We start from the raw sequence: 57,671 nt of genomic DNA, 5'->3' as shown, positions 1-57,671 counted from the left end.
GAATTTTCTGGGAGTGCAGCGATTTTTGGCCGGCGTTCACAGGTTAACGAGCGAGAGGCGATTGTTGCGCTTTTTGTATACTTGTTCGAAATAGAGAACAGAAACCGGGCACGTTTTCTGCGGTTCCGGCTTTACTGCTAGTATTCAGGACCACCATCTGAGACAAGGACAGCTCAAACACGATGAACAGCAACTACAAAATCGCTCTACTCATCGACTGTGACAACGTCAGTCACCAATCCATCGAAGGGGTACTCCAGGAACTCGCCAAATACGGGGCTGTGAACGTGCGCCATGCCCACGGAAACTGGAACGGTCCGCAACTAGGAGGCTGGATCGAAAAGCTTCACGCTAACGCCATCCGACCGGTTCAGCAGTTTGCCTATACAACCGGCAAGAACGCTACCGATGCCTCAATGATCATTGACGCCATGGACCTGCTCTACAGCGGGAACGTCGATGCGTTCGCCCTCATGACCAGCGATTCCGACTTTACGCCCCTGGTCATGCGAATCCTTGAGGCCGGCCTACCAGTCTTTGGCTTCGGCGAGCGCAAAACCCCAATGCCCTTCGTGAACGCCTGCTCGCAATTCATCTACACAGAGAACCTTCGCGAGGATACTGAGGAACCGGATAACGTCAGCAACGGCGGCACGCCAAAACCAAGCGTCGAAACCAAGTGGGGACGGAACAAACTGAGGGGCGACACCTTGCTGGTGCGGACCCTACGAACTGCGGTGGAACAGACTGCTGATGATGATGGTTGGGCCCATCTGGGCAAGGTTGGCCAGTACATTTCCAATAACAGCTCTTTCTCCCCCGTGAACTACGGGTACAAGAAGCTGAGCGATCTTATCCGAGCCAGTGAGCTCTTCGAGATGAGTGTGCGGGATAAGAATGTTTTCTACATCAAGAGCCCTGAAAAATAGACCTTTCCCGGATTACCAAAATAAATCTTTCCCGGTTTACCTTGTGTCCCGGCTTCCCTCGCAAGCAGAGAAATCAGGGCCTAACACCGCAAAGGTTTATCACTCAGTTAATACTTGGCAGCTTTGGATCGACTACGAAATCATGCCGCCGGTTCGCATTTGAAACAATAAGAGCCCCCAATCCAAGAAGTCCAGCTCCTATGGCAAACCTACTCGCCTCACCCTTCGAAGCAATCATTCCACCCAAAAAACCGAATCCAAGCGCAACCTGGAGTTGAGGGCTCACTCGTTTTCCGGAAGTTAGGTAATGTGCCGTGTGCTCGCAGTTATTCGAAATAGGGCAGTAAACCCCACCTACCTGACTCACCTCAGAAAGCCTTTTTGCAAAGCCTTGCTGATCAATTTTCTGGCGCTTCACCGATACCGATTTACCATTAGCGTATTGCTCAAAAGGCACTTTCACCAAGCGCCTTCCCGGCTGAATGTGCAGTACCTCATTTGACCCAAGATAGACACCAGCATGCTCCACTACTCCTTTGCTTCGGTATAGCAAATCACCCACATTCAAGTTAGAATACATATTCACAAACCCTCTTTTTTTACGTTTTACGTATTTCCTTGCAAATTATAGCATCGTTTTCTCTAAGTCAACCCGCTTACCCAAAATAGAAGGGCTTCCCATGCAAAATGGAAAAACCTCATACTCTGCAGTCCTGGGCGTTGTTCTCTCGAACCTCAGGAAAAGCATGAGCATTGAACAGGGGGAAATGGCCGAAAGGATGGGGCTTTCACAACCGAGCTACAGTCGACTTGAAAGCGGGAAATCTGCATTTTCAGTCGACCAGATGTTCCAGGCGGCCAATGCTCTAGACGTGAGTTTCGAAGAGTTGAACACTCGCTTGATCCAGAACATCAGGCAGCTTCAAGCCAATGGTATCAAGGTAATTCAGCCAGTGAGAGGTAACACCGCCAAGGCTCAAGAACAGCCGAATGAGGTTGGCCAAATCCTTGCCGGTGCGGCGCTTGGGGCGTTAATTTTCAGCATTTTAACAAAATGATAGAGTCCCGCCGCTGGCCTGCTGGATCGCATCTTCCACCGGCGGGTTTTTATCTACTGCATAGCTTTACACTTCATCACTAAAGAAACAGGCAGCTTCAAAAAAGCCCTGCTAGGCTTAGGTAGGAAACTAAATCTAAGAAAAGCATGGAGCTAGCTGTGACCAACCGTCCTGACTTCCTCATCGGTGGCGAACCTGCCCGTTTAATCCCCATAGCTGCAGACAGCGCAAGAGAACAAAAATCCGTTTCGGTGATACTCGCCGGCCTTCGTTCCGTGCTTGAGCTGCGTCAGTCTCTTCTGAAATCCCTGAACGTCCGTGTTGGAACCAGCGCTAACCTTGAAGCCTGGACAGAAGTAGTTTTCCAGAACGAAAACAAGACAGCGGTAAAGCTGAAAGATCGACCAGATGGCCTATTGATCCTCCGCACCGGCCGGCGTGAATGGCGGGCGTTGATCGAAGCCAAAGTTAACAACGACACTATTGGTGAAGACCAGGTATCGCGTTACCTGCAACAAGCGAAAGCCCACAAGCTGGATGCAGTGATCACCATCACAAACCAGTTTGCTGCATTACCGACCCACCACCCGGTAAAACTCCCGAAGAACGCCACCAAGTCCGTCGCCCTCTATCATTGGTCATGGGCATTTATCCGCACACAATGCCAACTCTTGCTTAAAAACGACGGCGTTGAAGACGAAGACCAGGTATTCATCCTCAGCGAAATACTGCGATACCTGGAAAGCGACCGATCAGGCATTAGCCATTTCGACCAGATGAACAGCGAATGGAAAGACGTCGTCAACAAAGTGAAGAGCAACGCCCCACTCTCCAAAACCAGTGACGAAGTTCAGAACACGATCGCCGCATGGCATCAGGAGCAACGAGATCTGTGCCTGATCATGTCGCGACTGACGGGCAGCGACGTATCGCTGAAACTGAAAAACGACCACCGTCTGGATCCAGCGAAACGCCTGAAGGACGATGCAGAAGCGTTCTGTAAAACACCGGCTCTGCAATGCGCCCTCAACATCATTAACGCGGCAGCAGACCTGGAAGTAACCGCAGACCTTCAGCGGCGAATGATCTATTGCTCAATGCGTTTAACGGCACCGAAAGATAAACAAAGCACGAAAGCAAGAGTGAACTGGCTTCTTCGCCAACTCAAAAAGACTGAGCCCGCAGGGTTCTTCATACGCGCTACCAGGCCCGGCAAGGCGGAAACCACATACCAGGCACTGAAAGAGTTGCGGGACTCGCCAGAGTTAATGGAATCGGATACCTCCAACACTGTAGCCACGACGCTGGAAGTAGTTTACGAGGTGGATCTAGCTGGCAAGTTCAGTGGACGGAAAGTGTTTGTTGAGGAATTAGAGCGCGCGGTCCCACATTTTTACCAAGAAGCGGGGCAGTTGCTAAAGGCTTGGACACCGCCTCCTCCTAAAATTTCAAAAAATGAAAAAGAGATGAATGTTTCCGAAGATGAAGCTACGCTCTAAAGAATACAAAGCACTGCCCAGTCATACACCAACCAAAGCCTTCAACAATGACTAACCTCGAAAAACCCGATTCTAGAAGAAAAAAACTGAACCTTGACTCCCAACCAATACCGGGGTTTCAGTTTACGCAAAACAAAAATGGCTTTATCGAGCCGCTCGGGGCAGGCGGGTCAGGAATTGTATTTAAAGCGAGCCAAACCTTAGCGCATGGAACAAGCATACAGCGGGCTATCAAATTCTTCATGTACCGAGATGACATCGCTGAAAAAAAGGGGAATCAAGAGAGTCCGATAAGCACAGAAGATTTTCGTGAAGAAATTTATAACATAACAACATTAACGCATCAAAACCTAGTAAAAGTAATAAGTGCGGGAACGTGTCAACTCAAAGACATTCAAATACCCTACATAATTACAGACTTCATATCGGGACCAACACTTAAGAAGTTAATAAATGAGCCAAACAGTACGCCCTGCCAAGCTATAAATAAAAAAATAGAAGACAACCCAGAAATAGTATTAGACCTGATGATTGAGATAGGAACCGCTGTAGAATACATTTTTAACAAAGGTTTCTCTCATTGCGACATCGCTCCAAAAAATATTTTTCTTGAGAATCTTTACTCAGGAATCCAACCAATTCTTGGAGACCTAGGCATATCCAAACCAATGGATCCAAAGAACACCTCAAGATCTACTGTTTTTATTGCCGGCTCCGAATCATGGATTCCTGAAACCGTCAAATCACTTTTAGAAACCGAAATTCCTTATAGCGATTTCATAAAATTGCAACCGTTCTGGGATATATATAGCTTTTGCAAAACCTGTCTCAGTTTTTTAAAGGCCTTCCCTTGCACCTCAAATCATTCTTGGAACGAAGCTCTCAAAGATTCACTCGAGAGGGGACTTGATGAAGGTGGCTACAGAGACATATCAGAGGTAGTCAAACAACTCCAGTTTTTGAGGCCTATCCAAAGAGAGGTTGGTGGAATACCCGAATTATCAAATGGTATTGGCACAGGGGTACGACGGATGATGCCTGTCGAGCCTTTGAAAGCAACCTTGCGCTTAAATGATTTAGTAAAGCACCCAGCAATTTTTAGGCTTTCCAGGGTACCTCAGCTCACCACTGCCAACCATATTTTGCCTGGGTCCGGGCATACAAGATATGAGCATACGCTAGGCACTCTCGAAACAATGAGAAAATACTTACTTTCACTTCTAGATGAGAGAGAGTTTCTAAGATATTTTGGAGTTGAAAAAATAGAAACTGCTCTTATCTGCGCAGCTTTATCGAGCGCAACTCGCTTTCCTTTATCGAACATAATCCATGAGATGAGAGCAAGGGATAAAACTCAGTTCTCTACCCTCTCTAAGAAAAAAATCTTGGAACAGCTCAAAAAACTGAGAGATAAAAAAGGCCGCTCCATATCCGAAATCATTGAGCAAGAGTTTAAAAACACCACCCCGGAAAAAGTTTTCGACATAATAGCTAACAACAGCTCCAATGACCAAGGCTACGAGCTAGTGTCTTCTATGCTTAAATCATCTTTAGATGTAAGGGTTTTAGATTTTTTAAGGAGAGATTCACATCACCTAGGCATCATCAGTGGCAACACATTTGATTTAGATGAAATACTAGTCCATTTGACCGTTTTTGATCACCGCCTGGCCCTCAAAGAGACTGGCGTGAGCATTGCCGAGCATATTGTGTCGCTACGATACTGGCTCTTTAGTCGGGCGTATTGGAACCGACCAAACCGTTCTTATTTTGCTATGATACGCCACGTGATGAGCTCACTATATGAAGCAAATAATGAATGTCTGAGAGCGGAGGAGGTTATTGACAAAAATCAATATAGTTTTCTAGAAATGATAAAGGCAAAGTGCGAAGACTTTAATCTTATGGGTTGCTCAGAATTAGTCGATCGACTGATTGCTAATGAAAACAAATTATTCAAAGTTGCCTTCGAAGTCAATGCATCTGAACTTAGTAAAGAAGCGCTTATATGGCTTAACGAAACAAGCTACGATCAACTCGATAACCTATTAATGGAACTTTCATCAGAAATTAAAAATTCAAGCATATCTTGGTCTAAAGATTCTGAAGTGGCGCTTCTGATCGACTTCCCCACTGAACCCGGAAATATTAAGATGGGGGAGGATATTTATGTCACATCGCGTAGACAGCAAACAAAGCGACTTACAGAAATTTCATCTATAGTCAACGGGGTCAATAAAAGCTTTAAATTCCAACTACCAAGACTGAGAATTTACAGAAATCCTGACATAAATATTGGGAAAGATTTTAGCGATAAAATCGTAGAACTAATCAAATCAAAAGTCGAAGAACGATCAACCTCTTCTCAGTGAGTCGATTCGTCGTGTCAGGCTGTAGACTTATCAGAGTACGCCTATTGGTTTATTTTTCGAACTATAAAATCGCTCGAAGAAAGCCGCAGCGTAGCATTAGAATTGGATTAAACACCCAGTCGAGCTCGGTTTCCGTTTATGACTGGCAATTGATTTTCGTGAAAATAGATCTGTCCCGGTTTTCGAAGATTCGCCAGGTAGTACTCAAAATCACGACGTTCGACAAACACGGGTTGTCGGTTATGACCGCGCTGGGCAATATGGTGGGGAAAACCGGGCACAATCACCCTGGCTTGTCTTGGCAGAAGCTTCTCCTTGCTTTTCAAGCACAGAATCCGTTCTCTGTAGTGCCGGTTTTCAGAGCTTATCGAGATCACAGGGTATAGCGGTATCCCACCGTTACAGCATCAAAGCTGTCATTTTGGTCCACATTCAACTCGATACTGTGATGTTCCCTAAACCAGAGTGCCGCACCTATTGAAGTCGTGCTGTCAGAGTTCTCCTCATCGGAATCTGAGAAACCACCGCTGATCTCCAGGGTGCCCGGCACAACCCAAATACGGGTAAACAGGCCGTACGATAGTGCGCTGTCGTCTTCGGTGGCACAGATGTTATCCGCACAAGCTTCGACCTCGTTGCCCACATAGCCAACGCGGGGAATAAGGTCTAAACGGTCCCCAATGGGAATAGGTACAAACAGGTTTAAGCTAATTGAGGAGTTGGTGATTTCGGTGCGATTGCCTTCGTTGGTGAAAATACCCGCTGACGCCCCGATCGCCAGGTTATCAGCCAACTGAACCGCACCATTGATGCCGGCCGCACCGAAGTCCTCGTAAACCTCATTCAAAAAAACGATTTCCTCATCCGGCGTTACCCGCCCCAGGTACCCGCCGACGGTACTGTATGAAAAATTACTTTTGCCGATACCGGATTGAGCTTCTTCCGCAAGCAGCGGAGTGGTTGTGATAGCCAGAACAGCCGAAAGGGCTACTGCGTTCCTTTTTTGCATTGTGTTTCCTCTTAATTATCTTGTGACTGTCCTGTCACTTGGTCAAAAATAAATCTGTCCCCGTTTTCGATGGTCAGCTATTCATAGCTGGGCGGCCAGGCGAACACCGGTTTTCTCCGCAGAGCTATTCCGCCGCTGTGTTCAGATGCTTATCTATGCGTCGTCGTGAAGGACAAATAAATCTGTCCGCTTTTCTTCTTTAGCATTAAAAGTGATATTTCTCCCTTCTACGGCGGAAAGCCTCTTCTGTGCCTTCCATAATATCGAGAACAGCTTTGGTTACTTCACCTTGGTCCAGCCCTCCCTCGGCAAGCACCTCCCCTCTGCTATTTTTTGCCTCAAATGCGTAAACAAGTTCAGCGTCGCCATTCACCGGTAGGTTGGCATTGTGTGTTGCCATAATAAGCTGACGCTTACATTTCACTTTTCGTAACATCGGTATTAGTTCACGAAAAACGAAGTTTGAATCGAGTTCATCCTCGGGCTGGTCGATCACCAAAGGGCCACCATCTTGGGCTAACAATAGAGCCAAAGCTGCTGTATTCCGCTGCCCATCTGACAACGAGCCCTCAGCGATACTACCTGCGACAGTCCCATCAGGCCTATACAGCTTCATATCTACTGCATCATCCACACGCGAAACCTGAAGCCTCTCCCACTTCTCCTCGTTCTCAAATACATGTGTATAAAGGTCACGAGACAGATCCTCAAACTCTACCCCAGCGGCTTTAGTTTCAACATCCAACCTTTCTTTCAAGTATTGCCAGGGGGAAGCGCAATCAACACCATCCTCGGTAAATGCTTTGTAGAGCTTGTCACCGAGGTCTGCCCATGCTCTACCAAGTCTCGTCCGACCATCGTTGGGACCAAAATCACTCCAATGTTTCGTAAATGCCTTTGAATCCTGTTGGTACGCTGCAGAAACCTCCACAAACCTCTGTTCACAGCCATCAAGAACAGCAAGGTCATTTGCTTTTGCAACTGCTTCGTTGCGCTTTGCAAACTGCTGTCTCCATATGCCATGCAGACTTGATATCAGAACATCTGGATCGTCCAAAGTAGCCTTAAGACGGTCAATTTCATGCTCGACAGCCTCAATCTCACCATCCTTACGAGTGCGGGCATGGTTAATTTCCTGAAGATGACCAACATCATCGGGCGACAGGCCTTTCTCTTCACAAGCCCTATTGAATTGGTCGTCAGCTTGCTCTATTTCAGCCTTTATACCGCCCCAGCTCTGGTCATTATCAAAAAATCCCGAAATCTGCTGTTCAAATTGCTCAACAGACTTTCTGATTTGAGCTGCTAACTTAGATTTTTCTTCTTTTACTTTTTGATCTATCTCCTTAAGCCATTGCCCATGAGGTGCTTCATCTACTGCAAAAGTGACATGTGATTCGGCGATTTCATCGGCAAGATCCGCAACATCGGAGAACTGTGCGCCCTCCTCACCTTTCACACGGCTAAGGTAACGTTCTTCTTCCTTTAAAGCCTGATGCCGACGCGCAGGGACTTGTATATCACTCTGAGCCTTCCACTGTCGCTCCAGCTCCTGTCGCTCTTGGCGCAACCGTCTCAAAATAGACTGTTGCTCTGAAATAGAGCGTTTAACTGAAAATGCTGCAGAAATTTGACGTTTTAATGTAGCTTCCTTGTTACCTAGCTCCTCTAATTCTTCTTCAGCAAATCCATCAACAAGCTCAAGAAGACGCTCAGCTTGGCGAATACCCCTACCATCAGTCCTTGAGTCTGTGAGTCGATTCAGCTGTTGCTGGCTATAAAAACTCACCTTCAAGTTGTCGAAATAAGTAGCTGGGTCTTCAAGATCCAATCCCTGAACCATCGGGCGGCCTGATTCCAATACAATAGTATCTTTAACGCCATCGGCACTGACCCACCGAACCTCCAGAGAGGTTTTTGCCTCTGGACTGGTCAAAGTTCCCTTTACTCGCTCAATTCTTTCTCTTGTTCCTTCATCCAAATCTTTGCCTTTGTCTTTCCCAAGCATCACTCGAAGATACTCTAGGAGAGTTGACTTACCGCTACCTCGACCGCCGATAACACAATTCATATTGGGTGAGAAATAAACATCTTGATCGGCAAGAAATACTGCGTTTTTAATTAATATCGATTGAATGATTGACTGTTTAACAGAAGCGCCCGGTGGCTTATCAGTGGCTATATCTAAAGGTCTACTAATTCTGGAATCTTGATCGAGAAAAGCCTGACGCAAAGACTCCACAGATGGCACTGACATTTTTATCCAAGTGTAGCGGTACCCTAGACTGTTTGCTTTTGGCTTGCCATCTTCGGCTTGAATTGATTTAGCATCAGACGACATAACCCACGCTGGATGAGAGTGTTCTCTGTGCCAAGCAGCATTTCTGCCAGAAAGGATATCTTGATACTTTTGAGCCGGAGGGTTCTGAGTAAGCTCAACACCGTAAAGCTCTGGATTACTGTAATCTTCCCTATTTGCAGCATCCGAAAACAACCCATTATTCTGATCAGCATGTGCTGCTATAACAATACCATCGTTTTCGTTTTGGACTATTTCAATCAATTTTTTTAAAGATACTTTCTGACCATGATGCCTCAATTGCTTTGGGCCGGCCTGGTCGAATCGCTCACCCTCTGCCAGTCCTAATTTCGTTAGAACTCGATTACATTCCTCAAAGTGTTTTTGTTTCTTTGCAGGGTTAAATAAGCAAAGAACGTGATAACCAATATCCACCTCAAAGCCAGGCATTATTACCAAAGGAGCTCGATCAAACTCACGTGCGACGGCTTTGTTTTGTTCCACCAGATGGACAGCAAACCAATCCCTGGGATCTGTTCGTGTTGAAAAGTTGTGATCTGTTAACCCGACAAGATCCAATTGCAATTCATGACATCGGCGAAGGAATATCCTCGCCTTTTCTTGCATGTCACTTTCATCCACTTGTCCGTTATTCTTTGGTCGACGCGGATCAAGCAATTTCAGTCCATCGTCTAACCAATGCCTACCATCTTCTGGTGTTTGGACCTGTAAGTCACACTTTAACCATCGCATTCCTTTGAAATCGCTTTCCATAACAATTCATCTCTGCAATTTTTTAGTCAATTTCATGTATAAATGTAGGGCATCTGGAATATTGACTCTCCGTGTCATTACTATCCGCTTCTGATCGAAACTCATGATTCTAAAAGCACATTTCAGTGATGAGATAGCGATCTTCTCTTTCAGTTATTTGACTTCCAATCGTTCCGACCCCGAAACCCACTATCATTCCTCGCCACGATCTTCTTTACGTGTGACACATGCTTCCGGTGATTTCTGAACGTAGCCGCTAGCCGCCCGGATTCAATGGCTTCGATAACCCTCTGAACCTCACCATCCGACAGCCGCTGCTCGGTTTGGGCTTTGATATAGCGGACATACCCACCACCGTGGGTCACGTTCTCCGGCATGGCCGTTTTGAACGTCGAATCCCCCACAAAGACCACTACCGAAAACACCTGCTCATCGCCCAAGTCCAACAGGTTTTGCAGTGTCTTCACATGTTTGTAGTTCTGGTGAAGCGGGTTCTGAAATTTCTGCGAGTACTTGAAGATCTTCTGCGTCCAATACCGCTGTTTGGCGTTGCCGAAGATCCACCCCTTCATATTCTTGGTTTCCACCACAAAAACACCGTACCGGGAAACGATGATGTGGTCGATCTGGGTGGTGCCGTCTTCGGTGAGCAGGGTGACGTTCTTGATGAGGTGGTAGCGGGTTTTATCGAGAAACAGTTTGGCGGAAAGGTTAACAACTGCCTCCCCAGCCTTTCCTTTGAACCAGGGCGATTTGATGACCGCAGCAACGAGGAAGAACGGAATCAGATACCAAATGGCCGTTGGAATGGCATTTTGAAGGGTGTGCAGTATCTGGGTGTAGTCCATCCGTCATCCTTAACAGCGGCATTTATCCGTTTCTTATAACTACACACTAGCCTAATCCTTAGGAAACTTCCTACCCGCGAGACGTAAAATTTAGTAAACCACATACAACAAAAGCCGCCCGGTTTCCCGAGCGGCTTTCTTGTCTGCTTTTTTGGTAGTTTCGAAGTGCGAATCAAGCTGCCGCCAGGTACGCCCCCGCAACCGCTAGCACACCGCCAACCCCACGACTGAACCGGCTATCGGCCTTCAACATCAAGCTACCCAGCCCACGGCCAACCAGGGTGATCGCCAGCGTAGCGATAGAGAAACCAGCCAGGTAAGCGGCAAGTGTCGCACCTGCGGGCATTTCAGCACCGTGGGCAAAACCGTGAAACAGCATAAACGCACCAACCAGAGTGCCACCGACTGCGGTTGGCAGTTTGGCCAATGTGGCAATCAGGATACCGGCGACCAGTACGGAGAAAGTAATGCCGGTTTCCACGCCCGGCAGGCTCATACCGCCCCAGGCGAGGGTGGCACCGAGAATCATGCCGCCGATCACGAAGGCCGGGGTGGCGTTTTTCATGTGCTTGCTCTGGCGCACACTCCAGAAGCCGATGGCGGCCATGGCCAGAAGGTGGTCAAGGCCCAGCATGGGGTGCAGAAGGCCGCTGGTAAAGCCACCTTCGGCGTGGCCGGAGTGGGCCATGGCGGAGGCGGAAGCAGTCAGCAACGCGGCAGCGGTGAGGAGTTTGGCTGTGAGTTTCATGGTTTTCTCCTGATGGTTCTTAAGTCGTTTGTACTCGATTGGCTCAGGCGGTTTCGGCAAGCTTCTCAGGCCGACGCTCCGGCAGCATTCCCCTCTCCAAAATAAAGCTGATAATCGTCTCCAGCCCTACCCCGTCATACAGGTTGGTGAACACGAAGGGGCGTTCGCCGCGCATTTTCTTGCTGTCCCGTTCCATCACATCCAGGGAGGCGTGTACCTGTTCGGCGATGTCGATCTTGTTGATGATCAGCAGGTCGGATTTGGTGATGCCGGGGCCGCCCTTGCGGGGGATCTTGTCGCCAGCGGAGACGTCGATCACATACAGGGTGAGGTCGCTCAGTTCCGGGCTGAAGGTGGCGGAGAGGTTGTCGCCGCCGGATTCCACCAGCACCAGTTCCAGGTTCGGGTGGCGGCTTTGCAGGTCGTCGATGGCCGCCAGGTTCATGGAGGCGTCCTCGCGAATCGCGGTATGCGGGCAGCCGCCGGTTTCCACACCGAGAATGCGGTCGGCTGGCAGGGCGTCGTGTTTGAGCAGGAAGTCGGCGTCTTCTCTGGTGTAGATGTCGTTGGTGACCACGGCGATGTCGTAGTGGTCTTTCAGGGCCTTGCACAGTTGTCGCAGCAGGGCGGTTTTGCCGGAGCCGACCGGCCCCCCTACTCCAACTCTCAGACAATGTTTCATGGCGTGTTCTCCATTTCTCTTGTAATCAGCGTAGTTGTTCAGCTTCTGAAAAGCCGTGAATACTGGGTTTCGTGTAAGGCGCTGCCGAGCGCGAGGCCTGGCAGTACCGGGCCGAGTTCGTGATCTTCTTTCTGTAAGGCGTTATCCACGGCCATCACCAGTTTCGGGCGCAGCCGTTCGGTCAGGCGCTGGGCGGCGGTGTGGCCCAGGGGCATGGCTTTGCAGGCAACGGCGAGCTGGTTTTCCAGCCAGGCCCAGGCGAAGCCGAGCAGTGTTTGCCGTGCCGGTACGCGGCGCACATGGGCGGCCCAGGCGAACAGGATGACGTAGCCGGGGTCTTCCGGGAGCCGGTCTTTCGCCGGTAACAGGTCCAGGCTGCCGAGCAGGCGCACCAGTGCGGCGCCGAGGCGGATGTCTTCGTCGGTCAGTTCGGCGGTTTCCCGGGTAGCGTGCAGCCAGTCGGTCCACTCGGTTATGGCGCCACTATCGCCGTTGGCCCAGGCTTCTTGCATACGCACCAGCAGGGGCAGTTCGCAGCGGGTCAGGCCGTCTTCCAGTACGCCTTCCAGCCAGTCGCCCAGTTCGTCTTCGTTGTTTACCCAGCCCAGCTCAAAGGCGCTTTCCAGCCCCTGGGACCAGGCAAAGGCGCCGATGGGCAGTGCGGGGCTGACCAGTTGCATCAACCCCAGCAGGGCGAGATCGCCCACCGGTGTCTGGCTGCTGTCAGTGGGCGTGGTCATGGCCGTGTCCGTGGCTATGGCTGTGGGAATGTCCGTTAGCCTTACCCTCGCCTGCCTGGGCGTAAGCACCCGGCTCCGGATCGAAAGGCGCGCGGTGGTGTTCCAGTGTTGCACCCAGGCGCTCGGCCAGTTCTTCCAGCACGTGGTCTGGCGGGAAGCGTACCCAGCCCGTTTTACCATCGACAGGGCCGCCTTCCGCTTCGGAGCCAATCTGGAGTGCCACGTGGCGGTTGCCCAGGTGGTAGCACAGCCGCGCCATGGCCAGGCCCGTTTCGATGTGAGCGGTTACTACCGGTTCATCGGCCGCGCGGATGCGGATGATCTCGCCGGTCTCGGCCTGCAGGAAGGCGCCTTCGCGCAGCACCGGGCCACGGTCGAGGAATAAGCCCACGTCGTAGCCGGTGTCGGTTTTGGCGCGCAGGCGGCCGCGCATGCGCAGCTCGAACGGCAGCGTGAGGTGGTCGTGGATTTCGGATGTTTCTACCGGTCCGACCCGTTGGGTAAGTTCAAGCATGTCGGTCTCCTAGAACAGCCATGAGCTGTCTTTTTAAAAAAGGTGATAACGCTGTGCCAGTGGCAGTTCGGTAGCCGGCTCGCAGGTCAGCAGTTCACCGTCTGCGTGCACTTCGTAGGTTTGCGGGTCTACGGTGATGTGCGGGCAGGCGTCGTTCAGTTTCATATCGCTCTTGCGCACGTCGCGCACGCCTTTGCAGGCGGAGAGCGGGCTGTCAAGCCCCAGTTCCTGGCCAATGCCGGCGTCGAGGGCCGCCTGGCTGACAAAGGTCAGGCGGGTGGCACTGGCGGCTTTGCCGAAGGCCCCGAACATGGGGCGGTAGTGCACTGGCTGGGGTGTGGGTATGGAGGCGTTGGCATCGCCCATGGGTGCGGCGGCAATCATGCCGCCCTTGAGGATGGTGGCGGGCTTCACGCCGAAGAACGCGGGGCTCCAGAGCACCAGGTCCGCCAGCTTGCCCACTTCTACCGAGCCCACTTCGTGCGCGATGCCGTGGGTGATGGCGGGGTTGATGGTGTACTTGGCGATGTAACGCTTGGCGCGCAGGTTGTCGGCACCCAGGTCTTCGTCTTCCGGCAGCAGGCCCCGCTGCTGTTTCATTTTGTGGGCGGTCTGCCAGGTGCGGCACACCACTTCGCCTACCCGGCCCATGGCCTGGGAATCGGAGGCGATCATGGAGATCACGCCCAGGTCGTGGAGGATGTCTTCTGCGGCGATGGTCTCGCGGCGGATGCGGGAGTCGGCGAAGGCGACGTCTTCCGGGATGTTGGGGTCCAGGTGGTGGCACACCATCAGCATGTCGAGGTGTTCGTCGATGGTGTTCACGGTGTAGGGCCGCGTCGGGTTGGTGGAGGACGGCAGCACGTAGGGTTTGGAGCAGGCGGTGATGATGTCCGGGGCGTGGCCGCCGCCGGCGCCTTCGGTGTGGTAGGTGTGGATGCAGCGTTCTTTGAACGCGGCCAGGGTGTCTTCCACGAAGCCGGATTCGTTCAGGGTGTCGGTGTGGATGGCCACCTGCACGTCGTATTTGTCGGCCACGGTGAGGCAGTTGTCGATGGAGGCGGGGGTGGTGCCCCAGTCTTCATGCAGTTTCAGGCCCATGGCGCCGGCCTGGATTTGCAGTTCGAGGGATTCCGGCAAGCTGGCGTTGCCTTTGCCGAGGAAGCCGATGTTCATGGGCATGGCGTCCACGGCCTGGAGCATTTTGCCGATGTGCCAGGGGCCCGGTGTGCAGGTGGTGGCGTTGGTGCCGGTCGCCGGGCCAGTGCCGCCGCCGAGCATGGTGGTGATGCCGCTCATGAGGGCTTCTTCGATCTGCTGGGGGCAGATGAAGTGGATGTGGGCGTCGATGCCGCCGGCGGTGAGGATTTTGCCTTCGCCGGCGATGATTTCGGTGCCGGGGCCGATGGCGATGGTGACGTCTGGCTGGGTGTCGGGGTTGCCGGCCTTGCCGATGGCGGCGATTCTGCCTTTCTGGATGCCGACGTCGGCTTTGACGATGCCCCACCAGTCGAGTATCAGGGCGTTGGTGATGACGGTGTCCATCACGCTGTCATCGGCGCGTTGGCTCTGGCCCATGCCGTCTCTGATGACTTTGCCGCCGCCGAATTTTACTTCGTCGCCGTAATGGGCGGTGTCGCTTTCTACTTCGATCCAGAGGTCGGTGTCGCCTAGTCTTACGCGGTCGCCGGTGGTTGGGCCGTACATGTCGGCGTAGGCCTGTCTTGTGATTTTCATGCTGTCCCTCGTTTTTGGCTTGGGTGCCTGGAGCGGGTGGGATGAGCTTTCCAAAACACGCTCCTTGCGGCACGTCCATGTGACGCTTGGGCTCCGCCATCCATGGCTCCGCACAGTTTTGGAAAGCTCATCCCACCCACTCCTCAGACTTAATTCTTGGAGTCTAATTTACCCATGACTTCTTGGCGGAAACCGTAGATTTCGCGGCTACCGGAAAACGGAATCAAAGTTACTTCGCGACTCTGGCCGGGTTCGAAGCGGATGGCGGTGCCGGCGGCTACGTCTAATCGATAACCCCTCGCTTTGGCTCGGTCGAAATCCAGCGCCGGGTTGGCTTCGGCGAAGTGGTAGTGGGAGCCGATCTGGACCGGGCGGTCGCCGGTGTTGGCCACTTCAATCTGGATTCGCTCGCGGCCTTCGCAGAGTTCGATGTCACCGTCTTTCAGGTCGTATTCACCGGGGATCATGGCGCACTCCTCAAACTATGGGGTTGTGGACGGTGACGAGTTTGGTGCCGTCGGGGAAGGTGGCTTCCACCTGCACTTCGTCGACCATTTCGGCGATGCCGTCCATCACGTCGTCGCGGGTGAGGATTTCGGTGCCGGCGGTCATGAGTTCGGCCACGGTGCGGCCTTCCCTCGCGCCTTCCATGATTTCGGCACTGATGAGGGCGACGGCTTCGGGGTAGTTGAGTTTCAGGCCTTTGGCTTTGCGGCGTTCGGCCAGCAGGGCGGCTGTGAACAGCAGCAGTTTGTCTTTGTCTCTGGGCGTTAATTCCATCGGTTATCGCTCCGTTTTTCGCTACGCGATTCGTATGTTGTTCAGGTCAGCCAGATTCTTGGAATACTGGCGGGCTGGCCGGTTAGTCTTGGTCTTAGCAATTCCCAGGCTTGTTGGCAGATCGCCCAGGCTTCGTTGCGTTCCTGCCCCAGGTAGCGCAGCAGTACCACGCTCCGGCGGCGGGTGACGGCCCAGCGCTTGCTCTCTGGCAGGGTTTCCCGGAGTTCTTCTATGGCGGCGGCTTCGTCTTCGAGGCCGACGACCCAGAGGGTGGCCTGTACGGTGGCGCCGCCCTGGCCCCAGTGGCCTTTGAATCTCGGGTGGTTCGGGTCCATGGGCTGGCGTTCCAGCCACAGGGGGCGGCCGTCCATCAGTAGGCGGAAGCGTTGTTCCAGGTGGCCGGAGATGAACGGCAGTTTGCTGGCCGGGCGGCCGAGGGCTAGGATTTCCCAGCCGAGGCATTTGGCGCCGGTTTCCAGTTCGATGGTGGTGCTTTGTTCACCCCGGGAGCCGTCGAAGGCGAGGGTTTCCTGGGGCAGGTATTCGAGGATGCCGTCTTTTTCCACTTTTAATGTGGTGTGCTGGGCCCAGGCCACGCCGTGGCTGTCGGCTTTGTAGAGTTTGGCAGCGGCCGGGGTGGTCAACAGGGTATGAGCGCCCTCGCCTACCCGGGCTTCGATGCTGAGGGCATCGCCGCTGACGAGTCCGCCGGGCGGGTGCAGCAGGTACACGTGGCAGCAGCCGTTGCGGCCTTCGGGGTAGAACGGGCGCTGTACTCTTAACGGCCCCTGGTGGCGCACGTGGGTCATTCGGGTGGCGGTGTTGCTGCCATCCGGCCGGGCATCGAAGCCCAGGGAGATGGACGCGGCCCAGCGCCGGCCTTCGTCGAAGCGGTGGCCGGAGTCGTTCGCGGCTTCGATTTGCTGGAAGACCGTCATACCGTCAGGTGCTTTTTGATGAGTTCATCGGTCAGGCCCGCAATTTCGCCCTCGGCGACGCGGCGGCCCCGGTCGAGGATGGCGAAGCGGTCTGCGTATTTGCGGGCAAACGGAAGCTTCTGCTCTACCAACAGCACGGTGAGGCCGTCTTCTTTGATCAGCTTTTGAATCACCTCGCCGATCTGGGCCACGATGTTGGGCTGGATGCCCTCGCCCGGTTCGTCGAGGATCAGCAGGCGTGGTTCGATCACCAGCGCACGGCCGATGGCCAGTTGCTGTTGCTGGCCACCGGAAAGGTCACCGCCCCGGCGATTGCGCATTTCTTTCAGTACCGGAAACAGTTCGTAAACCCGCTCGGGGATTTGTTTGCTGCCGTCCTTGCGCACCGCCAGGCCGGTGCGCAGGTTTTCTTCCACGGTCAGCAGCGGGAAGATCTGCCGGCCCTGGGGTACGTAACCGATGCCGAGGCGGGAGCGGTCTTCGACTTTCTTTTTGGTGAGTTCCACGTCGCCGGCGAATTCGATGCTGCCGCTTTTGGTGGTTTCCTCGCCCATGATGCATTTCATCAGGGTGGTTTTGCCCACGCCGTTGCGGCCCATCACGCAGGTGCACTGGGCCTGGGGCACATCCAGGTCCAGATCCCAGAGGGTATGGCTTTCGCCGTAGAACTGGTTGAGTTTTTCAATCTTCAGCATTACGCCTCCTCCCCGAGATAGACCTTGATCACTTCCGGGTCGTTGGAGACCTGATCCATGGAGCCTTCGGCCAGCACGCTGCCCTGGTGCAGTACGGTGACCTTGCGGGCTATGGAGCGGACAAAGCCCATGTCGTGTTCCACCACCACCACGGACTGTTTGCCCGCGAGGCTGGTGAGCAGTTCGGCGGTGCGCTCCATTTCCTGTTCGGTCATGCCGGCCACGGGCTCGTCTACCAAGAGCAGGCGGGGCTTCTGCATCAGCAGCATGCCGATTTCCAGCCACTGTTTCTGGCCGTGGGAGAGGATGCCGGCCAGGCGGTCCCGCAGTGCCTCAAGGCCGATCATTTCCAGCACCTCGTCGATGCGGTCCCGGTATTCCGGTTTCATGATGGCGGTGAGCGTGGGCAATACCCGCTTGTCTGTCGCCATGGCCAGCTCCAGGTTTTCGAACACGGTGAGGGCTTCGAAGACCGTGGGTTTCTGGAACTTGCGGCCGATGCCGAGGGAGGCAATGTCGGGCTCGTTCATGGTGAGCAGATTGTGGCGGCTGCCGAACCATACCGAGCCGGTGTCTGGCCGGGTTTTTCCGGTGATGATGTCCATCATGGTGGTCTTGCCCGCGCCGTTGGGGCCGATGATGCAGCGCAGCTCGCCGTCGTCGATGGTGAGGTTGAGGTTGTTGATGGCTTTAAAGCCGTCAAAGCTAACGTTCACGTCTTCCAGGTACAGGATGGGGCCGTGGCGCACGTCCACCGGCGACTTCACCTGAGTCAGAAACTCGAACACATGCTCACGGTCGGTCAGTTCCTGCAAAAAACTCATGCCGTGGCCTCCTGCGCATCGGGGGTATTGCCCGTGTCATCGGTTTTCCTGCGCCTGAACAGCAAACCGGCTATGCCCTTGGGCAGGAACACGGTCACCAGAACAAACAGGCCGCCGAGGGCAAACAACCAGGCGTCCGGCATGATGCCGGTAAACACGGTTTTCGCGTAGTTCACCAGAATGGCGCCAATCACCGCTCCATAGAGTGTAGCCCGGCCTCCCAAAGCTACCCACACCACCACTTCAATAGAGAACAGTGGCGAGAATTCGCTGGGGTTGATGATGCCGACTTGCGGTACATACAGCGCCCCGGCCACGCCAGCGAGCATGGCGGAGACCACAAACACGAACAGTTGCACCCGTTCGACCCGGTAGCCGAGGAAGCGGGTTCGGGCTTCGGCATCCCGGCAGGCCACGCTTACCCGGCCCAGCTTGCTGGTGACAATGCCACGGCAGATCACGTAGCCAATGGCCAGCGCAATACCGGTGGCAATGAACAGCCCGAGTCGGGTGGCGTCCGTGCGCAGGTTGAAGCCGAGGATGTCCTTGAAGTCGGTGAGACCGTTGTTACCGCCAAAGCCCATTTCGTTGCGGAAAAAGGCCAGCATCAGGGCAAAGGTGAGCGCCTGGGTGATGATGGAGAGGTACACCCCTGTCACCCGTGAGCGGAAGGCCAGGAAGCCGAACACCAGCGCCAGCAGGCCGGGGGCCAGCAGCACCATGATGAAGGCAAACCAGGCCATGTCGAAGCCGTGCCAGAACCAGGGCAGCTCCTGCCAGTTCAGGAACACCATGAAATCCGGCAGGATCGGGTCGCCATACACGCCGCGATCGCCAATCTGGCGCATCAGGTACATGCCCATGGCGTAACCGCCGAGGGCAAAGAAGGCGCCGTGGCCCAGACTGAGGATACCGAGGTAACCCCACACCAGGTCCACCGCCACCGCCAGCAGGGCGTAGCACAGGTATTTGCCCAGCAGGGTGACAGTATAGGCGCTGACATGCAGGGCGCTGTCCTGAGGCGTAAACAGGTGGAGAAACGTCACCACCACCAGAGCCGCGAAGAGTACGCCAAGAAAAAGCTGCGTGGATCGCTCACGCAGGGGTCGAGTCAACCACATACCTTAACCCTCCGCAGCCCGGCCTTTCTGGGGGAAGAGCCCCTTCGGCCGTTTCTGGATAAACAGGATAATGAACACCAGCACAATGATCTTGGCGAGGACGGCACCGGCCCAGGGTTCAAGCAGCTGGTTGATGGTGCCCAGGGAAAGCCCGGCAATGAGCGTGCCCCAGAGGTTACCCACGCCGCCGAACACCACCACCATGAACGAATCAATGATGTAGTTCTGGCCCAGGTTGGGGCCCACGTTGGTGAGCTGGGAGAGCGCCACACCGGCCAGGCCGGCAACGCCGGAACCGAGGGCAAAGGTCATGATGTCTACCCGGGTGGCGCGGATGCCCATGGAGCGGGCCATGGCCCGGTTCTGGGTAACGGCGCGCACTTCCAGGCCCAGACGGGTCTTGCGCATGATCAGCATCAGCGCGGCGAAGACAATCAGCGCGAAGGCGAGCACATACAGGCGGTTGAGGGTCAACGAAAGCGCGTCGTTGATCACCAGGGAACCACTCATCCAGTCCGGGGTTACCACGGTGCGGTTCTGCGGCGAGATCACGGTACGCACCAGCTGTTGCAGGATCAGGCTGATGCCGAAGGTGGCCAGCAGGGTTTCCAGGGGGCGGCCCTTCAGGTGCTGGATCACGCTGCGTTCGATGATGATGCCGGCGGTGGCGGCCACCATGAAACCGGCCGGAATCGACAGAATCAATGCCAGGCCGGGCTGGCCGGGCAGGAGTTGCTGCATGCCCCAGGTGGTGTAGGCACCCAGCATGATCAGTTCGCCGTGGGCCATGTTGATGACGCCCATCACCCCGAAGGTGATGGCCAGGCCGATGGCGGCCAGTACCAGGACCGAACCGAGGGAAAGGCCGAAATACAGGGTCTCGGCGGCGCGGTTCAGTTTGAGCTTCTGTTCGATGCTTTCCAGTGCTTTGGTGGCTCTGTCGGCCAGTGCCGGGTCATCGCCCCGGACGGCGTCGTTCAGGGCGGCACGGGCTCGGGGATGCAGGCTGCCTGCCAGCACATCGATGGCCTCAGGATTGCCCTCGCTCACCCGGTAAATGGCCAGGGCTTCTTCAATGCGGTTGCGCACACTGGCGTTTTCTTCACGTTCCAGCTGTGCTTCCAGGGGTTCAACCAGTGAGGCGTCCACTTTGCCCATCATGTCCTGTGCGGAAGCTTCACGCACATCGGGGTCGGCGGCGTTCAGATCCAGCATGGCGAGGATGCCCTCAAGCTGGCCACGAATTCGGTTGTTGATGGCGACTCTGTCCAGCTCACGGCGGGACATTTCGCCCATGTTCTCTCCGGTCAGCGGATCTGCGATTTCCCAGTCCCTGCCCCGGTTGTTCAATACCAGGACCACCTGCCCGGTGTCTTTAATCCGGCTAAGGCGGTTGTTTCCGTATGCTTCGAGCCAGCCCCTGGCTCTTTTATCACCGCTGCTGACAATGGCGTTAACCGCTTCTTCCACTTTGCTGGCTGGCGCTTCGGCAAGGTTGATCAGCAATGCTCTGCCAGGATCGTTTTCCTGCGCTGTTGCGGGAAGCGACAGCAGGGAAATCAGGGCAATAAACAGCAATGTGAGCGATCGAATGATGCTCATGAGTGTTTCCTGTCTGTTGAAAGCGAGTTGCGGGGTGACAGCCGGGGCAGCATGGCCACCCCGGCTGTCCCTGATGCTATGCCTTCTCTGGCTTACTCGGCTTCGGCCGCCATTTCGCCGGCAGAAGCGCCACACTTGCCGGTTACGGTGTTGAAGGTTCCGCAGAACATGGGCTTGCGCCAGTCGGCAATAATGTCCCGTGAACCCGGCAGGAAGTCAGACCAGGCATCGCCGGCAACCAGACCAGAGGTTTCCCATACGACAGAGAACTGGCCGTTGTCCTGGATTTCGCCAATCAGCACAGGCTTGGTGATGTGGTGGTTAGGCATCATGGCGGCATAGCCACCGGTGAGGTTGGGTACGGTTACGCCAATGATGGCGTCTTTCACCGCGTCTACGTCGGTGGTGCCGGCTTTCTTGACCGCTTCAACGTACATATTGAAGCCGATGTAGTGCGCTTCCATCGGGTCATTGGTAACGGCGTCTTCCTGCCCGGTGTACTCCACCCAGGCGTCGATGAAGTCGTAGTTGGCGTCGTTATCCACGCTCATGAAGTAGTTCCAGGCGGCCAGATGGCCAACCAGCGGGCCGGTATCGATACCGGAGAGTTCCTGCTCACCCACGGAGAAAGCCACTACCGGGATGTCGGAGGCAGCGATGCCCTGGTTACCCAATTCACGGTAGAAAGGCACGTTGGCGTCGCCGTTAATGGTAGAGACCACAGCGGTCTTCTTGCCGGCGGAACCGAAGCGCTTGATGTCAGACACGATGTTCTGCCAGTCGGAATGCCCGAAAGGCGTGTAGTTGATCATGATGTCTTCCTTGGCCACACCCATGTCCATCAGGTAGGTCTCAAGGATCTTGTTGGTGGTGCGGGGGTATACGTAATCCGTACCCGCCAGCACCCAGCGCTCCACACCGATGTTGTTCATCAGATAGTTCACTGCAGGAATGGCCTGCTGGTTGGGCGCAGCGCCGGTGTAGAAGACGTTCTCGGAGGATTCCTCACCCTCGTACTGTACCGGGTAAAACAGAAGGCCGTTCAGCTCTTCCACCACCGGCAGGACGGATTTACGGGAAACCGAGGTCCAGTTACCGAAGATCACGTCGACCTTTTCCTGTGCCAGCAGTTCACGGGCTTTTTCAGCAAACAGCGGCCAGTTGGAGGCCGGGTCTACCACCACGGCTTCAAGCTGGCGACCGAGGACACCGCCCTTGGCGTTCTGTTGCTCAATCAGCATTTCAACGGTGTCTTTCAGAACCGTTTCACTGATGGCCATGGTGCCGGAGAGTGAGTGCAGGATGCCGACCTTGATGGGGTCTTCGGCGGCAACGGAGTTGAAAGAAATAGAGAGCGCCAGTGCAGAGAGGCCCAGTTTCACGTGTTTTTTAAGGCTCATTTCGTCATCCTTTTCGTTCTTAGTGGGGTTGTGCCATTCGTCATGTAACGCATCCCACTCTGCATTAGCTGTTCCAGACTTATGAAATCCCTCTTGTTTTCAACACTTTGATCACGATACAAGGCAGAGCCACCCGCTGCCCTGCCAACCCATAGCGCACCAAAACAGGTGCGGGCGAACAGGCGCGCCCCATCCTGGTGCGTCGCACATTCTCTCCCCGGGCAACCTGCCAGATGCTAAATAACTGAAAAATATATACATGTAGCGCTTTACCGTGGGTGGCACGCGCCTTGCCAAACAAGCTGTATACAAGCACCCAAACCAAACGAGGAACCCCATGGCTTCAACAGCTGGCTGGACGATCAAAGACTGGAAGGACGCCTATTCCGGGGGCGCTGAGCCAAAGGCCCTGATCGGGGCGTTACTGGAAGGCCTCGATCCTGCCGATAACGCCTGGATCTCTGTTATGAGCGCCGACGGTCTTTCCGATGCACTCCGGGCGCTGGAACTCACCCTGGGCTCGGTGGATGGGGACAGGACCCGCCTTCCACTGTATGGCATTCCGTTCGCGGTAAAAGACAACATTGATGCCACGGGATTCCACACCACAGCAGCGTGCCCGGAATACGCCTATCAGCCCTCCGGGGATGCCACCACGGTTGCCAGACTGAAAGCCGCCGGGGCCATCGTGATCGGTAAAACCAACCTCGACCAGTTCGCCACCGGCCTTGTCGGCACCCGGTCGCCCCATGGCGCGGTCTCAAACAGCTTTAAACCGGAGATCATCAGCGGCGGGTCCAGCTCCGGCTCCGCTTCGGTGGTTGCCCGAGGCCTCGTGCCGTTTTCCCTGGGCACAGACACGGCGGGTTCCGGTCGTGTGCCCGCGGGGCTCAACAATCTGGTTGGACTGAAGCCCACCAAGGGCTTGTTCAGCATCAAGGGTGTGGTGCCCGCGTGCCGTTCTCTGGACTGTGTTTCTGTGTTCGCGCTAACGGTGAATGATGCCGGCGCGGTGAGTGAAGTTCTGTCCGGATTCGACGACAGCGATGCCTTCTCCCGCAAGCTGCCTGAAAGCCTGCCTGTGGATGGTCCGGCCATTCGCCGTGCCGGCCCGCTCAAACGACTGGCCATTCCGGACCACCCGAAATGGTACGGTGACCAGCAGGCCGAAGCGGCCTGGAATACCGCAATCAGCCAATGGCGCCATTTGCAGGTGGAGCTTATCCCCCTGGATTTCAGCCCCATGCTGGAGCTGGCAGCCCTGCTCTATGAAGGCCCCTGGGTCGCCGAGCGCATGGCGGCGGTCGAATCCTTCATGGCCAGCCACGCCGAGGCCATGAACCCCGTGGTTAGGGGCATTATTGAAAATGCTGACAAATTCAACGCCACGCAGACGTTCAAGGCCCAGTACCGGAAAGAGGAACTGGTCCGGCGGATTGACGAGCTGCTGGCCGACATTGACGGCTTGCTGGTGCCCACCGCGCCCATTGCGCCCACTATTGAGGCGGTTAATGCGGACCCGGTTGTGCTGAACAGCCAGTTGGGCACCTACACCAACTTCGTAAACCTGGCAGACCTCAGTGCCCTGGCTGTGCCGGCAGGCTTTCGGGACGACGGGCTGCCGTTTGGGGTTACGCTTATCTCTGGCGCGTGGAAAGACAAGGAGCTGCAGCACCTTGCCAGCCAATGGCTGAACGCTTCCCCCACCACGCTGGGAGCAACCGGCAAGCCCGGGCCGGAAGAAGAGCCAGGTGCAAACACCTCAACACCGGCGGTGCAGGTTGCCGTGGTTGGCGCCCACCTCACCGGGATGCCGCTGAACCCTCAGTTGACCGATCGCCACGCAACGCTGCTGGAGCAGACTACAACCACGCCCTTATACCGACTTTACGCATTGGCGGGCACCCAGCCGGCCAAGCCCGGACTGAAACGCGTGGCCGCCGGCGAGGGCCGGGAGATCATTGTCGAGGTCTGGGAAATGACCGCAGCAGCCTTCGGAACCTTTGTTGGCCTGGTGCCGCCGCCGCTGGGAATCGGCAATGTTGAGCTGGCCGATGGTCGCTGGGTCAAGGGCTTCATTTGCGAAGGCTATGCGCTGGACAATGCCCGGGACGTCACCGAGTTTGGTGGTTGGCGCGCCTTCGTCGAGGCTTCTAAAGACCGGTAATGGCCGACTCACAGCTGCGTAAGATATATCGCACAGATGAGGGAGCAATTCTCCGGTTTTTACAAAACTCATTCTCGCTAGAATGGTGGTGTCAGGGATGACAAGCCAGCAAGGAACGTTGGCTCAAGGATGAAAGCTCCACGGATCCGGAGTTGCCCAAAGGAACAGGGCATTCAAGGAAGGCTGCAAGGATGAAGCGCTCAGGATGATGCGCTGCCTGAAGAAACAGGCAAGGATCAGCCACGGAATTCGGGGCCACAAGGAGTGTGGTCCCCCTCCGTGCACTCCCGTCTTCGCAACGACTCCTCGATGTCCCGACTCCAGACAAGCACGCCCAGAGTTTTAATCACACCGGCGTTTTTGCTGCTTTACGTCCCGACAAACAACCATAACGACGTCTGTCAGCATCAGGAGTTATACCCCCATGAAACGTACACCGGTTATCGCCACCCTCGTTCTGTTGTTCACCCTGCTCGCAGGTTTTGCCCACGCTGAGCCAACTGCAGTGAACATCAACACCGCCGACGTGGCGACCCTTGCCGACCTGAACGGCATTGGCCAGAGCAAGGCGGAGGCGATTGTGGCCTACCGTGAAGCCAACGGCCCGTTCCAGGCACCGCAGGAGCTTGCCAACGTGAAAGGAATCGGCGAGCGCACCGTTGAAAAAAATGCCGAGCGCCTGACTATCAAGTAAGCCTCCAGGGCAGCGGCATCCCTCCGCTGCCCGCCCCTTCGGGACCTACCCTGAAAGTCGTCTGGAAACGGCCCTCTTTGCACCCTATTATTGGTGGACAAAAACACCGATTGGCTCGAGCGGCGCATTATGGTTGATTCCATCAAGGTTTATCCGGCAAAACCCTCCAAAGTCTATTTCTATGGCACCTGTCTGGTGGACATGTTCTACCCGGACGCCGGCATGGCCGGCATCCAGTTACTGGAGCGGGAGGGCATTGAGGTTATTTTTCCCCAGAACCAGACCTGCTGCGGGCAACCGGCCTATACCTCCGGCTACCATGACGAAGCCCGTGCCGTGGCGAAAGCCCAGCTGGGCCTGTTCCCTGAAGACTGGCCCATCGTGGTGCCTTCCGGTTCCTGCGGCGGGATGATGCGCAAACACTACCCGGCTTTGTTCAAGGATACCTCTGATGAGATGAAAGCCGCTGAAATCGCCGGCCGGGTCTGGGAGCTGACGGATTTCCTGTTGCACGTTTGCCACATCAAGCTCGATGACCTGGGTGAACCCACCACTGTTGCCATGCACACCTCCTGTTCGGCACGCCGTGAAATGGGTGTGGCCGAGGTTGGCCCCAAACTGTTGGGGCAACTCAAAAACGTTAACCTGGTTGAGCAGGTTCGGGCCGAGGAGTGCTGCGGATTCGGTGGTACCTTCGCCATTCGCCACCCGGAAATCTCGGGCGCCATGGTGAGTGAAAAAGTGGATGCCATTGTCGATACCGGCGCGAAAGACTTTGTCACCACCGATTGCGGCTGCCTCATGAACATTGACGGTTACGCCGAGAAAAACCGGAAGTCACTCTCCGGACAGCACATCCTCAGTTTTCTGTGGGAGCGCACCAACGGCACGAAAGGGGAACCCTCATGAGCGAAACAGCCCAGCAATCGCCCCATCACATCGATGTAAAGGAATTCCACCCTCGCGCCCAGGCTGCGATTCACAACCCGAAAATCCGTCAGAATTTCCGCAAGGCAATGGACGGGTTGATGACCAAGCGCAAGAGCGCCTTTGAAGGCTGGGACCTGGAGACTCTGCGAGATCTGGGCGCCAACATTCGCTTGCGGGCCCTGGCCAACCTGCCGGATCTTCTGGAGCAGCTTGAACAAAAGCTGACGGAGAATGGCATCAAGGTGCACTGGGCAGTGGACAGTGACGACGCCTGCCAGATTGTCCGGGATATCTGCGTGGCGCGGGATGCCAAGAGCGTAATCAAGGGCAAGTCCATGGTGTCCGAGGAAATGGAACTGAATCATTACCTTGAGGAACAGGGCATTACCGCGCTGGAGTCTGACCTTGGCGAATACATTGTCCAGCTTGCCGGGGAGACCCCGTCGCACATCATTATGCCGGCAATTCACAAGAACACCGGCGAAATCTCCGAGTTGATGCATGAAAAAACCGGCACCGACCTGTCACATGATGTGGAGTACCTGACCACCGCAGCCCGCCTGCAACTCCGGGAAAAGTTCATGAACGCCGATGTCGGCGTCTCCGGCGTCAACTTTGCGGTGGCAGAAACTGGCACGCTGTGCCTGGTGGAGAACGAGGGTAACGGCCGGATGACAACCACTGTCCCGCCCTGCCATATTGCCGTCACGGGCATTGAGAAAGTCGTCCCGAACCTTGAGGACGTCACAGCCCTTATGGCGTTGCTGACGCGCTCCGCCACCGGCCAGCACATCACCACCTACTTCAATATGATTTCCGGTCCGCGCAAGCCGGACGAGATGGACGGTCCGGAAGAGGTTCACCTGGTACTGGTAGACAACGGCCGCTCGTCCATCTACCAGGACAACGAACTGCTGGACACCCTGCGCTGCATCCGCTGTGGCGCCTGCATGAACCACTGCCCGGTGTACACTCGCGTGGGTGGCCACACCTACGGAACCACCTACCCCGGCCCCATCGGCAAGATTCTGATGCCGCACCTGATTGGTCTGGATGAGGGGCGGCACCTGCCGACGGCCTCCAGCCTGTGCGGTGCCTGTGGTGAGGTCTGCCCGGTGAAGATCCCGATTCCGGACCTGCTGGTCCGGCTGCGCCAGGAGTCCGTCGACGGCGACAAGCTGCACCCGGCCAAGGTAAACGGCCACGGGGCCAAGCGCGGCGCCATGGAAGCCATGGTCTGGAAAGGCTGGAGCTGGATGCATGCCCGCCCCGGCGCCTACCGCTTCGGCACCAACATGGCGGCCCGCTTCCGCAAGCTGCAACCCGGGAAGATAGGTGGCTGGACGCAATTCCGCACCGCACCAAAACTTGCATCGAAAACCCTGCATGAACGGATGAAGGAGCGCGGACAGTGAGTTCCAGAGAGACGATTTTACAGCGCCTTCGCAACCGCACCGGTGGCGAACTCACGGCTCCGGAATGCGACTTTTCCGTACTCAAGCGGCCGGACTGGTCCACCGCCGAGAGGATCGAGCTGTTCGAGAAAACTATTGAATCGGTTCATGGCGAGGTTCACCGCTGCACGGAAGACACCTGGATCGGCCGGCTCGCCGAGTTGCTCGCCACACGCGGAGCCCGCAACCTGCTGGTGCCCAAAGAGCACGAGATTGGACTCAGCCTGAGATCCGCAGTAGAACGGGAGAGCCTGCCCAGCCTGCTGATTTACGACGAACCTATCGAAAGCTGGCAAACGGCCCTGTTTAACGATGTGGACGCGGGCATTACCTCTACCCGGGGTGGCATTGCCGAGACCGGATCGCTGATCCTCTGGCCAAATGCCGACGAGCCGCGACTAATGAGCCTGGTACCCCCGGTTCATGTGGCCGTGCTGTACGCGAAGGAGATTTACACCACCTTCCACGAAGCCATGCTGGCCCAGAACTGGGCTGCTGGCATGCCGACCAATGCGCTGTTAGTATCCGGACCGTCCAAGACCGCAGACATTGAGCAGACTCTGGCCTACGGAGTCCACGGTCCCAAAGAGCTGATTGTGTTGATTATTGAATGATTCGAGGCGCCCTGCTGATCGCCCTGGCAGCCCTGCTCTGGGCGACCACGGGGATCGTTGCCAAATTCCTCTTTGCCAGCACCGACCTGGAAGCCATCACGCTTGGCTTCCTGCGTCTGGTGGTGGCCTTACCGTTTTTCTGGTTGCTGATGCGGCGGGAACAACGGCAGCTTGAGCGTGCCAGCCCCGGCAAGAAGGTTCCTGGCAGCTCTCTTCGTCACCTTGGTTTGAAATCGCTGATTCCACTGGCGGCTCTCGGGCTGTTCCAGGCGTTCTATCAGGGCAGTTATCTGCTGGCCGTGGACCTGACCGGTGCCGGAATTGCCACCCTGATCGCCCTTTGCCTTCCGCCCGTGCTCGTGGCTATCCTCGCCGCACCGTTACTGGGAGAAAAGCCCGGGTTGCTCACCATACTCTCGCTGATGGCTGCAATTGTCGGAACCGCCATGCTGGTTCTCAGTGACATGGACACTGCTGGCAGTCTGCGCCTGGCAGGCCTCCTCATGGCCCTGCTGGCCGCTGTTGTGTACACCGGATTCACCCTGACCAGCCGCTACAGTTCTGCCGGAACACCGGTATTCACTACGGCGTTCATCTGCTTCTTCACTGCGGCCCTGATTCTGCTTCCTGTGGTGGCACTGTCCGGCAGCTTTGCAGGCATTGAAACCCTGGGCATCAAACAATGGCTGATGGTGGCCTACATTGGCGTGGTTCCCACATGCATTGGCTACGTGAGCTTCTTCTCCGGCATGCAGACAACACCGGCGACGCTTTCCAGCATCATTGTGACCCTGGAACCGCTGTTTGTGGCTTTGCTGGCGTGGGTATTTCTGGGGGAAATTCTGGGGCCCATCGGGATAGCCGGGGCACTGGTTCTCACGGCGGCCGTGATCGTGGCTTCGCGTTATGGCGGGAAAGCCGGCACCGGCGCTAAGGCCAATGCCGCGTAATCGGCGGGATCAGAGATCCTTACGCTGTTTCTGCATCATGTCCGGCTGCAGAATTTCGATCCAGTAGCCGTCCGGATCCTTGATAAAGGCCAGGCCTTTCATCTTGCCATCGTCTGGCTTTTTCACGAAATCCACACCGAGCTTCTCAAAGCGATCGCAGGCGGTATAGACATCCGGTACCGCGATACCGATGTGGCCAAAACCCTGGGGCTGGTCGTTGCCATTGTGGTAGGCAAAATCCTTGTCATTCTCGGTGCCCCAGTTGTGGGTCAGCTCGAGCATGGCCTCACGGCCAAATGTGAAGGTGGTGCGATGAGCGTCGTCCTGAGGCACGAGACCGGCCTGACGATCATCCAGATACCCCAGGAAGTACAGGGTGAATTTCATTTCCGGAAAATCGAGTTTGCGAACCAGGCGCATGCCCATCACTCGGGTGTAGAAGTCCATGGAGCGCTCGGGATCTTTGATCCGCATCATGGTCTGGTTGAAAACATAACCTTCGGTTTCGGGAACGGGGTCATCGTATAGGCCCGGGGCCTGCTCGAAATGCTTGGGCATGGTTTGTCCCTTATTTTGCTCGCGGAGTTTAAAGGATATACCTGCGTGCGTTACATCGGGATTTCAAGGGGGGAGCTGGCAGAGGTGTTGACCAAAAACCAACTTGGAGTCTATGGGCGGGGATCGGGGGTGTTTTTCGGAAGAAAATCGCTGTCTGAGCGCAGCGAGTTTGCGATTCTTCTGGAGAAAAATACCCCCGCTCCCCGCCCCTCTCCAAAGCCAAAGAGACGGGAATCACGAAGCCAGTTGATGCTCCTCACCCCGGTAATAGGCCTCCACCCGCGGATTCATGATTCGCTTCCAGAGTGGCGGGATCATGGCGATGACGATCATGGCGGCGTAGCCAGCGGGTAATTGCGGGGCGATGTCGTGGTGGCGCAGCACCTGATAGCGGCGTTTGGCGAAGGCATGGTGATCGCTGTGGCGCTGAAGGTGGAAGAGGAACACGTTGGTCAGGAAGTAGTTGCTGTTCCAGCTGTGTTCAGGCGTGGTGCGTTCGTATCGGCCGTTTTCCAGTTTGCGGCGGTGCAGGCCGTAGTGCTCCAGGTAGTTGACGATTTCCAGCAGGGTGAAGGCAATGAAGCTCTGGCCGAGGAAGTAGGCTGCGCCTAACCAGCCAAAGGCCACGGTGAAGGCAATGCCCACGAGTGCGCTGATGCTGTACCACCAGATCAACTCGTTCCGCCAGCTGAAGGCTTTGTCACCTTTGCGTTCGAGACGCTGTGCCTCAAGCTTCCAGGCGTTGATGAAGTTGCGGGCGTATGCCTGAGGCAGGAAATTGTAGAGAGACTGGTTGTACCGTGAAGACGAGGCGTCTTCCGGCGTGGAGACGTGAACGTGGTGGCCGCGGAGGTGCTCTACCTTGAAGCCGGCGTAGCACACCAGAGCCAGCAGAAAGCCTCCGGCGCGGGTTTCCAGCCTGGCATCCTTGTGAATCATTTCGTGGGCGACGTTAATCCCCAGGCCGCCGACGATGCCGATGGATACCACCCAGCCGATGCCGCCCACCGCGCTGAAAGTGCCTGAAGCCAGTTCCAGCATGCCCCATACAAGCAGGACCGCGAAGCCCGCCACCCAACCGAGGGTGATAACCCGATAGAACAGCTCACTGTTCATGCGCCCCACGTCAGCATTTTCATCAGGATTAAGCGCATCTTTGCCCAGCAACAGGTCCAGTACCGGGATGATGCCAAAAACCACCACTGGCACGCCCCAGGAGAAGAGGTTAACCAGGCCCGTCGCCTGCCCCGCCGCCAGCAACAAGGGCGGTAACGCCAACGGAATCATGGCAATAAGGTAGCTGTATTTCTTGAGGGTCAACAGAACCCTTCTCCGGGTGGCCTCCCGACTGATGGATATCTGGCTCGTGCTCATAATGATCTCTCCGTGCGTTCCTGGGACTGGTGCAAATCTGCTCATCTGCTGTTTTGCATTATTGTCCTACAATTTAGCAGTCGTCAACTCTTGAAAGAGAAAATTTGTGATGAGTGTCAGGAGCGCGCCTCGGATCAATCCGTTCAAGAGGCTGTGATAGACTCATGCGCTCACATTCCAACGCCGGACTGATTCCATCTGCGGCCAGCCGGCTTTTTCGACCTGTTCAGAGAGCCTTTATGGATTTTCAGGCACCCAATACACTGGCGGAGCAGATTGCCAACTTCATGGCAGAGCGGATCATGACCGGCCAGATCAGGCCGGGAGAGCGTGTTCAGGAAGCAACGCTGGCAGCGGAGCTGAAGGTGAGCCGGGTTTCTGTAAAAGAGGCCCTGTATACCCTGGAGCGGTGGCACCTGGTGGAGATCACGCCCCGCAAGGGAGCCTCGGCGACACGTCTGGATGCAGAGCATGCCTCCGAGCTTTACGACGTTTACATGTACCTGTTGATGATGCTCGCCGTCCGCCTTTGCGAACGCTGGCAGGAGCCGGACAAGCAGCCGTTGCTGGATGCAACCCGGCATGTGGTCGACCAGATGCAGAAGCCGGCGGCGAATATTACGGCGATCGTGGAAGCCAGCTTCGAGTTGATGGAGGCTTGCTGCGAGGTGGTCGGCAATCCTTACCTGACCGAAGCCCTGTCAAACTTCAAACCTGCCGTTAGCCGGGCCTACTATCTGAGTGCCAATCGGTATCGCCAGGGGCTGAAACAGACCACCCGGTTCTTCGCCCGGTTCCCCCAAGCAGTTCTGGCCAGGGACAGCGCGCAGGCTCAGGCCCTGATCCGGGAATTTGCGGAACATCAGAAGGCGCTGATTCAGCAAGCTCTCGCATCCTGACGAATGCCTGGTGAGGGGCCGGGGAGGCCTTCCCGGCCCCTCATTGCACGAGCTCGCGGGCAACCCCGATTGTGACCGATCTCACAGACGCTTTGCAGCTTGACGCCTATCGTAACAATGTGTAACGAACGATCACTGACAAATGGACTTGGGCCATCATGACTCTGCCACACGCCTGTAACGAACCCGCCCGTCGATTCCCCGGCGGCCATGTGACTGCACTGATTATTGCACTGTCGCTGCCCTTGCCCGCCATGGCCGAGTTCCGGCCCCTGGACGACGGCGCCCTCTCCGGGGTAACCGGTCAGGCAGGCGTCACCATTGAGCTGGAGACCAAAATCAATGTTGATCGGCTGTCCTGGACCGATGAGGGTTCACTGAATGTGAACGGGCTCCGGCTCTCCGGCCAGAACGATACCGTTATGGACAACATGAAACTGACCATTGATATTGCCGGTCAGGATGAAGTACTGGAACATGGTTTCTCGGAAATTGCGCGCCGTGCGAATGCTGGTTTGCTGGACCCCAACAGCGATGCGGATATTGCCGATGCCCTGGCCAGCTATAACGTGGCCGGTGAGTTCGGCAGGAAGTTCAACAGTGGCGACCTGGTGATGCACCTGGGCGCAACCGATTACGGGGACCCGACGGTTCTGGACGATTACCTGCAAGCAGTAGACTTCGAACTGGCGGTAAACAGCGTCACTGCTACCGGCACCGAGGGCAGTGCCACACTGTTCTCCAACGTGCTGCTCCAGGGTTATGTTGGCCCGACCGACCTGGTGATTCGAAACGGTGGCACCTCCACCCGCACCCTCGCCAATGGCAATACCGTTTCCGGCTCCGAGTTACAGCTGAACACCCACTTCGAAATAACCAACGGCAGCCTGAACTGGGAGGCCGCCGATCTGATCCTGATCTTCAACTTCGCTGCCGTGGGCATCGAAGGCCTGCAGATTCATAACCGCCGGGGCAATGACACCCTCGGCCACTTCGGCATGGCCAGCGCCACCGCGAAACTGTCGAAGGGGACCAGTGCAGGGTCCGGCAAGGAAGGCCTCTCCGTGCACGATGTGGAGTTCCGGGCAGACATCGACATGCCGGTCTTCCGCATTGGTCCGGACAGTATTGGCAGTGTCCGGTTCACCGATTTTGCCATCACGGACACCACCATGATGGTGTATGGCCACTAAAACGCCACTGGACACCTCTTGCCCTACCTCCTGTAAACTGCCCGTCTGAATCTGACGGGCAGACCATGACTGACTCTATCGATAGCGACTATTCGCAACGTGCATCCTGGCGGAGACTGACGGCCTTCAGCCTGATTTTTCTTGCCATGACGGCGGCAGGACTCTATGCCGTCTACGACAGGTTTGCCGACCGAAGTATCACCTTTGACCCTCAACTGATTGCCCCCTCCACCCTGCTGATGGCGGGCCTTCTGCTACTGGTCTATTTCGTTTCTGATGGTCTGAGGCTGCACTTCACGCTTCGCGCACTGGGGCATCGGCTGTCCTTTGGCGTTATATTCCGCCTCGTCTTTATCAACCTGTTTTTTTCCAATGTCACACCGATGGCGACGGGCGGTGGGTTTGCGCAGATCTGGTACCTGAACCGTCATGGCGTGCCCATGGGCCGGGCCACGGCCGCCACGACGATCCGGACGGTACTCGCGGTCATTTTCATTTTCTCGCTTACTCCGGTTTTCCTGCTGACCCTTGATGCCCTGAAAAACCACTCCCTCACCGGCAACATCGGTACAGCACTGGCAGTTTTTATTACCCTCTACCTGGCATTCTTTGCGGTGCTTCTGTTTCGAACCCATTGGCTGATCAGCCCCCTGAGCCGCCTGCTCGACACCCTGCACCGACTCCACCTGATCTCCGAAGATCGCAACCAACGCTGGCAGTTCAAGGCCCGCAGGGAAATGCTGCGCTTCTCCCGTAGCTTTGGTGACTACCTTCGCGGCCGCCCGCTGTTCGTGTTCCTGTCCATCCTGTTCACTGCGGTGTTCCTGCTGAGTCTGTTCAGTTTCCCGGCCCTGCTGATGCACAGCCTGGGTTATGAGGTGGACTACGTGGTGTCCGTCGGACTGCTGGTCGTCACCACGTTTATCATGTATTTCTCACCGACTCCGGGCGCCTCCGGTATTTCGGAAGGTGTATTCGGAAGCTTCTTTCGCGATATCCTGTCCGGAAACCACCTGGTTCTGGTAACGGTGAGCTGGCGTTTGCTAACCATTTACCTGGGCATGATTATTGGACTGATCGTGCTGCAGAGGGAACTGATCAAAGACCGCAGGACATCCGGATGATTTTCCGCAACCCGCTGAAACTGCTTTTCTATGTTTGCCTGTTGATCGTGATCCTGCTGGTGGGCTACAAGACCTACCTCAATCTTTTCATGAAGGATTTCAAAGGCCTGCATACGGCGGAAGTGGAGCGAATTCACCAGAAAGTCAGCAGGGATACACCGTTCTCCTTTGCCGTTGTGGGCAACATCAATAACTCGATCGGTATTTTCGAGGAGCGCATAATCCCGGAGCTGAACGCCTCCGGCATCGATTTTCTGGTATCGGCAGGCAATGCCGTCAGCGGCGGCGGTGAAGACAAGTACCGGGCGCTTTATGGCAGCCTGAGCCACCTCACCATCCCCTGGCTTCTGACCTTCGGAGCTCACGAGTATGAGGACTTTGGCAGCTTTCGTTTCTACGATCACTTTGGTCCCCACTTTTTCAGTATCCGGGCAGGCAGCAGCCGACTGATCTTCCTCGACAGTACCGGTAAAACACCCTGGAAATGGCAGATTCGCTGGCTCAATGATCTGTTAACCCAGGACGATTCCGAGGCCCGGATTCTGTTTATCGGACACCCGCCCTTGAAGCCTGACCAGAATCCGCCCTTCGACCAGAAGGACGATTATCTGGAGCCTCCGGAATTCCGGCAGGCGCTCCTGCGGCAGTTAGACACGCACAATGTGGACCTGGTGTTCTCGGCCAACCTGTCGCTCTACTCCGAGGAAAAACGGGGCAATACCGAGTTCATCACCACCGGCGGTGCCGGTGGGCTGGTACTTAACAACGACACGAGCTTTTATCACTTTGTCCGGGTTGAAGTCGGAGCGGATGGCGAAATCACCCACTCTCTGCAACGGCTGCAAGTGGGGCAACGCCCCATTCTCAAACAACTCGAAAGCCTCTGGTTCTTCATCTACTCACTGCTGTATTCGGGCTATCTGAACTTTATCCTGATCCTGGCGGTGTTTGTTGCCATCACCATCAAGCTCTACACCACCATTTTTGTGGCCAAAGACTACTACCCCGATTACGACCTGGACCCTTCGCCCTGGCTGGAAAAACCGCTTCGGGTCGTGATGTTCACCAACAACTATCTGCCGTTTATCGGCGGCGTGCCCATTTCCATCGAACGACTGCGGCGCGGTCTGGAAGCGCTGGGTGACAAACTCCTGATTGTTGCGCCTCGCTACAAAGACCAGCCAGAGAACGAAGAACACGTGCTCCGGGTTCCCTCGCTGCTGGCCATGGGCGAAAAACGGGAATTCCGGCTGGCCAATATTTTCCTGGCCCGGATCCGTAAAGGCGTAAAAGCGTTCTGTCCGGATATTATCCACCTGCATCACCCTTTCTGGCTGGGCTCTCTGGGGCTGTTCATGGCCAGAGCGCTGAAGGTACCCGCGGTTTACACCTACCACACCCGACTGGAGCATTACGCCCACTTCGTGCCACTACCCGGCATGTTGTTCCGGAACCTGATCTCCCACGCCCTGACCAAACACTTTGCCAATAAGTGCGACGGGGTGATAGTGCCGACAGACTCTACCGAGGAGTACCTGCGCATGATTGGTGTCAAAACTCCAACGTTTGTGCAGCCTACGGGTATTGAGTATCAGCGTTTTCAGGACGTCAGCGATGAGGAGATCAGCCAGCTGCGGGAGAAACTGAAACTGACCGACGAGAAGGTCTTTGTCAGTGTGTCCCGACTCTCAAATGAAAAGAATATCGATTTCATGATCGAGGCCATTGATACCCTGCGCCATGAAAGCGAGGTGCCGTTCCGCTTTCTGATGATTGGCGACGGCCACCAACGGGACCGGTTGCAACAGAAAATCAATGATCTGAACCTGCAAGAGCATTTCAACCTTGTGGGAGCGGTGCCGCCAGAGGAAATGGCAATCTGGTATCGCCTGGGAGACGTGTTCCTGTTCGCCTCAAAGTCCGAAACCCAGGGCATGGTCATTCTCGAAGCCATGGCGGCCGGTCTGCCCGTGGTTGCTGTTCGCTCCAGCGGTATTGATGATGTCATCCGGCATGGATTTAACGGCTTCAAGACACCGGAGAAACAGACCCAGTGGGTTGAAGAGGTCAAACGCCTGCTTGAGGATGATGAGTTACGGCAGGAAATGGCGGGGCGGGCCCTGGCGTTCGCGAAAGACTTTTCGGTGGAGCAGTTCGCGCGGGACGTTCGCGCCATCTACGCCAACACCCTCGCGCTGGCAGATAAAAAACAGCACAAACGCCGCAAGAAATGAGGTTCCTCTATCCTCGATGATCGGTTTAGACTGTAATCACGTATTACAGAAGTCGTTTTACATTCCGGAGACTTTTACGTGAGCGATATTCCCGTTGGTATCAGCACCTGTCTGCTGGGCAAGGAAGTCCGCCATGATGGTGGCCACAAACACTCCCGCTACTGCACACAAGTGCTCTCGAAACATTTCGAATTCCGCTCTATCTGCCCGGAACTGGAGGCCGGCCTTGGCGTGCCTCGCCCGGCCATCCACCTGAGGGAATATCCCGAGGGTATACGGCTGATTGAAACCAGGGGAACCGCTGATCACACCGAGGCCATGCAGGCCTTCATTGACCAGATCATTCCCAGCCTGGCCGACCTCCGGGGCTACATCCTGATGGCAAAGTCACCCAGTTGCGGCATGGAGAGAATCAAGGTTCATAACGAAAATGGTCAGGTAGTCCGCCGAGATGGTCGCGGCATGTTTGCGGAGGCCCTCATCAAGGCTTACCCGCTGATGCCGGTAGAAGAGGAAGGCCGCCTGAACGATGATACGCTCCGGGAGAATTTCATTGAGCGCGTGTTCGCCTACGATGACTGGATGCAGAATGTGGCTGGAGAATGCCTCACAGCCAAAGCCCTGATCGAATTTCATACCCGTCACAAGTTCCAGCTTCTCGCCCATTCCGAAAAGATCTACCGCGAGCTGGGACCCATGCTCGGTGACCTGAAATCCGAACCTCTCGAAGACATCGCCGACCGTTACATCCGCTCATTTATGGACGCCATGAACAAGAGAGTCAGCCGCGGCTCCCACATGAATGCCATGCAGCACCTGATGGGTTACCTGCGTGACTCCATGGGGGATGAGGACAGGAAAGTACTGATGGAACAGATGGAGGCCTATCGCCGCGGCGAGGTACCTCTGGTGGTGCCGATGACCCTCTTGCGCATGGCCCAGCGCCGCGAGCCGGTGGACTATCTGCACGCCCAGAAATACCTTACGCCCTACCCCGATGAGCTGGGCTTGCGCAACAGGGTCTGATCAGGCCCTTGCGGTTTTACGCGCTTTTTCACCCGCCAGGCTTTTTTGCGCCTGGCGCTCACGCTCTGCCTTCTTACGAGCCTTGCGTTCCGCAATAATACGCGCCGCTTCGCCGCCAACATGGGCTTCTCCGCGCTGCTCTGCCAGTCGCATCTGATGCTCACGCTCCGCAAAGCGGGCTTTTTGCGCTTCCGTCAGTGAATCAATGCACTGATGGCAGCTCACGCCCTGCTCATACTCCGGGCGCTGCTTGTCGTCTTCGGTGATCGGGCGCCGGCAGGCGTGGCACTGGTCGAACTCACCCCGCTCCAGGTTATGGTTCACCGTTACCCGGTCATCAAAAACGAAGCACTCTCCGCGCCAGAGGCTTTGCTCTTGCGGCACATCTTCCAGGTATTTGAGGATTCCGCCCTTGAGGTGATACACCTCCTCAAAACCCTGCTCCTTCAGATACGCAGTGGACTTTTCACAGCGAATGCCACCGGTACAGAACATGGCGACCTTCTTGTGCCTGGACGGATCAAGGTTCTGCTTCACGTATTCCGGGAACTCGCGGAAGGTATCGGTAGCCGGATTCACCGCGTTTTTGAAGGTACCGATTTCCACTTCATACTGGTTACGGGTATCCACCAGAACCACATCCGGATCCGAGATCAAATCGTTCCATTCTTTGGGATCGACATAGGTACCGACTATGCGCTTCGGATCGATCCCTTCTACGCCCATGGTGACGATCTCTTTCTTGAGCTTCACTTTGGTGCGTTTGAATGGCTGAATGTCCACAAATGACTCTTTGTAGTCGATACCATCGAAACGTTCATCACTACCAATCCAGGCCTTTACGGCATCAATACCTTCACGGCTGCCAGCGATGGTTCCGTTAATGCCTTCACGTGCCAGCAGCAGGGTGCCGTGGACGTCTTTTTCCAGCATAAGATCCAGCAGAGGCTGGCGGAGGGATTTGTAATCATTCAGGACTGCGAACTTGTAGAGCGCGCAGACAACAACGTTGTTGCTCATCGGTATCTCCTGCGGGCCGGATCGTAAATCCGGAGCATGGGTTTAATTGTGTTCAAAGGCCGGAGCCAGAGAGGGCGCAAATTTTAACCAACTCTGGCTCACGATCAAGTGCGGATTGGCCGCAGCGGGCCAATGCAGGCCTTTATTCGGCTTTGCTGGCCAGCTCGCGCTCAACGACAGCGGACATCTGCCCCCATCCGGGGCGGGTCAACCGAATGTTGTCTACCAGTACCGTCGGGGTGCTGGTCACTCTCAGCTGCATGGCAGCACGGCGGCTCTGCTCGATATCTTCAAGATGCAGGTCTGTGGTCATGCACCTGCGGAAACGGCGCTCTTCAAGGCCAAGGTCGTTTGCATAGCGGGTGAAGGTTGCCACCGGATCGCCGGAGCCACTCCACTCTGTCTGAGAGCTGAAGAGGCGATCATGCATGCCCCAGTATGCCTCCTGGTCACCAGCACACCGGGCTGCCATGGCCGCCGGCAAGGCATTCTGGTGCTGCTGAAGCGGCAGATCGAAATAAACAAACCGGACCTTGCCCGTTTCCACGAATTCCTGTTTCAGCTGCTTACTGGCATCGGCAAACCGACCGCACGCAGGGCACTGATAATCCGCGAACTCCCGGACCACCACGGGGGCGGTTTCAGAGCCTACCGAAACACCGTACTGATCGAGCTGCGCCGGAAATGGGTCCGCTGTGGGCGCGGCAACCGGCAGTCCATCGGACGTGGGTTCCGGCTCTGCTGTCAGAAAGAAGAGACCTGTGACCACAACTGCCAGCACCAGCGCACCAATGCCAATATACAGCGGCTTGTTGCTTTTGCTTTTCCGGGGTGGCGGTGCTCCGGTTTCCTTGCGACGTTTTGCTTCACCCATGGTTGGGCTCCTTATTGTGGGTAGCTGGTTTTCCATGAATTCGTTAGCAGGCAACCATTTTCAGGGCAACCAAGGCAGGCTAAGATCACTTATATCCTACAAAAGTTCCAACAAAAAATAAGGAATAGTCATGGCATTGCCCGCTTCTCTGAAGGAATCCCTGTCTTTGCCCCTGGTGGCTGCCCCCATGTTTCTTATCTCCGGCCCCGAGCTGGCGCTGGCATGCTGCAAGGAGGGCATCGTGGGCAGCTTTCCGGCCCTGAACCAACGCTCCAGCGAAGGCTTCGAAGCATGGCTCGAACAGATGAACAATGAACTCGACCGTGCTCGTGAAAACACCCCGGAAGCCAGAGTGGCGCCCTACGCCGTCAATCTGATCGTGCACCGGAGCAACCCCCGCTGGCAGGCGGACCTGGAGCTGTGTGTGAAGCACAAGGTCCCCATCATTATCACGTCACTCGGGGCCGCCAGCCAGGTGGTGGACGCCGTTCACAGTTACGGCGGCCTGGTTTTCCACGACGTGACCAACCAGAAGCATGCCCGCAAAGCAGCCGAAGCCGGAGTCGATGGCGTTATTGCAGTCGCGGCAGGTGCAGGCGGCCATGCCGGTACGATCAATCCGATTGTGCTGGTGCATGAAATCCGGGAGGTATTCGACGGCACCATTCTGCTGGCCGGCGGACTTTCCCACGGCGAGGACCTGCTGGCTGCCCAGGCCCTGGGTGCGGATCTGGCCTACATGGGCACACGATTTATCAACACCAGCGAATCCCTGGCGGAAGAGGCCTACCGGAACATGATCATTGAGGCCGTATCAGGAGACATTATTCATACCCCTGTGGTTTCCGGTGTGCCGGCCAGCTTTATGCGACAGAGCCTGGAAGCAGCCGGGTACCCGATGGACAAGCTCAACGAAGCCGGAGACATCAATTATGGAGAGAAACTGAAGCCGGTCGATGATGAAGCGAAAGCCTGGAAAACGGTCTGGTCAGCCGGCCAGGGCGTAAGCCAGATTCACGATGTTGTCAGTGTTCATGAACTGGTTGAACGCCTCAGGAAGGAGTATGGCCAGGCTCGCTCACGACTGCTGGGGTAAGCGCCTGGAGACACCCGACACGGTGCCTCATGCATTCAGTCCCGGGCGCTCAGACCCGAAACTGTGACGCCTTGGCCTGAAGCGCGGCCAGCAATTCGCCGATCTGCCGACTGGCATTGTCCGATCGCTGAATGGCTTCCACCGTGGTTTCCGATGAACGGGCAATGTCCTCAACGCTGACACTGACCTTGCCCGCATGCCGCCCTTCTTCTTCCGCCACGGAAGAAATACTCAGTGCACGCTCCTGCAGGCTTCCGAGCAACTGGTTGATCTGTTCAAAATGCTCATCAGCCCGGCGGAACTCCGTGGAGGACTCTGCCACCTGACCCGATACCTGATCGATCACCGAGACGGCCTGCCGGCTGCCTTTCTGCAGCCGCTCAATGATCGCCTCAATTTCCGTTGTAGATTCCTGGGTCCGACTGGCCAGAGTGCGTACTTCGTCGGCAACCACTGCAAAGCCTCGCCCGGACTCCCCGGCCCTGGCGGCTTCGATAGCGGCATTAAGAGCGAGCAGGTTGGTTTGTTCGGCAATGGCACCGATCACGGACAGGACCGAGTTGATTTCGGTACTCCGGTTGTTCAGCTCATTGACGGCTGCAACGGCTTCCTCGACATTCCGCACAACGTGATCAAGCCGGTTACGCACATCCCGGGAAATGCCCGCCGTTGCCTCACTTTCTGCATTCACACTCTGCACCGAACCGGCAACTTCCTGGATGCTTTCGGCAACCTCGGAAATGCTTCGGGACATGGCGGCCATGGTTTCCGATACCTCGGCCACTTCCTGCTGCTGATGATTAACCGCAGCCACCGCATCACGACTGATGTCGCCCTGTTCCCGAGCCTGGCCCGCAGCCGACTCGGCTGAGCCCTTCACATCGGAAACCAGTTCCTGAATACGGGCTATAAACTGGTTCACGCCCCGTGCCATTTCCGTCAACTCATCCTTGCCCTTGAGGGTGACACGGCGGGTCAGATCGGCCTCACCGGCGGAAATGTCCCAGATCGCTGAACTCAGGCGCAGGACCCGCGGCAACAAGCCGCCACCGAGCACCGCCGCCACCAGAATAATCAGGACGACCACCGAGCCAATCGCCAGGATAGAAAGATTAGTCGAAAGACTGGACGCCTCCCGGTTCAGCGCTTCGACGGTGCTCTGGATGCGGGACTGGGTATCGGAGCCCATTACCGCGAGCTGTTGCTGAAGCCGCTGGTTAACCTGCTCCGTTTCTGCTTCAAGAGTCTCCCGCGATGCACCAATACTGCCCTTGATGGTGGCACTGAACTCTTTTTCGAGCTGAGCCAGGTCGGCATTAATCCCTTCCAACGACAATCCGAGTTTGAGCTGGCCTATGGAGGACCCCTGAGGTTTGATGTCGGCGGTGATAATGACCACATTGGGGTCACGGCTTGCCGCATCCAGGACCTTATTTGCCGCACCCCGGCCTTCACCCTGATCCATTAAGGTGCGTACCCGGTCATCCGTGCGGTCAACGTAGCGCGTCATGCGTTCGCCGTACTGGTCATAATAAATGGCGAACAATACCGATTCCCGCGCGTCCGCCAGTTCCACCAGATCGGTCAGGCGGGGAACGTCCCGGTCCCAGATCAAGGGCGCTGCGACCGATGCCAATACGTTCGCCAACCCCTGTGCCTCGGCCATCACCGCCGTGCGAACATTGCTGGCCACGCGCTCCTGCTGTTCGGTCTGCTGTCGGGTCAGTTCATCGGCAAGTTCGTCGATGGTCTTCGCCCGCATGGTCTGCAGGCGCCCCCGCACATCCTCGCGGGTTTCACCAAACGACTCGCTGACCTGATCACTACTGGCCTCAAGCGCGGAGCCTGCCGTATTTACCAGGCGTTCAACCTGGCTTGAAATCAGCCACTGGCTGACCACCACCTGTACCACACCGGCGATAACCAGTATCAGGAAAACAGGTCTTAAGAGCCGGCTCGTGACCAGCTTTTTCAGAAAACGAGGGGTCATACAGACTCCGTCAACGTGTGTGCTTCAGCATCCTGCACGGTAGTGTTCAGTGTCCCTTGCGATACGTATGGTCATACTTTTAGCAAAACGCGGACCAAAACGGGACGTTTTTATGTATGAATTTGTTGCAGACAGTTGGGGGAACGAAACGGTGGTCGCTATTCTTCGAGTTCTATCTCGGTCGCGACGTATCCGGTTCCGACAGAGCTGGTCGTATAGACCACTTCAATGTAAACAGGAGCGCCGGAGGCTAACAGGTTTTGCAGGCTCGTTCTGGAAACACCATCAAACGCGCCGTCGTTCGCGTCCATTTTCACACCGAGAACCGTAATAGAGAATCCATCTATGGCCTGTAACTCACCCGCAAGCTCGAAGCTGCTGTCAACGCCGTCATCGGGCCCCTCGCTCTCGATCTTGATCGCATCAATGTAGGTAGTGCCAGAGCCATCCTGGCGTTCCAGTCCGGCAACCTCCACCAGCACCGTGCCGGCACTCGATACCAGGTCTGTCAGTGTCAGCCTGCTTTCGCTTTCGTCATCAGTAATAGTTGTGCTTGACGTGGTTCTGACGATGACTCCGCCAACTTCGAACTGGCCTTCAGCCGGCAACGTGCCCGGATCAATAGGCCCTTTAATCTCGGCATTGCCCTCCCGCAGCTCAATCTCGGTCGCCTGCACCACCGACCCGGACACGAAGTCTCCTTCGACCTGAACCAAAAGACCTTCAACCAGACCCTCGCGGGTGACCTGATCAAATTCGGTGCTATCAGTAACGACGATGGTCAGACCGTTCAGGGTGAAAGACTCATCGGCAGGATCGTAGCTGGATGAAACGGGGCCGGACAGTTCGATATCCTCACCGTCTGCCTGATAACGACGGAAATCATCCTGTTGGATTTGAGTCGCGACAAGCACGCCTCCGACCATGCCGCCCTCGACCTCCAGGTAGCGTCCCTCGGTAAGGTCTGAAGATGAAAGACCTTCACCGAAATCGGTGGTGTCATATTCAATCACCAGGCCGTTCATGGTGAACTGGCCGGACTGAGCAGAGTTCGCATCTACAGGACCTTCCACTTCCACCGGATCAGCACCGATGGATGCCGGTGCGGCGCCGACAAAACTCGCCCGATAACCGCCGTCCGCCTGCCGCCAGGCACTGACCCGAACAAACTCACCCGACGCGAGGGTCGTAAATGTTGTGCCCTTGAAAACCGTTTGCAGGTCGGCAAAGACGGGCTGATTGTGGATAGTAAAGTCGAGCCGCTCACCGGCAACATCCAGCACCGGGTTCGATACCGTACCCCGAAGGCTATCGTCGTATTCCATGGACTCGGCCGTGCCGGTTCCATCGGGCTGCCACTCTCCATTCACCCGGAGAATCATGCCTTCCTGAAGGTCGCCCTCAGTCTCGACCCCGTCATTGCTATCCACCCTCTGATTGAGGATCTCATCTGTAAAGAACTCAACGCCGTTTACGAACACACTTCCGAAACCGGAAACCGGTCCCACGCTGGAGCCAGTGCCACGGATTCCGCCATCGGCAATATCAACCCCCACACTGCCTCCTCCGCAGGCGGAAATTACACCCAATACCAGCGGGCCGGCTATTATTCCCGCAACACGATTTTGGAAGAGTGTCATTTTCAGCTCCCTGTCCGATTTGGGTCTTCGAAATAGAAAATACTGACCCCTGTCCTGACCGATTCTCCGGAGTCTCCATTTGCCTGCTGGCCAGAAATGTCCCGATCGTGGGGGCCCAGCCAGGTATCAAGTTTTTCCAGGAGGGCCTGGGATTCGCTCCCGGCATATTCTCGCCATTGATCCAGGATTTCCGGAGGAATGTTGTTATAGGTTAGCGTGCGCTGGAAAAGTGGTTGCTGATCCACGTCACGGCTACCCAGATTATGATCAATAGTTGCAATGAGATCCGATACATCCTCACCGAAGATCTGGAGCATCTCTTCGCTGTCACCGGCAGGCACATAAGCTCGCTGTCGCAGAACCAGCTTGCCGGAGTTTTGGTCAACTGCCACCACACCTACCCGAAGCAGTTCATCCAGCACGGCACGGGGCGGCATGTCACCGCTGTAACGCCTGACCAGTTCGCTGAAACTCCCCGGTCCGTCAAAAGCCAGCATGGCTGGCTCTCCGTCTTTGGCCTGGAAGGCAAAGTCGTGAACCCAACCCGACACCACCCGGGACGCCCGATTGGTATGAAGCACATCTCGTGCTCCGGCATCTTCCCCTGCCAGGATCTCCCGTTGGCGCTTTACTTCCTTGCGGGTCAGCCCGGTCATCACCGCCGCGCGGGAATCCGTAGGCTTTCGCCGGCCGTCGGTAAAATCCTCCAGGGCGGCTTCCACGTATGCACGCTTCACCAGCTCGGAGAACTCCCCGAAGGGAATGCCGTTCCTCAACAGCAACCTCGCCAAAGGACGCAGAATGCGAAACAGCGCTTGATGCAGGGGGTTGGACTTTTTCATGTTTGGGATTGTATTCCCATAGCGACTCGTAAACCAGAGACCCACGACCGACCTGTAAGTCGGCCATGGGCCGCCGCTATCAGCTCAGCCGTCGTCATTTTCCAGTTCAATTTGCGTGACTATGTAGCCACCACCGCTGGTTTTGAGGTAACTCACCTCTACGGCAGTGCCAACATCAAACTGACTAAGGCTGCCGAGACTACCTGCCAGCAGTTCCACGCCCAGGACGGTAATTGAGCTGCCGGTGTTGGCTGTTACCCTGCCATCCATTTCAAACTCGCTGTCCACGTCATCACGCTCAACGCTTACTGCTTCAAGAGTATTGAGCTCGGTGCGGAACCGACCCTCGATCTCCAGATAGTCGCCGACAGCCAGCGATTCCAGATCCGTGGTCCGGAGGCGACTATCATCGTCATCGTCCTCAATGATTGTGCTTGTGGTCAGGGCAACCTGAACGCCACCGACGACCAGGGTTTCATTGGTCCGGTCGATCGATTCAATCAGGGCCTCTACCTCGGCATCGCCATCGCGGGGCTCGATCTCACGGGCCACCAGAAGGTTCTGGTCGTTAACGGTGCCTTCAACCTTTACAAGCAAACCGTCAGCCAGATCCGCTTCTCGCAGTCCATCTTCAAATTCCGTGTTCGCAACCTGGACCGTGATACCGTTTACCATGAACTGACGGGTGGAACTGTCGTAATCTCCCTGGATGGCCCCCTGAATCTCTACGGTTCCGGCAAGGCCCAGTATGTCGTCCTCGTCATCAATCTTCTGGGCAATCAACACACCCCCTTCCAGGGAACCTTCAACTTCTACGCCCATCCCGTTTTCAATAAGGTCGAGTGCGAAATCATCATCTGCAACCGCGCTTGTGTAATCCACCAAAAGACCGTTGATGGTAAATGTCTGAACACCTGGCGAATGATCGGTGACCACTCCTTTAACTTCAACTTCGTGCTCGTCGTCAAAACGAATGCCGCTGCTGGCCTCAACCGCGCCGACAAAACTGGCACGGAACGACCCATTTGCAAGCGGCCATGCACTTATCCGAACCCGGTAAGCGGTGGGATCAGTCGCCAACTCAGTGGCTGTAGCTCCCCGAAAGACTGTCTGGCCATCGAGAATCACCGTCATTCCTGCAATGGTCAACTCACCAGTATTCGCCACCTCGTCCCAAGAGGCGTTCTGTAAAGGGCCGCGAAGCGTATCGTCGTATTCAATCTCTGTCGCCTCTCCGTTGCCACTGTCATCCCAGTTGCCACTGATTTTTACAATCATGCCTTTTTCAAGTTCAGCCTCCCGCTCGAAACCATCGTCGCTTTTCACGGTGCCATTGGTAGCGAAGCGGGTACCGTTGACATAGACACTGCCAAAGCCGGATACCGCACCAACGCTGGTGCCGGATGAGGTTCCGATCGCCGTGGAATCTCCTGAGCCACTGCCACCACAAGCTGCAAGAACACCGGCCAGGGCCCCGGTCATTACCAACTTGACTGCTATTGCTAAAGGTTTGCGCTTCATCGTTCTTCTCCAGGCTCGCTCTTGCGTCCGCAGGCGGTCACTGTTAACCACCCAACCCAAAATTGGGATTATTTTCCCAATTAATTATTTGGGAATTTATTCCCATTTTTTGGCGCTGTCCAGTTTTTAAGCATGAAGTTTTTGTGAACTTTATGGGCCATGAAACGTAAAGCTCTGAACAGTCGACTAAAACAGGTTCATTACTATGCTGGGATTTTTGAAAGGCGATCCGAAGAAAAAACTGCAGAAGGAATACGAGGCGAAACTCGCCAAAGCACTGGGTGCCCAGCGCAACGGCGATTTGAGGACTCATGGAACCCTCATGGAGGAGGCGGAGAAGATCTACGCCGAGATTCAGGCGTTGGAAGAAAAGAAATAATCGGGGGAGCTACTACTCCCCCATTAATTGCCTGACCCGGTGATTAAGCCGGGCTACTTCCCGGCGCATTTCCTCAACCTCATCGAGCAATTCGAGAGACATTGCCAGACCGGGCAGATTCATTTTCAGGTCCCGCTGTAGCCTCTGGGCCTTGCGCAACCGGCTGAGGGCGGCAACATCGAAGTGCCATTGCCGGGCCTCCGGTGAATCCTCCAGCGGCGCAATGATCCCGTAGTCCACCAGCTTGATGACGAACTCGGCATGGCACTCTCCGCGCTCGCAGATTTCACGCAGGGTGAAGGTGGTGCCATCCTGATCGAACACCTCTACCATCAAAATATGATCTTTATTGCTCATACCTTACTCCCGGTCACACGTGAAGCTTGCTGCGTGGATTGAAGTTTTTCTCTGCCTCGGCCAATTGCTCGTAGAGCTTCTCGGCCTCCGGGCTGTGCTGCTCGGGCATGGCAATCTGCAGGATAACAATCTGATCACCCGGATGTTTGCCGGGGAAGCCCTTGCCTTTGAGCCGGAGTTTGCGGCCACTTGAAGACCCTTTGGGTACCTTCACGCTCACCTTCGAGTCCACCGTGGGCACGGTAACCGATGCGCCAAGGGCCGCCTCCCACGGGGCGATGGGCACAGTCACCAGAATATCCCGGCCTTCCACGGCGAAGGTCGGATGAGGTGCCAGCTCGATTTCCAACAGCAGGTCTCCGGCCTCGCCGCCGCCAATACCGGGCGACCCCTGGCCTTTCAGGCGCAGGTGCTGACCTTCCCTCATACCGCCGGGAATTTTGACTTTCAGCGTTTTCTTACGCGGGATTACACGACCATGCTCATCGGCTTCGTGTACGGTGAAAGAGACCTGTTTTTCACAGCCGTGGAAAACCTCCTCCAGAAACAGGGCAATGCGGGCGTGAACGTCTTCCCCGCGCATACGCATGCTCTGGCGAAAGCCGCCACCAGCGTCACCAAATCCCCCGCCGCTAAAGCCACCTCGGCGACCACCACCAAAGATCTGCTCGAAAAAATCACTGAACTGGCCCGCATCGGCCTCGGTGTAGCCTCCACCACCGAATCCGGATGCACTCTGCCAACCGGGTGGTGGCTCGAAAGATCCGTCCGCCCGGGCACCGTATTTTCGTAGCTGATCGTATTCGGCGCGTTTTTCGGGGTCTTTCAGTACCTCGTAGGCCTCGCCCAGATCCTTGAATTTTTCATCCGAATCTTCCTCTTTACTGACATCCGGATGGTATTTGCGGGCAAGCTTCCGGTAGGCTTTTTTGATCTCCTCGGGGGAGGCAGACTCACTCACACCCAGTACGGCGTAATAGTCTTTGAAGTCCATTCTGGTCCTCACCGCTGATTGACGTTTCCGAGCCATTTGCTCGACTGCTAACTCTATATTTGATGAGGTTTGGGAAATTACAAGGGCAGGCTTGCGGTTACTTGAGGTGGGTCAGGATTTTGGGGCGGCAACCCGCCCCATTTGAATCCAGAAACTTATTTTACCTTCGGGTCCAGCTCGCCGGAGGCGTAACGCTCAAACATACGCTCAAGGTTAACCGGCTTGATCTTGCTGGCGTTGCCGGCACAACCGAAGGCTTCGTAGCGTGCCACGCATACCTCGGTCATCGCCTTCATGGTTTCCTTCAGGAATTTGCGCGGGTCAAACTCCGCCGGATTCTCGGCCAGGAAGCGACGAACGGCACCGGTGCTGGCAAGACGCAGGTCGGTATCGATATTGACCTTGCGAACGCCATGCTTGATACCTTCAACAATTTCATCAACCGGAACGCCGTAGGTCTCCGGAATTTCACCGCCATAGTCATTGATGATCTTCAGCCACTCCTGGGGCACGGAGCTGGAGCCGTGCATGACCAGATGAGTATCCGGAATGCGGGCGTGAATGGCTTTGATCTGGTCGATGGCCAGGATGTCGCCCGTGGGCGGGCGAGTGAACTTGTAGGCACCATGGCTGGTACCAATGGCGATAGCCAGGGCGTCCACGTGGGTTTTCTTGACGAAGTCCGCCGCTTCTTCCGGGTCCGTCAGCATCTGGCTGTGGTCCAGGGTACCTTCGGCGCCAATACCGTCTTCTTCGCCGGCCTGGCCGGTTTCGAGAGAGCCCAGGCAACCCAGCTCACCCTCTACGGAAACACCACAGGCGTGCGCCATTTCAACGGTGCGACGGGTAACGTCGACGTTATAGTCGTAGTCGGTGGGGGTTTTACCATCTTCACCGAGGGAGCCGTCCATCATCACGGAGCTGAAGCCCAGCTGGATGGAGCGCTGGCAAACAGAGGGGCTGGTGCCGTGATCCTGGTGCATAACCACCGGAATGTGAGGAAACTCCTCAACGGCCGCAAGGATCAGGTGGCGCAGGAAGGGCGCGCCAGCGTATTTACGGGCTCCGGCGGAGGCCTGGACAATCACCGGGGAATCGGTTTTGTCGGCGGCTTCCATGATGGCGCGCATCTGTTCCAGGTTGTTCACGTTAAAGGCTGGTACACCGTAACCATGCTCGGCGGCGTGATCCAGCATTTGCCGCATCGAAATCAGGGCCATGGGTCGTCTCCTTCGTTGGATTTTGGGGTAGTTGAATTCGTTTGTGTAGCTTGTTACGCGCCGCGTTCTTCCAGCACGGCTACAGCCGGGAGCGTTTTGCCTTCCACGAATTCGAGGAACGCGCCACCGCCGGTGGAGATATACGAGATTTTGTCAGCAACACCGTACTTGTCAACGGCGGCGACAGTGTCACCGCCTCCGGCCAGGGAAAAGGCGTCGCTTTCGGCAATGGCCTGAGCGAGCGCTTTGGTGCCGTTACCGAACTGGTCAAATTCGAAGACGCCGACCGGGCCATTCCAGAGAATGGTCTTGGCGTTTTTCAGCAGATCGGCGAACTTGCCGGCAGTTTCCGGGCCGACGTCGAGGATCATGTCGTCATCGCTGACGTCCGAGATACTCTTGGTGGTGGCGGTAGCGGTTTCCGCAAATTCGCTGGCGACCACAACGTCGACCGGCAGAGGGATTTGTACGCGGGAGGCAATCTCCCTGGCGGTGTCGACGAGGTCGTGCTCACACAGGGATTTGCCGACCGGGTGACCGGCTGCAGCCAGGAAGGTGTTGGCGATACCGCCGCCGACGATAATCTGGTCGCAGACGTTTTCCAGTGCATTCAGGACGTCGAGCTTGGTGGAAACCTTGGAGCCGCCGACGATGGCAACGACCGGTTTTGCCGGATTATCGAGGGCCTTGCCCAAGGCATCCAGCTCGGCCGCCAGCAGCGGACCGGCACAGGCTTCGGGAGCAAATTTTGCGACACCGTGGGTAGAGGCCTGGGCCCGGTGAGCGGTGCCGAAAGCGTCCATCACATAGACATCGCAAAGGGCAGCATATTTTTTTGCGAGGTCTTCGTTATCTTTCTTTTCGCCTTTATTGAAGCGAACGTTTTCAAACAGGACGACTTCACCGTCTGCCACTTCAACGCCGTCCAGGTAATCCTTGATCAGACGCACGTCCTGACCCAATACCTTGGTCAGGTGTTCGGCGACGGGTTTCATGGAGGAGGCTTCGTCGTATACACCTTCTTCAGGGCGGCCCAGATGGGACATCAGCATTACCCTGGCGCCGGCATCTCTGGCTGCCTTGATAGTGGGTAGTGAGGCCCGGATACGAGCATCGCTGGTCACCTTGCCGTCCTTGACCGGCACGTTCAGGTCTTCGCGGATCAGCACTCGCTTGCCGGCGAGGTTGAGGTCGGTCATTTTCTTGATGGCCATAACGTTCGTCCCTTCAACAAAATTTCAGATTAGGATTATTTGGCTAACCAGCTGTTGCTGACATCGAGCATGCGATTCGCGAAGCCCCATTCGTTATCAAACCAGCACAGGACTTTCACCATAGTGCCGCCGGTTACCCGGGTCAGGCCTCCGTCCACAATGCCGGAGTGGGCGTCATGATTGAAATCGGAGCTGGCCAGCAGTTCATCGGTGTAGCCGAGAATACCTTTCAACGGGCCAGTGGCGGCCTCTTTTAAAAGCCTGTTAACGGCTTCCACGTCGGTAGCCTGCCGTACATTGACCACCATATCGATCGCCGAGACGTTCATGGTCGGCACCCGCATGGCCACAGAGCTGAACTTACCTTCCATTTGAGGTAGCAGCCTCTCAATGCCTCGGGCGAGCCCGGTGTCCACCGGCACGATGTTGTGGAGCGCACTCCGGGTTCGGCGCAGATCCTGATGGTGGTAGGCGTCGATAACCGGCTGGTCGTTCATGGCCGCGTGGATGGTGGTGGTACTGCCCTGCTCCACGCCGAAGGCCCGGTCCAGCTCACGAATGAGCGGCACCAGGCAATTGGTGGTGCAGGAACCGGCTGCGACGATGGTGTCTTCACCGCTCAGGTCACCGTCATTGATGCCATAGACAACCGTGCGATCCACATCCGATTCGGCAGGCTGGGAAAACAGCAGGCGTTTTGCGCCTGCCTGAATGTGCCGCTCCGCCGTGGCCCGGTCTGAATAGGCACCGGAGCATTCCAGCACCAGGTCTACATCCAGAAGGCCCCAGGGCAGGTCCGCCGGATCTGGATGGCGGAGCACCCGGATGGCATCACCGTTCACAATCAGATCCGGCCCATGCACTGCAATCTCGCCCCGGAACCGACCGTGGGTGGAGTCATAACGGGTGAGGTGCGAAATGGTGTCGATATTCGAAAGTTCATTAATCGCGACCACCTGCAGGCGGTCGCGAAAACCGTTCTCGTACAACGCACGCAGCACGCACTGGCCGATCCGGCCATACCCGTTTATGGCAATGCGAAAGGGCGCGGAGTCTGTCATCAGGCTTCCAGCAGTTCGGCGGCCACTTCCAGGATGTTGTCGACGGTGAAGCCGAACTCCTTGAACAGCTCACCCGCCGGAGCGGACTCACCGAACGTGGTCATGCCGATGATGCGACCATCCAGGCCAACATACTTGTACCAGTAGTCGGCAATGCCCGCCTCGATAGCGATCCGGTTGGTCACGTCCAGCGGCAGAACCTGCTGTTTGTACTCGGCACTCTGGGCGTCGAACACATCGGTAGAGGGCATGGAAACCACGCGAACCTTCTTACCCTGCTCACGCAGTTTGCCGGCAGCGTCCTGGGCCAGACCCACTTCGGAGCCCGTGGCGATCAGGATCAGGTCCGGTGTGCCATCGCTGTCAGACAGGGTGTAGGCGCCCTTGGCCACATCCGCCAGCTGTTGGGCATCGCGCGCCTGGGCCGGCAGACCCTGACGGGAAAATACCATGGCCGTCGGGCCATCCTTGCGCTCAAGAGCTGCTTTCCACGCCACCGCAGATTCAACGGTGTCGGCCGGACGCCACATGCTCATGTTCGGCGTGGTACGCAAGCTGGCCATCTGCTCAACCGGCTGGTGGGTCGGGCCGTCTTCGCCCAGACCGATGGAGTCATGGGTGAACACAAAGATGGAACGCTGCTTCATCAGGGCGGCCATGCGCACGGCGTTGCGGCAGTATTCCATGAAGATCAGGAAGGTCGCCCCGTAAGGAACGAAACCACCGTGCAGGGCGATGCCGTTCATGATGGCCGCCATGCCGAACTCGCGCACGCCGTAGTAGATGTAGTTGCCGCTGGCGTCTTCCTTGGTCAGGCCTTTGGTGCCATTCCAGATGGTCAGGTTGGATCCGGCCAGGTCGGCCGAGCCACCCATCAGTTCCGGCAACAGCGGGCCGTAGGCATTCAGGGTGTTTTGAGAAGCTTTGCGGCTGGCGATGGTTTCGCCTTTGTCCTGGCATTCCTGGATGTAAGCCTGGGCTTTTTCGGAGAAATCAGCCGGCAGTTCACCCGCCATGCGACGCTTGAACTCGGCTGCCAGCTCGGGTTCTGCCTTCTCGTAGGCAGCGAATGTCAGCTCCCACTCGGACTGGGCCGCTGCGCCTTTTTCACGTGCGTTCCAGGCTGAAGCGATCTCGGACGGGATCTCGAATGGCCCGTACTTCCAACCCAGCTGTTCGCGGGTCAGGGCAATTTCATCGTCGCCCAGCGGAGCGCCGTGACAACTTTCCTTGCCCTGTTTGTTCGGGGAACCGAAACCGATGACGGTCTTGCAGCAGATGAGTGTCGGCTGCTCCGTGTTAGCACGACCGGCTTCAATAGCAGCGCGGATGGCATCGGCGTCGTGGCCGTCAACGGCAGGAATGACCTGCCAGCCATAGGACTCGAAGCGCTGCGGGGTGTTATCGGTGAACCAGCCGTCCACCTCGCCATCAATGGAAATGCCATTGTCGTCGTAGAAGAAGATCAGTTTGCCAAGGCCCAGGGTGCCCGCCAGCGAAGAAACTTCGTGAGAGATACCTTCCATCAGGCAGCCATCGCCCAGGAACGCGTAGGTGTAATGGTCCACGATTTCGTGACCAGGGCGGTTAAATTGCGCAGCCATCGCCTTCTCGGCAATGGCGAAACCAACGGCATTGGCAATGCCCTGCCCCAGCGGGCCGGTAGTGGTTTCAATACCCGGAGTGTAGCCGTACTCAGGATGACCCGGCGTCTTGGAATGCAACTGCCGGAAGTTCTTGATGTCTTCGATGGAAACGTCGTAACCGCTCAGGTGCAGCAGGGAATACTGCAGCATGGAGCCGTGACCATTGGACAGCACAAAGCGGTCCCGGTTGGCCCACTGAGGGTTGGCCGGGTTGTGGCTCAAGTAATCATTCCAAAGAACCTCGGCGATATCCGCCATACCCATGGGCGCACCCGGGTGGCCGGACTTGGCTTTCTGAACCGCATCCATGCTCAGCGCGCGAATGGCGTTGGCGAGATCTTTACGAGACGGCATTGACGTTTCTCCAGTGTTTAGCGGGGAAAAAAGGACTGATCAAAAATAAGGCGCGTATTTTCGCCGATTACTGTATGCCGGGGCAAATCGGTATGACGCTAATGTGGAAATATCCTCCTGTGGATTGCCGAAACAGCTCTATTTCAAAAAACTGGAAACCTATATCAAAATTTTTTGATATGGCTATTGATCGATCAACGGAACCTCCCTACACTTCCCAACCATGACATCCTTGAATGCACACGCGAACGAACTGTCCTCTGTGGACGCCCTGGCCCCGATCTTCAAAGCGAGCGGGGATCCTCTGCGCCTGGAGATTTTGCGCGTGCTGCGCCGGGATACCTTTGGCGTACTGGAGCTCAGCCAGCTGTTCGGGATGCGCCAGTCAGGCATGAGCCATCACTTGAAGGTCATGCATAAAGCCGGTCTGCTTGAGCCGCAGCGTGAGGGCAATGCGATCTTTTACCGCCGCCCCCTGCACCTGGATAGTGAAAAACTGACCGACCAGACCATCCGTCAGGTCTTCGAAACTGTGGACAAAGTGGCGTTACCAGCCCATCTGCAGGAAAAAATCGAAGCCATCAGGACCCAGCGGGCAGATCAGTCCCAGGCCTTCTTTGCCCGCCACGCAGAGCAGTTTCGCGAACAACAGGAACTGATCGCAGCCTTTGACCTATATGCGGGGCCGGTAGCGGATCTGCTACGCAAGCGCGCAGCCAAACAATCCTGGCAAACCACCCTGGAAATCGGACCGGGCGAAGGCGCCTTCCTGAAAGTGCTATCAGAACTGTCCGGCCACGTGGTTGCTCTGGACAACAGCCGGGACATGCTTGCCAAGGCCACCCGCACCTGCATCGACGAGCGGCTGAACAATGTGGATCTCATCGAAGGTGTCACTGACACCCTGCTGGCCCGCGGCGATGCCTTCGACCTGGTCATCGCAAACATGGTGCTGCACCACGTTCCCAGCCCGGCGGACATCTTTCTGGACGCCGCCGCCCTGATGAACAGCGGCGGCTGTTTCGTGATCAGCGAACTGTGCAGCCACGATCAGGACTGGGCCAAAGAAAATTGCGGCGACCTCTGGCTTGGCTTTGAACCGGAGGAGCTGACAGCCTGGGCTGCAGAAGCGGGGCTTTCCGCCGGAGAACAACTGTTTATCGGCCTGCGCAACGGCTTCCAGGTGCAGGTCCGGGAATTCTGGAAGACAACCGGACGGTCCTGAGACAGGGCCGGAAAAAGGGAATATCAAAAAACTTTGATATGGGTGTAAGTGGTACTACGTATACCCGCAGAACATCAACAACGCGGTCGTCGGCACCTGTCATTTCTGACACCCACCGACACGAATCTGAATCGCTCACAAAGGAGCAAACTTATGTCTGACTACAACATCTTCACTTCCGAGTCGGTCTCCGAAGGCCACCCGGACAAACTGGCCGACCAGATCTCCGACGCGGTTCTGGACGCCATCCTGACCGACGACCCGCACGCACGCGTTGCCTGTGAAACCATGGTAAAAACCGGTGTCGCGATCGTTGGCGGTGAAATCACCACCAGTGCCTGGGTCGACCTGGAAGACCTGGTACGCGGCGTTATCAAGGACATCGGCTACACCTCCTCTACCGTGGGCTATGACGGCGACACCTGCGGCGTGATCAACATCATCGGCAAGCAGTCCGTGGACATTGCCCAGGGTGTTGACCGCCAGAAGCCGGAAGACCAGGGTGCCGGCGACCAGGGCCTGATGTTCGGCTACGCCAGTAACGAAACCGACGTACTGATGCCGGCGCCGATCACCTTCTCGCACCGCCTGGTCCAGCGCCAGGCCGAAGCCCGCAAGAGCGGCCTGCTGCCGTGGCTGCGCCCCGACGCCAAGAGCCAGGTAACCTGCCGTTATGAGAACGGCCGTGTTGCTGGCATCGACGCCGTGGTTCTGTCCACACAGCACGATGAAGACGTCACCCAGGCCGACCTGAAAGAAGCGGTAATGGAGCTGATCGTCAAGCATGCCCTTCCGGCGGAACTGCTCCACAAGGACACCCAGTTCCACATCAACCCGACCGGCAAATTCGTGATCGGCGGCCCGGTTGGTGACTGTGGCCTGACCGGCCGCAAAATCATCGTTGACACTTACGGCGGCATGGCTCGCCATGGTGGTGGCGCGTTCTCCGGCAAGGATCCGTCCAAGGTCGACCGTTCTGCCGCCTACGCCGGCCGTTACGTCGCCAAGAATATCGTCGCCGCAGGCCTGGCCGACAAGTGCGAGATTCAGGTGTCCTACGCCATTGGTGTGGCACAGCCAACCTCCATCTCCCTGAATACCTTCGGCACCGGCCGGATCAGCGACGACAAGATCGTCCAGCTGGTTCGCGAGCATTTCGATCTGCGCCCTTACGCGATCACCAACATGCTCGATCTGCTGCACCCGATGTACCGGGCAACCGCGGCCTACGGTCACTTCGGCCGTGAGCCCTTTGAGATGACCGTTGGCGGCAAAACCTTCACCGCCTTCCCCTGGGAAAAGATCGATCGCGCAGCGGCCCTGAAAGACGCCGCTGGCATCTAAACGTTTTTCCGACGTATTGCACACAGCACGCATTCAAAGATTTAGAGAGGAAAGCACTCATGAGCACTCCGGCAGAACAACTGAACAGCTCCGACGATTACAAAGTCCGCGACATCTCCCTGGCCGGCTGGGGCCGCAAGGAAATGAGCATTGCGGAAGGCGAAATGCCTGCCCTGATGGCCCTGCGTGAAAAGTACAAGGCCGAGCAGCCGCTGAAAGGCGCCAACGTCATGGGCTGTATCCACATGACCATCCAGACCGCCGTCCTGATCGAGACACTGATCGAGTTGGGTGCGAACGTGCGCTGGTCCTCGTGCAACATCTTTTCCACTCAGGACCAGGCGGCAGCGGCTATCGCCGCCAGCGGCATTCCGGTATTTGCCTGGAAAGGCGAGACCGATGAAGAGTACGACTGGTGCCTTGAGCGCACCGTCGGTGCTGATGTAGAGGGCTGGGAACCGAACATGATCCTGGACGACGGCGGCGACCTGACCGCGCTGCTGCACGAGAAATACCCGGAAATCCTGGCCAACTGCCACGGCGTGACCGAAGAAACCACCACCGGTGTGCATCGCCTGCAGGAAATGCTTCGCGAAGGCACCCTGAAGGTTCCGGCCATCAACGTGAACGACGCCGTCACCAAGGCCAAGAACGACAACAAGTACGGTTGCCGTCACAGTCTGAACGACGCCATCAAGCGCGGTACCGACCACCTTATGGCCGGCAAGAAAGCCCTGGTCATCGGTTATGGCGACGTGGGCAAAGGCTCGGCTGCTTCGTTGCGCCAGGAAGGCATGATCGTAAAGATCACTGAAGCGGACCCGATCTGTGCCATGCAGGCCTGTATGGACGGCTTTGAAGTGGTTTCGCCCTACCTCGACGGCGTCAACACCGGTACCGAAACAAGCGTCGACAAGGCTTTGCTCCAGAACACCGATCTGCTGGTCACTACCACCGGCAACATGAACGTGTGCGACGCAAACATGCTCAAAGCGCTGAAATCGGGTGCCGTGGTCTGCAACATTGGTCACTTCGACAATGAGATTGATACCGCTTATATGCGCAAGAACTGGGAATGGGACGAGGTGAAGCCTCAGGTTCATGTGGT

52 protein-coding genes (2 of these 52 cut by a window edge) are annotated in these 57,671 nt (G+C 56.3%); 21 read left to right on the top strand and 31 right to left on the bottom strand.

Annotated elements, in window-relative coordinates; translation table 11 throughout:
* Both BKP64_RS00525 and BKP64_RS00520 read left to right on the top strand, forming a co-directional pair.
* Positions 1-94: the final stretch of a class I SAM-dependent methyltransferase gene (locus tag BKP64_RS00525; protein WP_070964540.1), read on the top strand. Its footprint begins 707 nt before the window's first position; 94 of the gene's 801 nt are visible here — the last part of the coding sequence; its start codon lies beyond the left edge, outside the window; it ends in the stop codon at positions 92-94.
* 88 nt (positions 95-182) lie between these two features.
* A complete protein-coding gene (locus tag BKP64_RS00520; protein WP_070964538.1) occupies positions 183-929 on the top strand; it encodes an NYN domain-containing protein in 747 nt (248 codons plus the stop codon).
* Positions 930-1,032: 103 nt separating this feature from the next.
* On the opposite strand, the gene BKP64_RS00515 is transcribed toward BKP64_RS00520, so the two are convergent.
* Positions 1,033-1,515, bottom strand: coding sequence for a C40 family peptidase (locus tag BKP64_RS00515; protein ID WP_157755393.1), 483 nt, complete (start codon positions 1,513-1,515; stop codon positions 1,033-1,035).
* A gap of 94 nt (positions 1,516-1,609) precedes the next feature.
* On the opposite strand from BKP64_RS00515, the gene BKP64_RS00510 reads away from it, so the two are divergent.
* The 3 genes from BKP64_RS00510 (at position 1,610) to BKP64_RS00500 (ending at position 5,858) form a co-directional block, all read left to right on the top strand.
* Positions 1,610-1,987, top strand: a complete 378-nt coding sequence (locus tag BKP64_RS00510) for a helix-turn-helix domain-containing protein (protein WP_070964532.1) — start codon at positions 1,610-1,612, stop codon at positions 1,985-1,987.
* A gap of 158 nt (positions 1,988-2,145) precedes the next feature.
* Positions 2,146-3,486 carry a hypothetical protein gene (locus BKP64_RS00505; RefSeq protein WP_227515469.1) on the top strand — a complete coding sequence of 447 codons (1,341 nt, stop codon included), beginning with the start codon at positions 2,146-2,148 and terminating at the stop codon, positions 3,484-3,486.
* Between the two features lie 47 nt (positions 3,487-3,533).
* Positions 3,534-5,858: a protein kinase domain-containing protein gene (locus BKP64_RS00500; RefSeq protein WP_070964527.1), complete on the top strand. Its 2,325-nt coding sequence runs from the start codon at positions 3,534-3,536 to the stop codon at positions 5,856-5,858.
* Between the two features lie 373 nt (positions 5,859-6,231).
* Here BKP64_RS00500 and BKP64_RS00490 read toward each other — a convergent pair whose 3' ends face one another.
* The 16 genes from BKP64_RS00490 to urtA all read right to left on the bottom strand — a co-directional run bounded on the left by BKP64_RS00490 (position 6,232) and on the right by urtA (position 22,569).
* Positions 6,232-6,867, bottom strand: a complete 636-nt coding sequence (locus BKP64_RS00490; RefSeq protein WP_070964524.1) for a hypothetical protein — start codon at positions 6,865-6,867, stop codon at positions 6,232-6,234.
* A gap of 205 nt (positions 6,868-7,072) precedes the next feature.
* The gene (locus BKP64_RS00485; protein ID WP_070964522.1) at positions 7,073-9,940 is read right to left on the bottom strand and encodes a TrlF family AAA-like ATPase; all 2,868 of its coding nucleotides are present in this window, start codon (positions 9,938-9,940) and stop codon (positions 7,073-7,075) included.
* A gap of 149 nt (positions 9,941-10,089) precedes the next feature.
* Positions 10,090-10,788, bottom strand: coding sequence for a nuclease-related domain-containing protein (locus BKP64_RS00480; protein ID WP_070964520.1), 699 nt, complete (start codon positions 10,786-10,788; stop codon positions 10,090-10,092).
* Positions 10,789-10,960: 172 nt separating this feature from the next.
* Positions 10,961-11,536, bottom strand: coding sequence for a HupE/UreJ family protein (locus tag BKP64_RS00475; RefSeq protein WP_070964519.1), 576 nt, complete (start codon positions 11,534-11,536; stop codon positions 10,961-10,963).
* Positions 11,537-11,579: 43 nt separating this feature from the next.
* A complete protein-coding gene (ureG, locus tag BKP64_RS00470) occupies positions 11,580-12,218 on the bottom strand; it encodes an urease accessory protein UreG (RefSeq protein ID WP_070964516.1) in 639 nt (212 codons plus the stop codon).
* A 38-nt stretch (positions 12,219-12,256) separates the two neighbouring features.
* Positions 12,257-12,958: an urease accessory protein UreF gene (locus BKP64_RS00465; protein WP_070964514.1), complete on the bottom strand. Its 702-nt coding sequence runs from the start codon at positions 12,956-12,958 to the stop codon at positions 12,257-12,259.
* Positions 12,942-13,472, bottom strand: a complete 531-nt coding sequence (ureE, locus tag BKP64_RS00460) for an urease accessory protein UreE (protein ID WP_070964511.1) — start codon at positions 13,470-13,472, stop codon at positions 12,942-12,944. Before ureE ends, BKP64_RS00465 begins: the two co-directional genes overlap by 17 nt.
* Positions 13,473-13,505: 33 nt before the next feature.
* Complete coding sequence (gene ureC, locus BKP64_RS00455) at positions 13,506-15,209, bottom strand: urease subunit alpha (RefSeq protein WP_070973483.1); 1,704 nt, start codon at positions 15,207-15,209, stop codon at positions 13,506-13,508.
* A 149-nt stretch (positions 15,210-15,358) separates the two neighbouring features.
* Positions 15,359-15,676 (bottom strand): urease subunit beta, encoded by a 318-nt coding sequence (locus BKP64_RS00450; RefSeq protein ID WP_070964508.1) that lies wholly within the window; start codon positions 15,674-15,676, stop codon positions 15,359-15,361.
* Between the two features lie 10 nt (positions 15,677-15,686).
* A complete protein-coding gene (gene ureA, locus BKP64_RS00445) occupies positions 15,687-15,989 on the bottom strand; it encodes an urease subunit gamma (protein WP_070964506.1) in 303 nt (100 codons plus the stop codon).
* A 41-nt stretch (positions 15,990-16,030) separates the two neighbouring features.
* On the bottom strand, positions 16,031-16,927 hold the full coding sequence (locus BKP64_RS00440) for an urease accessory protein UreD (protein WP_070964500.1): 897 nt from the start codon (positions 16,925-16,927) through the stop codon (positions 16,031-16,033).
* Positions 16,924-17,622 carry an urea ABC transporter ATP-binding subunit UrtE gene (gene urtE / locus BKP64_RS00435; RefSeq protein WP_070964497.1) on the bottom strand — a complete coding sequence of 233 codons (699 nt, stop codon included), beginning with the start codon at positions 17,620-17,622 and terminating at the stop codon, positions 16,924-16,926. Before urtE ends, BKP64_RS00440 begins: the two co-directional genes overlap by 4 nt.
* Entirely contained in the window at positions 17,622-18,446 is an 825-nt protein-coding gene (gene urtD / locus BKP64_RS00430) for an urea ABC transporter ATP-binding protein UrtD (protein ID WP_070964495.1), read from the bottom strand. Before urtD ends, urtE begins: the two co-directional genes overlap by 1 nt.
* Positions 18,443-19,567: an urea ABC transporter permease subunit UrtC gene (urtC, locus tag BKP64_RS00425; protein ID WP_070964492.1), complete on the bottom strand. Its 1,125-nt coding sequence runs from the start codon at positions 19,565-19,567 to the stop codon at positions 18,443-18,445. The genes urtD and urtC overlap by 4 nt, the downstream gene beginning before the upstream one ends.
* 3 nt (positions 19,568-19,570) lie before the next feature.
* Positions 19,571-21,169 (bottom strand): urea ABC transporter permease subunit UrtB, encoded by a 1,599-nt coding sequence (gene urtB / locus BKP64_RS00420; RefSeq protein WP_070964489.1) that lies wholly within the window; start codon positions 21,167-21,169, stop codon positions 19,571-19,573.
* A gap of 92 nt (positions 21,170-21,261) precedes the next feature.
* Positions 21,262-22,569: an urea ABC transporter substrate-binding protein gene (urtA, locus tag BKP64_RS00415; RefSeq protein WP_070964487.1), complete on the bottom strand. Its 1,308-nt coding sequence runs from the start codon at positions 22,567-22,569 to the stop codon at positions 21,262-21,264.
* A 337-nt stretch (positions 22,570-22,906) separates the two neighbouring features.
* On the opposite strand from urtA, the gene atzF reads away from it, so the two are divergent.
* The 6 genes from atzF to BKP64_RS00385 all read left to right on the top strand — a co-directional run bounded on the left by atzF (position 22,907) and on the right by BKP64_RS00385 (position 29,378).
* On the top strand, positions 22,907-24,736 hold the full coding sequence (atzF, locus tag BKP64_RS00410; protein WP_070964484.1) for an allophanate hydrolase: 1,830 nt from the start codon (positions 22,907-22,909) through the stop codon (positions 24,734-24,736).
* Positions 24,737-25,160: 424 nt separating this feature from the next.
* Positions 25,161-25,430: a ComEA family DNA-binding protein gene (locus tag BKP64_RS00405; RefSeq protein WP_070964480.1), complete on the top strand. Its 270-nt coding sequence runs from the start codon at positions 25,161-25,163 to the stop codon at positions 25,428-25,430.
* A gap of 129 nt (positions 25,431-25,559) precedes the next feature.
* Positions 25,560-26,339 (top strand): (Fe-S)-binding protein, encoded by a 780-nt coding sequence (locus tag BKP64_RS00400; RefSeq protein WP_070973481.1) that lies wholly within the window; start codon positions 25,560-25,562, stop codon positions 26,337-26,339.
* Positions 26,336-27,775 carry a LutB/LldF family L-lactate oxidation iron-sulfur protein gene (locus tag BKP64_RS00395; protein WP_070964477.1) on the top strand — a complete coding sequence of 480 codons (1,440 nt, stop codon included), beginning with the start codon at positions 26,336-26,338 and terminating at the stop codon, positions 27,773-27,775. The genes BKP64_RS00400 and BKP64_RS00395 overlap by 4 nt, the downstream gene beginning before the upstream one ends.
* Positions 27,772-28,428, top strand: a complete 657-nt coding sequence (locus BKP64_RS00390; RefSeq protein WP_070964474.1) for a LutC/YkgG family protein — start codon at positions 27,772-27,774, stop codon at positions 28,426-28,428. Before BKP64_RS00395 ends, BKP64_RS00390 begins: the two co-directional genes overlap by 4 nt.
* Positions 28,425-29,378 (top strand): DMT family transporter, encoded by a 954-nt coding sequence (locus tag BKP64_RS00385; protein WP_070964472.1) that lies wholly within the window; start codon positions 28,425-28,427, stop codon positions 29,376-29,378. The genes BKP64_RS00390 and BKP64_RS00385 overlap by 4 nt, the downstream gene beginning before the upstream one ends.
* Before the next feature lie 9 nt (positions 29,379-29,387).
* On the opposite strand, the gene gloA is transcribed toward BKP64_RS00385, so the two are convergent.
* Positions 29,388-29,936: a lactoylglutathione lyase gene (gene gloA, locus BKP64_RS00380; protein WP_070964470.1), complete on the bottom strand. Its 549-nt coding sequence runs from the start codon at positions 29,934-29,936 to the stop codon at positions 29,388-29,390.
* 234 nt (positions 29,937-30,170) lie between these two features.
* Positions 30,171-31,310: an alkane 1-monooxygenase gene (locus tag BKP64_RS00375; protein WP_070964466.1), complete on the bottom strand. Its 1,140-nt coding sequence runs from the start codon at positions 31,308-31,310 to the stop codon at positions 30,171-30,173.
* Positions 31,311-31,549: 239 nt separating this feature from the next.
* On the opposite strand from BKP64_RS00375, the gene BKP64_RS00370 reads away from it, so the two are divergent.
* From BKP64_RS00370 to BKP64_RS00350, 5 genes are all read left to right on the top strand, one after another.
* A complete protein-coding gene (locus tag BKP64_RS00370; RefSeq protein ID WP_070973479.1) occupies positions 31,550-32,209 on the top strand; it encodes a GntR family transcriptional regulator in 660 nt (219 codons plus the stop codon).
* Positions 32,210-32,367: 158 nt separating this feature from the next.
* Entirely contained in the window at positions 32,368-33,402 is a 1,035-nt protein-coding gene (locus BKP64_RS00365) for a DUF6160 family protein (protein ID WP_070964459.1), read from the top strand.
* Positions 33,403-33,467: 65 nt separating this feature from the next.
* Positions 33,468-34,526: a lysylphosphatidylglycerol synthase transmembrane domain-containing protein gene (locus BKP64_RS00360; RefSeq protein WP_070964457.1), complete on the top strand. Its 1,059-nt coding sequence runs from the start codon at positions 33,468-33,470 to the stop codon at positions 34,524-34,526.
* On the top strand, positions 34,523-36,760 hold the full coding sequence (locus BKP64_RS00355; RefSeq protein ID WP_070964454.1) for a glycosyltransferase: 2,238 nt from the start codon (positions 34,523-34,525) through the stop codon (positions 36,758-36,760). The genes BKP64_RS00360 and BKP64_RS00355 overlap by 4 nt, the downstream gene beginning before the upstream one ends.
* A 78-nt stretch (positions 36,761-36,838) precedes the next feature.
* On the top strand, positions 36,839-37,786 hold the full coding sequence (locus BKP64_RS00350) for a YbgA family protein (RefSeq protein ID WP_070964450.1): 948 nt from the start codon (positions 36,839-36,841) through the stop codon (positions 37,784-37,786).
* Here the strand turns inward: BKP64_RS00350 and trhO are convergent, their stop codons facing one another.
* Complete coding sequence (gene trhO, locus BKP64_RS00345; protein ID WP_070964446.1) at positions 37,787-38,806, bottom strand: oxygen-dependent tRNA uridine(34) hydroxylase TrhO; 1,020 nt, start codon at positions 38,804-38,806, stop codon at positions 37,787-37,789. It abuts the gene before it with no gap.
* A 142-nt stretch (positions 38,807-38,948) separates the two neighbouring features.
* A complete protein-coding gene (locus BKP64_RS00340) occupies positions 38,949-39,680 on the bottom strand; it encodes a DsbA family protein (RefSeq protein WP_070964443.1) in 732 nt (243 codons plus the stop codon).
* A 130-nt stretch (positions 39,681-39,810) separates the two neighbouring features.
* On the opposite strand from BKP64_RS00340, the gene BKP64_RS00335 reads away from it, so the two are divergent.
* A complete protein-coding gene (locus BKP64_RS00335) occupies positions 39,811-40,776 on the top strand; it encodes an NAD(P)H-dependent flavin oxidoreductase (RefSeq protein ID WP_070964439.1) in 966 nt (321 codons plus the stop codon).
* 49 nt (positions 40,777-40,825) lie between these two features.
* On the opposite strand, the gene BKP64_RS00330 is transcribed toward BKP64_RS00335, so the two are convergent.
* The 4 genes from BKP64_RS00330 to BKP64_RS00315 form a co-directional block, all read right to left on the bottom strand.
* Entirely contained in the window at positions 40,826-42,766 is a 1,941-nt protein-coding gene (locus tag BKP64_RS00330; RefSeq protein WP_070964437.1) for a methyl-accepting chemotaxis protein, read from the bottom strand.
* A gap of 158 nt (positions 42,767-42,924) precedes the next feature.
* A complete protein-coding gene (locus tag BKP64_RS00325) occupies positions 42,925-44,406 on the bottom strand; it encodes a DUF5666 domain-containing protein (protein WP_070964434.1) in 1,482 nt (493 codons plus the stop codon).
* A 2-nt stretch (positions 44,407-44,408) separates the two neighbouring features.
* Entirely contained in the window at positions 44,409-45,248 is an 840-nt protein-coding gene (locus BKP64_RS00320) for a DUF6502 family protein (RefSeq protein ID WP_070964431.1), read from the bottom strand.
* An 84-nt stretch (positions 45,249-45,332) separates the two neighbouring features.
* Positions 45,333-46,769: a DUF5666 domain-containing protein gene (locus BKP64_RS00315; RefSeq protein ID WP_070964427.1), complete on the bottom strand. Its 1,437-nt coding sequence runs from the start codon at positions 46,767-46,769 to the stop codon at positions 45,333-45,335.
* A 205-nt stretch (positions 46,770-46,974) separates the two neighbouring features.
* On the opposite strand from BKP64_RS00315, the gene BKP64_RS19260 reads away from it, so the two are divergent.
* Positions 46,975-47,148, top strand: coding sequence for a DUF6435 family protein (locus BKP64_RS19260; protein ID WP_157755392.1), 174 nt, complete (start codon positions 46,975-46,977; stop codon positions 47,146-47,148).
* A 12-nt stretch (positions 47,149-47,160) separates the two neighbouring features.
* Here the strand turns inward: BKP64_RS19260 and BKP64_RS00310 are convergent, their stop codons facing one another.
* The 6 genes from BKP64_RS00310 to tkt form a co-directional block, all read right to left on the bottom strand.
* Positions 47,161-47,505 (bottom strand): chaperone modulator CbpM, encoded by a 345-nt coding sequence (locus BKP64_RS00310; protein WP_070964424.1) that lies wholly within the window; start codon positions 47,503-47,505, stop codon positions 47,161-47,163.
* 13 nt (positions 47,506-47,518) lie between these two features.
* Complete coding sequence (locus BKP64_RS00305) at positions 47,519-48,499, bottom strand: DnaJ C-terminal domain-containing protein (RefSeq protein WP_070964421.1); 981 nt, start codon at positions 48,497-48,499, stop codon at positions 47,519-47,521.
* 155 nt (positions 48,500-48,654) lie between these two features.
* Positions 48,655-49,719 carry a class II fructose-bisphosphate aldolase gene (gene fba, locus BKP64_RS00300; protein WP_070964418.1) on the bottom strand — a complete coding sequence of 355 codons (1,065 nt, stop codon included), beginning with the start codon at positions 49,717-49,719 and terminating at the stop codon, positions 48,655-48,657.
* Between the two features lie 53 nt (positions 49,720-49,772).
* Positions 49,773-50,933, bottom strand: coding sequence for a phosphoglycerate kinase (locus BKP64_RS00295; RefSeq protein ID WP_070964415.1), 1,161 nt, complete (start codon positions 50,931-50,933; stop codon positions 49,773-49,775).
* 35 nt (positions 50,934-50,968) lie between these two features.
* Positions 50,969-51,994: a type I glyceraldehyde-3-phosphate dehydrogenase gene (locus BKP64_RS00290; protein ID WP_070964413.1), complete on the bottom strand. Its 1,026-nt coding sequence runs from the start codon at positions 51,992-51,994 to the stop codon at positions 50,969-50,971.
* Positions 51,994-53,994, bottom strand: a complete 2,001-nt coding sequence (tkt, locus tag BKP64_RS00285) for a transketolase (protein ID WP_070964410.1) — start codon at positions 53,992-53,994, stop codon at positions 51,994-51,996. The genes BKP64_RS00290 and tkt overlap by 1 nt, the downstream gene beginning before the upstream one ends.
* Before the next feature lie 223 nt (positions 53,995-54,217).
* On the opposite strand from tkt, the gene BKP64_RS00280 reads away from it, so the two are divergent.
* The 3 genes from BKP64_RS00280 to ahcY all read left to right on the top strand — a co-directional run.
* Positions 54,218-55,219, top strand: coding sequence for an ArsR/SmtB family transcription factor (locus BKP64_RS00280; protein WP_070964407.1), 1,002 nt, complete (start codon positions 54,218-54,220; stop codon positions 55,217-55,219).
* 153 nt (positions 55,220-55,372) lie between these two features.
* Positions 55,373-56,563, top strand: a complete 1,191-nt coding sequence (gene metK, locus BKP64_RS00275; protein ID WP_070964404.1) for a methionine adenosyltransferase — start codon at positions 55,373-55,375, stop codon at positions 56,561-56,563.
* Between the two features lie 59 nt (positions 56,564-56,622).
* A protein-coding gene (ahcY, locus tag BKP64_RS19215) for an adenosylhomocysteinase (protein WP_070964401.1) crosses the window boundary here: on the top strand, positions 56,623-57,671 show its 5' portion. Its footprint extends 346 nt past the window's final position; 1,049 of the gene's 1,395 nt are visible here — the first part of the coding sequence; it begins with the start codon at positions 56,623-56,625; its stop codon lies off the right edge, out of view.

It is taken from the genome of Marinobacter salinus, from assembly GCF_001854125.1.
GTDB lineage: Bacteria > Pseudomonadota > Gammaproteobacteria > Pseudomonadales > Oleiphilaceae > Marinobacter > Marinobacter salinus.
Note: the sequence above shows the minus strand (reverse complement) of the source record. Positions and strands in the feature narration are given on the sequence as shown.

Bases quoted from the DNA above. Each gene is read 5' to 3' on its own strand.
- BKP64_RS00520 (WP_070964538.1), top strand. From the start codon at position 183: ATGAACAGCAACTACAAAATCGCTCTACTCATCGACTGTGACAACGTC.
- BKP64_RS00510 (WP_070964532.1), top strand. From the start codon at position 1,610: ATGCAAAATGGAAAAACCTCATACTCTGCAGTCCTGGGCGTTGTTCTC.
- BKP64_RS00500 (WP_070964527.1), top strand. From the start codon at position 3,534: ATGACTAACCTCGAAAAACCCGATTCTAGAAGAAAAAAACTGAACCTT.
- BKP64_RS00490 (WP_070964524.1), bottom strand. From the start codon at position 6,867: ATGCAAAAAAGGAACGCAGTAGCCCTTTCGGCTGTTCTGGCTATCACA.
- BKP64_RS00485 (WP_070964522.1), bottom strand. From the start codon at position 9,940: ATGGAAAGCGATTTCAAAGGAATGCGATGGTTAAAGTGTGACTTACAG.
- BKP64_RS00480 (WP_070964520.1), bottom strand. From the start codon at position 10,788: ATGGACTACACCCAGATACTGCACACCCTTCAAAATGCCATTCCAACG.
- BKP64_RS00475 (WP_070964519.1), bottom strand. From the start codon at position 11,536: ATGAAACTCACAGCCAAACTCCTCACCGCTGCCGCGTTGCTGACTGCT.
- ureG (WP_070964516.1), bottom strand. From the start codon at position 12,218: ATGAAACATTGTCTGAGAGTTGGAGTAGGGGGGCCGGTCGGCTCCGGC.
- BKP64_RS00465 (WP_070964514.1), bottom strand. From the start codon at position 12,958: ATGACCACGCCCACTGACAGCAGCCAGACACCGGTGGGCGATCTCGCC.
- ureE (WP_070964511.1), bottom strand. From the start codon at position 13,472: ATGCTTGAACTTACCCAACGGGTCGGACCGGTAGAAACATCCGAAATC.
- ureC (WP_070973483.1), bottom strand. From the start codon at position 15,209: ATGAAAATCACAAGACAGGCCTACGCCGACATGTACGGCCCAACCACC.
- BKP64_RS00450 (WP_070964508.1), bottom strand. From the start codon at position 15,676: ATGATCCCCGGTGAATACGACCTGAAAGACGGTGACATCGAACTCTGC.
- ureA (WP_070964506.1), bottom strand. From the start codon at position 15,989: ATGGAATTAACGCCCAGAGACAAAGACAAACTGCTGCTGTTCACAGCC.
- BKP64_RS00440 (WP_070964500.1), bottom strand. From the start codon at position 16,927: ATGACGGTCTTCCAGCAAATCGAAGCCGCGAACGACTCCGGCCACCGC.
- urtE (WP_070964497.1), bottom strand. From the start codon at position 17,622: ATGCTGAAGATTGAAAAACTCAACCAGTTCTACGGCGAAAGCCATACC.
- urtD (WP_070964495.1), bottom strand. From the start codon at position 18,446: ATGAGTTTTTTGCAGGAACTGACCGACCGTGAGCATGTGTTCGAGTTT.
- urtC (WP_070964492.1), bottom strand. From the start codon at position 19,567: ATGTGGTTGACTCGACCCCTGCGTGAGCGATCCACGCAGCTTTTTCTT.
- urtB (WP_070964489.1), bottom strand. From the start codon at position 21,169: ATGAGCATCATTCGATCGCTCACATTGCTGTTTATTGCCCTGATTTCC.
- urtA (WP_070964487.1), bottom strand. From the start codon at position 22,569: ATGAGCCTTAAAAAACACGTGAAACTGGGCCTCTCTGCACTGGCGCTC.
- atzF (WP_070964484.1), top strand. From the start codon at position 22,907: ATGGCTTCAACAGCTGGCTGGACGATCAAAGACTGGAAGGACGCCTAT.
- BKP64_RS00405 (WP_070964480.1), top strand. From the start codon at position 25,161: ATGAAACGTACACCGGTTATCGCCACCCTCGTTCTGTTGTTCACCCTG.
- BKP64_RS00400 (WP_070973481.1), top strand. From the start codon at position 25,560: ATGGTTGATTCCATCAAGGTTTATCCGGCAAAACCCTCCAAAGTCTAT.
- BKP64_RS00395 (WP_070964477.1), top strand. From the start codon at position 26,336: ATGAGCGAAACAGCCCAGCAATCGCCCCATCACATCGATGTAAAGGAA.
- BKP64_RS00385 (WP_070964472.1), top strand. From the start codon at position 28,425: ATGATTCGAGGCGCCCTGCTGATCGCCCTGGCAGCCCTGCTCTGGGCG.
- gloA (WP_070964470.1), bottom strand. From the start codon at position 29,936: ATGCCCAAGCATTTCGAGCAGGCCCCGGGCCTATACGATGACCCCGTT.
- BKP64_RS00375 (WP_070964466.1), bottom strand. From the start codon at position 31,310: ATGAGCACGAGCCAGATATCCATCAGTCGGGAGGCCACCCGGAGAAGG.
- BKP64_RS00370 (WP_070973479.1), top strand. From the start codon at position 31,550: ATGGATTTTCAGGCACCCAATACACTGGCGGAGCAGATTGCCAACTTC.
- BKP64_RS00365 (WP_070964459.1), top strand. From the start codon at position 32,368: ATGACTCTGCCACACGCCTGTAACGAACCCGCCCGTCGATTCCCCGGC.
- BKP64_RS00360 (WP_070964457.1), top strand. From the start codon at position 33,468: ATGACTGACTCTATCGATAGCGACTATTCGCAACGTGCATCCTGGCGG.
- BKP64_RS00355 (WP_070964454.1), top strand. From the start codon at position 34,523: ATGATTTTCCGCAACCCGCTGAAACTGCTTTTCTATGTTTGCCTGTTG.
- trhO (WP_070964446.1), bottom strand. From the start codon at position 38,806: ATGAGCAACAACGTTGTTGTCTGCGCGCTCTACAAGTTCGCAGTCCTG.
- BKP64_RS00340 (WP_070964443.1), bottom strand. From the start codon at position 39,680: ATGGGTGAAGCAAAACGTCGCAAGGAAACCGGAGCACCGCCACCCCGG.
- BKP64_RS00335 (WP_070964439.1), top strand. From the start codon at position 39,811: ATGGCATTGCCCGCTTCTCTGAAGGAATCCCTGTCTTTGCCCCTGGTG.
- BKP64_RS00330 (WP_070964437.1), bottom strand. From the start codon at position 42,766: ATGACCCCTCGTTTTCTGAAAAAGCTGGTCACGAGCCGGCTCTTAAGA.
- BKP64_RS00325 (WP_070964434.1), bottom strand. From the start codon at position 44,406: ATGACACTCTTCCAAAATCGTGTTGCGGGAATAATAGCCGGCCCGCTG.
- BKP64_RS00320 (WP_070964431.1), bottom strand. From the start codon at position 45,248: ATGAAAAAGTCCAACCCCCTGCATCAAGCGCTGTTTCGCATTCTGCGT.
- BKP64_RS00315 (WP_070964427.1), bottom strand. From the start codon at position 46,769: ATGAAGCGCAAACCTTTAGCAATAGCAGTCAAGTTGGTAATGACCGGG.
- BKP64_RS19260 (WP_157755392.1), top strand. From the start codon at position 46,975: ATGCTGGGATTTTTGAAAGGCGATCCGAAGAAAAAACTGCAGAAGGAA.
- BKP64_RS00310 (WP_070964424.1), bottom strand. From the start codon at position 47,505: ATGAGCAATAAAGATCATATTTTGATGGTAGAGGTGTTCGATCAGGAT.
- BKP64_RS00305 (WP_070964421.1), bottom strand. From the start codon at position 48,499: ATGGACTTCAAAGACTATTACGCCGTACTGGGTGTGAGTGAGTCTGCC.
- fba (WP_070964418.1), bottom strand. From the start codon at position 49,719: ATGGCCCTGATTTCGATGCGGCAAATGCTGGATCACGCCGCCGAGCAT.
- BKP64_RS00295 (WP_070964415.1), bottom strand. From the start codon at position 50,933: ATGGCCATCAAGAAAATGACCGACCTCAACCTCGCCGGCAAGCGAGTG.
- BKP64_RS00290 (WP_070964413.1), bottom strand. From the start codon at position 51,994: ATGACAGACTCCGCGCCCTTTCGCATTGCCATAAACGGGTATGGCCGG.
- tkt (WP_070964410.1), bottom strand. From the start codon at position 53,994: ATGCCGTCTCGTAAAGATCTCGCCAACGCCATTCGCGCGCTGAGCATG.
- BKP64_RS00280 (WP_070964407.1), top strand. From the start codon at position 54,218: ATGACATCCTTGAATGCACACGCGAACGAACTGTCCTCTGTGGACGCC.
- metK (WP_070964404.1), top strand. From the start codon at position 55,373: ATGTCTGACTACAACATCTTCACTTCCGAGTCGGTCTCCGAAGGCCAC.